The sequence below is a fragment of the Streptomyces sp. NPDC014870 genome (genome assembly GCF_043081505.1).
Classification (GTDB): Bacteria; Actinomycetota; Actinomycetes; order Streptomycetales; family Streptomycetaceae; genus Streptomyces.
This window is the reverse complement of record NZ_JBIBWQ010000006.1, coordinates 289,554-345,185: the sequence shown is the minus strand read 5'-3', so window position 1 is coordinate 345,185 and position 55,632 is coordinate 289,554. Positions and strand designations below refer to the sequence as shown.

The 55,632-nt window shown below is 72.6% G+C and carries 50 protein-coding genes and 2 tRNA genes (2 of these 52 running past the window's edge); 23 read left to right on the top strand and 29 right to left on the bottom strand.

What is annotated here, in order from left to right; genetic code table 11:
• On the bottom strand, positions 1–854 hold the 5' portion of the coding sequence (gene ehuB, locus ACF09C_RS19550; RefSeq protein ID WP_392092759.1) for an ectoine/hydroxyectoine ABC transporter substrate-binding protein EhuB. It extends 13 nt beyond the left edge of the window; 854 of the gene's 867 nt are visible here — the first part of the coding sequence; the start codon lies at positions 852–854; the stop codon falls past the left edge of the window.
• A 130-nt stretch (positions 855–984) separates the two neighbouring features.
• On the opposite strand from ehuB, the gene ACF09C_RS19545 reads away from it, so the two are divergent.
• Complete coding sequence (locus ACF09C_RS19545) at positions 985–2,052, top strand: LLM class flavin-dependent oxidoreductase (RefSeq protein WP_392092757.1); 1,068 nt, start codon at positions 985–987, stop codon at positions 2,050–2,052.
• A gap of 270 nt (positions 2,053–2,322) precedes the next feature.
• A complete protein-coding gene (locus ACF09C_RS19540; RefSeq protein ID WP_392092755.1) occupies positions 2,323–4,026 on the top strand; it encodes a glycosyl hydrolase family 18 protein in 1,704 nt (567 codons plus the stop codon).
• Between the two features lie 144 nt (positions 4,027–4,170).
• Here ACF09C_RS19540 and ACF09C_RS19535 read toward each other — a convergent pair whose 3' ends face one another.
• The gene (locus tag ACF09C_RS19535) at positions 4,171–6,078 is read right to left on the bottom strand and encodes a putative bifunctional diguanylate cyclase/phosphodiesterase (protein ID WP_392092754.1); all 1,908 of its coding nucleotides are present in this window, start codon (positions 6,076–6,078) and stop codon (positions 4,171–4,173) included.
• A 324-nt stretch (positions 6,079–6,402) separates the two neighbouring features.
• Between ACF09C_RS19535 and ACF09C_RS19530 the strand changes: the two genes are divergently transcribed.
• On the top strand, positions 6,403–7,683 hold the full coding sequence (locus tag ACF09C_RS19530) for a M6 family metalloprotease domain-containing protein (protein ID WP_392092753.1): 1,281 nt from the start codon (positions 6,403–6,405) through the stop codon (positions 7,681–7,683).
• Between the two features lie 61 nt (positions 7,684–7,744).
• On the opposite strand, the gene ACF09C_RS19525 is transcribed toward ACF09C_RS19530, so the two are convergent.
• The 4 genes from ACF09C_RS19525 to ACF09C_RS19510 form a co-directional block, all read right to left on the bottom strand.
• A tRNA-Lys gene (locus ACF09C_RS19525) sits at positions 7,745–7,818 on the bottom strand.
• Positions 7,809–8,480 carry a bifunctional DNA primase/polymerase gene (locus tag ACF09C_RS19520; protein ID WP_392092752.1) on the bottom strand — a complete coding sequence of 224 codons (672 nt, stop codon included), beginning with the start codon at positions 8,478–8,480 and terminating at the stop codon, positions 7,809–7,811. The genes ACF09C_RS19525 and ACF09C_RS19520 overlap by 10 nt, the downstream gene beginning before the upstream one ends.
• 124 nt (positions 8,481–8,604) lie before the next feature.
• Positions 8,605–8,961, bottom strand: a complete 357-nt coding sequence (locus ACF09C_RS19515; RefSeq protein WP_392092750.1) for a hypothetical protein — start codon at positions 8,959–8,961, stop codon at positions 8,605–8,607.
• Positions 8,962–9,102: 141 nt separating this feature from the next.
• Complete coding sequence (locus ACF09C_RS19510; RefSeq protein WP_392092749.1) at positions 9,103–9,717, bottom strand: TetR/AcrR family transcriptional regulator; 615 nt, start codon at positions 9,715–9,717, stop codon at positions 9,103–9,105.
• Between the two features lie 134 nt (positions 9,718–9,851).
• On the opposite strand from ACF09C_RS19510, the gene ACF09C_RS19505 reads away from it, so the two are divergent.
• Positions 9,852–10,421: a peroxiredoxin-like family protein gene (locus tag ACF09C_RS19505; RefSeq protein WP_392092747.1), complete on the top strand. Its 570-nt coding sequence runs from the start codon at positions 9,852–9,854 to the stop codon at positions 10,419–10,421.
• Between the two features lie 9 nt (positions 10,422–10,430).
• Here ACF09C_RS19505 and ACF09C_RS19500 read toward each other — a convergent pair whose 3' ends face one another.
• From ACF09C_RS19500 to ACF09C_RS19485, 4 genes are all read right to left on the bottom strand, one after another.
• Entirely contained in the window at positions 10,431–12,299 is a 1,869-nt protein-coding gene (locus ACF09C_RS19500; RefSeq protein ID WP_392092746.1) for a B12-binding domain-containing radical SAM protein, read from the bottom strand.
• 147 nt (positions 12,300–12,446) lie between these two features.
• A complete protein-coding gene (locus ACF09C_RS19495; RefSeq protein ID WP_392092744.1) occupies positions 12,447–13,784 on the bottom strand; it encodes an AAA domain-containing protein in 1,338 nt (445 codons plus the stop codon).
• A gap of 41 nt (positions 13,785–13,825) precedes the next feature.
• Positions 13,826–15,418, bottom strand: a complete 1,593-nt coding sequence (locus ACF09C_RS19490; RefSeq protein WP_392092742.1) for a hypothetical protein — start codon at positions 15,416–15,418, stop codon at positions 13,826–13,828.
• A 40-nt stretch (positions 15,419–15,458) separates the two neighbouring features.
• The gene (locus ACF09C_RS19485; RefSeq protein ID WP_392092741.1) at positions 15,459–16,622 is read right to left on the bottom strand and encodes a hypothetical protein; all 1,164 of its coding nucleotides are present in this window, start codon (positions 16,620–16,622) and stop codon (positions 15,459–15,461) included.
• Between the two features lie 141 nt (positions 16,623–16,763).
• Between ACF09C_RS19485 and ACF09C_RS19480 the strand changes: the two genes are divergently transcribed.
• Positions 16,764–17,357, top strand: coding sequence for a histidine phosphatase family protein (locus ACF09C_RS19480; RefSeq protein ID WP_392092740.1), 594 nt, complete (start codon positions 16,764–16,766; stop codon positions 17,355–17,357).
• 52 nt (positions 17,358–17,409) lie between these two features.
• On the opposite strand, the gene ACF09C_RS19475 is transcribed toward ACF09C_RS19480, so the two are convergent.
• A complete protein-coding gene (locus ACF09C_RS19475) occupies positions 17,410–18,702 on the bottom strand; it encodes a tetratricopeptide repeat protein (protein WP_392092739.1) in 1,293 nt (430 codons plus the stop codon).
• A 222-nt stretch (positions 18,703–18,924) separates the two neighbouring features.
• Between ACF09C_RS19475 and ACF09C_RS19470 the strand changes: the two genes are divergently transcribed.
• Positions 18,925–19,362, top strand: coding sequence for a hypothetical protein (locus tag ACF09C_RS19470; RefSeq protein ID WP_392092737.1), 438 nt, complete (start codon positions 18,925–18,927; stop codon positions 19,360–19,362).
• Positions 19,363–19,427: 65 nt separating this feature from the next.
• Positions 19,428–20,303, top strand: a complete 876-nt coding sequence (locus tag ACF09C_RS19465; RefSeq protein ID WP_362425710.1) for a fused MFS/spermidine synthase — start codon at positions 19,428–19,430, stop codon at positions 20,301–20,303.
• A gap of 9 nt (positions 20,304–20,312) precedes the next feature.
• Here the strand turns inward: ACF09C_RS19465 and ACF09C_RS19460 are convergent, their stop codons facing one another.
• Positions 20,313–20,852 carry a hypothetical protein gene (locus ACF09C_RS19460; RefSeq protein WP_392092735.1) on the bottom strand — a complete coding sequence of 180 codons (540 nt, stop codon included), beginning with the start codon at positions 20,850–20,852 and terminating at the stop codon, positions 20,313–20,315.
• Positions 20,853–20,930: 78 nt separating this feature from the next.
• Here ACF09C_RS19460 and ACF09C_RS19455 point away from each other — a divergent pair, with 78 nt between their 5' ends.
• Both ACF09C_RS19455 and ACF09C_RS19450 read left to right on the top strand, forming a co-directional pair.
• Complete coding sequence (locus ACF09C_RS19455; RefSeq protein WP_392092733.1) at positions 20,931–21,632, top strand: response regulator transcription factor; 702 nt, start codon at positions 20,931–20,933, stop codon at positions 21,630–21,632.
• Entirely contained in the window at positions 21,629–23,026 is a 1,398-nt protein-coding gene (locus ACF09C_RS19450; protein WP_392092731.1) for an ATP-binding protein, read from the top strand. Before ACF09C_RS19455 ends, ACF09C_RS19450 begins: the two co-directional genes overlap by 4 nt.
• A 67-nt stretch (positions 23,027–23,093) precedes the next feature.
• Here the strand turns inward: ACF09C_RS19450 and ACF09C_RS19445 are convergent, their stop codons facing one another.
• Positions 23,094–24,077, bottom strand: coding sequence for a transcriptional regulator (locus ACF09C_RS19445; RefSeq protein WP_392092729.1), 984 nt, complete (start codon positions 24,075–24,077; stop codon positions 23,094–23,096).
• A 219-nt stretch (positions 24,078–24,296) separates the two neighbouring features.
• Here ACF09C_RS19445 and ACF09C_RS19440 point away from each other — a divergent pair, with 219 nt between their 5' ends.
• Positions 24,297–24,923, top strand: a complete 627-nt coding sequence (locus tag ACF09C_RS19440) for a TetR family transcriptional regulator (RefSeq protein ID WP_392092727.1) — start codon at positions 24,297–24,299, stop codon at positions 24,921–24,923.
• A 24-nt stretch (positions 24,924–24,947) separates the two neighbouring features.
• Here ACF09C_RS19440 and ACF09C_RS19435 read toward each other — a convergent pair whose 3' ends face one another.
• The 5 genes from ACF09C_RS19435 to ACF09C_RS19415 all read right to left on the bottom strand — a co-directional run bounded on the left by ACF09C_RS19435 (position 24,948) and on the right by ACF09C_RS19415 (position 29,411).
• Positions 24,948–25,721 (bottom strand): SDR family NAD(P)-dependent oxidoreductase, encoded by a 774-nt coding sequence (locus ACF09C_RS19435; protein ID WP_392092725.1) that lies wholly within the window; start codon positions 25,719–25,721, stop codon positions 24,948–24,950.
• Positions 25,722–25,872: 151 nt separating this feature from the next.
• Complete coding sequence (locus ACF09C_RS19430; protein ID WP_392092723.1) at positions 25,873–26,778, bottom strand: NAD(P)H-binding protein; 906 nt, start codon at positions 26,776–26,778, stop codon at positions 25,873–25,875.
• Positions 26,775–27,395, bottom strand: a complete 621-nt coding sequence (locus ACF09C_RS19425) for a ScbR family autoregulator-binding transcription factor (RefSeq protein ID WP_392092721.1) — start codon at positions 27,393–27,395, stop codon at positions 26,775–26,777. The genes ACF09C_RS19430 and ACF09C_RS19425 overlap by 4 nt, the downstream gene beginning before the upstream one ends.
• A 65-nt stretch (positions 27,396–27,460) precedes the next feature.
• Positions 27,461–28,021, bottom strand: a complete 561-nt coding sequence (locus ACF09C_RS19420; protein WP_392093001.1) for a nitroreductase — start codon at positions 28,019–28,021, stop codon at positions 27,461–27,463.
• Between the two features lie 58 nt (positions 28,022–28,079).
• A complete protein-coding gene (locus ACF09C_RS19415) occupies positions 28,080–29,411 on the bottom strand; it encodes an aminotransferase class V-fold PLP-dependent enzyme (protein ID WP_392092719.1) in 1,332 nt (443 codons plus the stop codon).
• A 369-nt stretch (positions 29,412–29,780) separates the two neighbouring features.
• On the opposite strand from ACF09C_RS19415, the gene ACF09C_RS19410 reads away from it, so the two are divergent.
• From ACF09C_RS19410 to ACF09C_RS19375, 8 genes are all read left to right on the top strand, one after another.
• On the top strand, positions 29,781–30,761 hold the full coding sequence (locus tag ACF09C_RS19410; protein WP_392092717.1) for an NAD(P)/FAD-dependent oxidoreductase: 981 nt from the start codon (positions 29,781–29,783) through the stop codon (positions 30,759–30,761).
• Positions 30,758–31,057: a 2Fe-2S iron-sulfur cluster-binding protein gene (locus ACF09C_RS19405; RefSeq protein WP_392092716.1), complete on the top strand. Its 300-nt coding sequence runs from the start codon at positions 30,758–30,760 to the stop codon at positions 31,055–31,057. The genes ACF09C_RS19410 and ACF09C_RS19405 overlap by 4 nt, the downstream gene beginning before the upstream one ends.
• Positions 31,058–31,102: 45 nt before the next feature.
• Positions 31,103–31,855: a hypothetical protein gene (locus tag ACF09C_RS19400; RefSeq protein ID WP_392092714.1), complete on the top strand. Its 753-nt coding sequence runs from the start codon at positions 31,103–31,105 to the stop codon at positions 31,853–31,855.
• Between the two features lie 71 nt (positions 31,856–31,926).
• Positions 31,927–33,282 carry an acetyl-CoA carboxylase biotin carboxylase subunit family protein gene (locus tag ACF09C_RS19395; protein WP_392092999.1) on the top strand — a complete coding sequence of 452 codons (1,356 nt, stop codon included), beginning with the start codon at positions 31,927–31,929 and terminating at the stop codon, positions 33,280–33,282.
• Positions 33,279–34,604 (top strand): acetyl-CoA carboxylase biotin carboxylase subunit family protein, encoded by a 1,326-nt coding sequence (locus ACF09C_RS19390; protein WP_392092712.1) that lies wholly within the window; start codon positions 33,279–33,281, stop codon positions 34,602–34,604. Before ACF09C_RS19395 ends, ACF09C_RS19390 begins: the two co-directional genes overlap by 4 nt.
• Positions 34,601–35,878 (top strand): acetyl-CoA carboxylase biotin carboxylase subunit family protein, encoded by a 1,278-nt coding sequence (locus ACF09C_RS19385; RefSeq protein ID WP_392092711.1) that lies wholly within the window; start codon positions 34,601–34,603, stop codon positions 35,876–35,878. The genes ACF09C_RS19390 and ACF09C_RS19385 overlap by 4 nt, the downstream gene beginning before the upstream one ends.
• A complete protein-coding gene (locus tag ACF09C_RS19380) occupies positions 35,875–36,774 on the top strand; it encodes an EamA family transporter (RefSeq protein WP_392092709.1) in 900 nt (299 codons plus the stop codon). Before ACF09C_RS19385 ends, ACF09C_RS19380 begins: the two co-directional genes overlap by 4 nt.
• Positions 36,774–38,450 (top strand): DUF885 domain-containing protein, encoded by a 1,677-nt coding sequence (locus tag ACF09C_RS19375; protein WP_392092707.1) that lies wholly within the window; start codon positions 36,774–36,776, stop codon positions 38,448–38,450. The genes ACF09C_RS19380 and ACF09C_RS19375 overlap by 1 nt, the downstream gene beginning before the upstream one ends.
• Before the next feature lie 57 nt (positions 38,451–38,507).
• On the opposite strand, the gene ACF09C_RS19370 is transcribed toward ACF09C_RS19375, so the two are convergent.
• Complete coding sequence (locus ACF09C_RS19370; RefSeq protein WP_362426068.1) at positions 38,508–38,969, bottom strand: helix-turn-helix domain-containing protein; 462 nt, start codon at positions 38,967–38,969, stop codon at positions 38,508–38,510.
• Between the two features lie 87 nt (positions 38,970–39,056).
• Between ACF09C_RS19370 and ACF09C_RS19365 the strand changes: the two genes are divergently transcribed.
• Positions 39,057–40,286, top strand: coding sequence for an MFS transporter (locus ACF09C_RS19365; protein ID WP_392092705.1), 1,230 nt, complete (start codon positions 39,057–39,059; stop codon positions 40,284–40,286).
• Between the two features lie 271 nt (positions 40,287–40,557).
• The gene (locus ACF09C_RS19360; RefSeq protein WP_392092703.1) at positions 40,558–42,051 is read left to right on the top strand and encodes a cellulose binding domain-containing protein; all 1,494 of its coding nucleotides are present in this window, start codon (positions 40,558–40,560) and stop codon (positions 42,049–42,051) included.
• A gap of 93 nt (positions 42,052–42,144) precedes the next feature.
• Here ACF09C_RS19360 and ACF09C_RS19355 read toward each other — a convergent pair whose 3' ends face one another.
• The 7 genes from ACF09C_RS19355 to ACF09C_RS19325 all read right to left on the bottom strand — a co-directional run bounded on the left by ACF09C_RS19355 (position 42,145) and on the right by ACF09C_RS19325 (position 48,313).
• On the bottom strand, positions 42,145–42,969 hold the full coding sequence (locus ACF09C_RS19355; RefSeq protein ID WP_392092702.1) for a carbohydrate ABC transporter permease: 825 nt from the start codon (positions 42,967–42,969) through the stop codon (positions 42,145–42,147).
• The gene (locus ACF09C_RS19350; RefSeq protein ID WP_392092700.1) at positions 42,969–43,952 is read right to left on the bottom strand and encodes a carbohydrate ABC transporter permease; all 984 of its coding nucleotides are present in this window, start codon (positions 43,950–43,952) and stop codon (positions 42,969–42,971) included. Before ACF09C_RS19350 ends, ACF09C_RS19355 begins: the two co-directional genes overlap by 1 nt.
• A gap of 6 nt (positions 43,953–43,958) precedes the next feature.
• Entirely contained in the window at positions 43,959–45,242 is a 1,284-nt protein-coding gene (locus ACF09C_RS19345; protein ID WP_392092698.1) for an ABC transporter substrate-binding protein, read from the bottom strand.
• A 149-nt stretch (positions 45,243–45,391) separates the two neighbouring features.
• A tRNA-His gene (locus ACF09C_RS19340) sits at positions 45,392–45,464 on the bottom strand.
• Between the two features lie 188 nt (positions 45,465–45,652).
• Positions 45,653–46,255, bottom strand: a complete 603-nt coding sequence (gene orn, locus ACF09C_RS19335) for an oligoribonuclease (RefSeq protein ID WP_392092696.1) — start codon at positions 46,253–46,255, stop codon at positions 45,653–45,655.
• Between the two features lie 148 nt (positions 46,256–46,403).
• Complete coding sequence (locus tag ACF09C_RS19330) at positions 46,404–47,570, bottom strand: helix-turn-helix domain-containing protein (RefSeq protein WP_362426047.1); 1,167 nt, start codon at positions 47,568–47,570, stop codon at positions 46,404–46,406.
• A 395-nt stretch (positions 47,571–47,965) separates the two neighbouring features.
• Positions 47,966–48,313: a hypothetical protein gene (locus ACF09C_RS19325; RefSeq protein WP_392092695.1), complete on the bottom strand. Its 348-nt coding sequence runs from the start codon at positions 48,311–48,313 to the stop codon at positions 47,966–47,968.
• Positions 48,314–48,687: 374 nt separating this feature from the next.
• On the opposite strand from ACF09C_RS19325, the gene ACF09C_RS19320 reads away from it, so the two are divergent.
• A complete protein-coding gene (locus ACF09C_RS19320; protein WP_329120266.1) occupies positions 48,688–49,209 on the top strand; it encodes a universal stress protein in 522 nt (173 codons plus the stop codon).
• A gap of 175 nt (positions 49,210–49,384) precedes the next feature.
• Positions 49,385–49,948 (top strand): GPR1/FUN34/YaaH family transporter, encoded by a 564-nt coding sequence (locus ACF09C_RS19315; protein ID WP_392092693.1) that lies wholly within the window; start codon positions 49,385–49,387, stop codon positions 49,946–49,948.
• A 160-nt stretch (positions 49,949–50,108) separates the two neighbouring features.
• On the opposite strand, the gene glmS is transcribed toward ACF09C_RS19315, so the two are convergent.
• Both glmS and ACF09C_RS19305 read right to left on the bottom strand, forming a co-directional pair.
• Positions 50,109–51,926: a glutamine--fructose-6-phosphate transaminase (isomerizing) gene (gene glmS, locus ACF09C_RS19310; RefSeq protein WP_362426035.1), complete on the bottom strand. Its 1,818-nt coding sequence runs from the start codon at positions 51,924–51,926 to the stop codon at positions 50,109–50,111.
• A gap of 53 nt (positions 51,927–51,979) precedes the next feature.
• A complete protein-coding gene (locus ACF09C_RS19305) occupies positions 51,980–52,255 on the bottom strand; it encodes a hypothetical protein (protein ID WP_361969256.1) in 276 nt (91 codons plus the stop codon).
• Positions 52,256–52,463: 208 nt separating this feature from the next.
• Here ACF09C_RS19305 and ACF09C_RS19300 point away from each other — a divergent pair, with 208 nt between their 5' ends.
• Entirely contained in the window at positions 52,464–54,083 is a 1,620-nt protein-coding gene (locus ACF09C_RS19300) for a beta-N-acetylhexosaminidase (protein ID WP_392092691.1), read from the top strand.
• 72 nt (positions 54,084–54,155) lie between these two features.
• Here ACF09C_RS19300 and ACF09C_RS19295 read toward each other — a convergent pair whose 3' ends face one another.
• Positions 54,156–55,632, bottom strand: partial view of an IucA/IucC family protein gene (locus ACF09C_RS19295; protein ID WP_392092690.1) — the 3' portion only. The gene runs 323 nt beyond the window's last position; 1,477 of the gene's 1,800 nt are visible here — the last part of the coding sequence; its start codon lies beyond the right edge, outside the window — the gene reads right to left on this strand; it ends in the stop codon at positions 54,156–54,158.

Below are 55,632 nucleotides of genomic sequence, written 5' to 3'. Positions count from 1 at the left end.
TCCTCGGCGGTCAGCGTGGTCATCTCGGCCTCGGAGAAGCCGAAGCGCCGCATGATGCGGAAGAGTTCGCCGCTCTTCTTCATGCGGTGCAGCTCGGTGTTGAAGGCGTCCCGCAGCGCGGTGTCGGTGGGGCGGAAGGCGAAGCCGCCGCCGTCGATCTTCTTCTCGCCGTCGACGACGGCGGCGAAGGGCGCGGTGGCCTCCGCCTTGGCGGACCTGCGGACCACCGAGCGGGCGGTCAGGGCGGTGCCGGCGAAGACGTCGACGCGGCCGGACTCGACCGCGTTGAGGCCGGCGACCTGGTCCTGGAGGATCACGATGTCCTTCTCCGGGTACCCGGCGGCGACCGCGTAGGCGAGCTGGGCGTAGCCGCTGCCGGTCGCGAAGCGGGCCCCGGCGCGCACCGCGTCCTCGTAACCGCGGAGGTTCTTCGGGTTGCCCTTGGGGACGATGAAGGCGTCGAGCATCTGGTACTCGGGGTCGGCGAAGACCACCTGCGCGCAGCGCTCCTTGTTGATGTACATCCCGGCCGAGACGACGTCGAACTGCTGTGAGCCGAGCCCCGGGATGAGCGAGGCGAAGTCGGTGGCCACCGGCTGGACGTCCCGGATGCCGAGCCGCCCGAAGATCACCCGGGCCAGCTCGGGGGCCTCGCCCGTGAAGGCGCCCTGCTCGTCGACGTAGCCGTACGGCACCTCGCCCGCGATGCCGAGGCGGACGGTGCCCTGGGATCTGAGCCGGCCGAGGGTGTCGCCGGAGGCGACCCGGGCGCACCCGGCCGCCGCCGTCGTGGCGGCGGCCGCCGTCCCCCACAGCACCGTCCGCCGTCGTATCTGTTTCGTTGATCGAGGCATGGGCGCGCGGCTACCCGGAGCCGAACGGCTCATTCCTGTCGGCCGGGATGTGCGGCGGCCGGAATAACCGGAGACAGCCTCCTGTTCTGCTGGAGAGTACCTACGTCATGAGCAGAAGGGTCGGCACACGGTGAGCGACGCGATTCGGGGCACGGCACACGGGGACTCGCCCGTGCCGCTGTCCGTACTGGACCTGGTGACCGTCGGCAGCGGCCGGACCGCGAGCCAGGCGCTGGCCACCAGCGTCGAGATCGGCAAGCTCGCCGAGCGCCGCGGCTACCACCGCCACTGGGTCGCCGAGCACCACTCGATGCCCGGCGTCGCCTCCTCCTCGCCGGCCGTGATCCTGGCCCACCTCGCCGCCCACACCCGCCGCATCCGGCTCGGCTCGGGCGGGGTCATGCTGCCCAACCACGCCCCGCTGGTGATCGCCGAGCAGTTCGGCACGCTGGAGGCCTTCGCGCCAGGCCGCGTCGACCTCGGTCTCGGCCGCGCGCCCGGCACCGACGGCGGCACGGCCGCCGCGCTGCGCAGGACCCGGACCCTGAACGAGGGCGCGGACGACTTTCCGCAGCAGCTCGCCGAGTTGACGCGATTCCTGGACGACGACTTCCCCGACGGGCATCCGTACGGCAGGATCCACGCCGTGCCAGGACCGGTGCAGGGGCCCGCGGGCCGGCCGCCGATCTGGCTGCTCGGCTCCTCCGGCTTCAGCGCGCGGCTCGCCGGCACGCTCGGCCTGCCATTCGCCTTCGCCCACCACTTCTCCGCCCAGAACACGATCCCGGCGCTCGACCTCTACCGGGACTCCTTCCGCCCCTCGGAGGTGCTCGACGCGCCGTACGCGCTCATCGGCGTCTCCGCGCTCGCCCACGAGGACGCCGAGGAGGCCCGCCGCCAGGTCCTCACGGGCGCGCTGTCGATGCTGCGGCTGCGCACCGGCAGGCCCGGTCTGATCCCGACGCCCGAGGAGGCGGAGGCGTACCCCTACAGCCCGACGGAGCGGGAGTTCGTGGCGAGCTGGCTCGCGAACATCGTCTTCGGCACGCCGGAGGAGGTGCGGACCGGTCTGGACGATCTGCGCAAGCGCACGGGGGCCGACGAGCTGATGCTGACGGCCAACGCGCACGGCGGTGAAGCCAGGCTGCGGAGCTACGAGTTGATCGCCGACGCCTACGGGATGCCGGATCTGGGCTGAGGTTCCGATCCGGTCACGGCGCGGATTCCCCGGCCGGCTGGTCCAGTCCGGAACCATCGACTCCGTTCCCCTAAGGGAACCTTAAACCGCTCGTCACCCATGGTGGCGAGCGGTCCGCTTTTGTGCTGCACCGCTCTGACAAGGGTTTTCTCTCGCCAATTGGTCTAGTCCTTAATCTGGTTCAGACCATTGACGTGCTGTTCACGCAGGGGCTATCACTTCTCCAACCGCCGTACCACGTACCCCTCGTATCCCCCTCGGAGGCCGCACGTGCACCCCCGTAAGCCCTTGATCGCCGCGCTCGTGAGCACGGCCCTCGCCGCAGGCGCGCTCGCCGCGACCGTCGGCATCGGCTCCGCCTCGGCGGCCGGCACCGGCACCACCGCCACGGCGGCCGCCGACGGCAATGTCCGCATCGCGTACTACGACCAGTGGAGCGTGTACGGGAACGCCTTCTATCCCAAGCACCTCGACACCCGGGGCATCGCGAGCAAGCTGGACATCATCAACTACTCGTTCGGCAACATCCACCCCACCGACCTCACCTGTTTCATGGCCAACAAGGCCGCGGGTGACGACAACAACCCCAACGCGGGTGACGGTGCGGGCGACTCCTACGCCGACTACCAGAAGTCCTTCGGCGCGGCCGACAGCGTGGACGGCGTCGCCGACACCTGGAACCAGCCGATCGTGGGCGTCTTCAACCAGTTCAAGGAGCTGAAGGCGAAGTACCCCCACCTGAAGATCAACATCTCGCTCGGTGGCTGGACCTACTCCAAGTACTTCCACGACGCGGCGAAGACCGACGCCAGCCGCAAGAAGCTGGTCTCGTCCTGCATCGACCAGTACCTCAAGGGCAACCTCCCGGTCGAGGGCGGCTTCGGCGGCGCGGGCACCGCCGCAGGCATCTTCGACGGCATCGACATCGACTGGGAGTACCCGGGCTCCTCCGGCGGCCACCTGGGCAACCACTACGGCCCCGAGGACAAGCAGAACTTCACGCTCCTGCTGGCCGAGTTCCGCAAGCAGCTCGACGCGTACGGCACGGCCAACGGCGGCAAGAAGTACATGCTGACCGCGGCCCTCCCGGCCGGCCAGGACAAGATCAAGTACATCGAGACGGACAAGATCGGCGCGTACCTCGACTACGCGAACATCATGACGTACGACATGCACGGCGCCTGGGACGGCGACGGGCCGACGTACCACCAGTCCCCGCTGTACTCCGGCTCGAACGACCCGACCGACCCGATCGCGCCGGGCACCGAGAAGTACTCGATCGACAACGCGATCGACTCCTGGATCGACGGCAAGCCCGCCTACGGCATCGCCGGCGGCTTCCCGGCCAACAAGCTGACCCTCGGCTACGAGTTCTACTACCGCGGCTGGAAGGGCGTCCCGGCGGGCTCCGCCAACGGCCTCGCCCAGTCCGCGACGGGCGGCTCCAACGCCCGCCCGCTCAGCCAGCAGGCCGGCATCGCCCACTACAAGGAGCTGGGCGGCGTCGTCGACAACGCGGCGAGCACCTTCTGGGACGACCAGGCCAAGTCCTCGTACTTCTACAAGGACGGCGAGTTCTTCACCGGCCTCAACCAGCGCTCCATCCAGGCCCGGGTGGACTACGGCAAGCAGCGCGGCCTGGCCGGCGCGATGATGTACTCGCTCCTCGGCCTGGACAACAACATCACCCTGCTGAACCAGATCAACGACGCGCTCGGCGCCACCACGACGCCGCCGACCACGCCGCCCACCACCCCGCCGACCACGCCTCCGACCACCCCGCCCACGACGCCGCCGACCACGCCGCCCACCGGCTGCGGCTCGGTCCCGGCGTACGTCGCGGGCACGGTCTACACCGGCGGCTCGGTCGTCTCCCACAACGGCCGCAAGTGGCTCGCCCAGTGGTGGACGCAGAACGAGACGCCGGGCACGACCGGCGAGTGGGGCGTCTGGAAGGACCAGGGCGCCTGCTAGCTCCCGAGGCTCGCCGCTGAGCACCACCTCATGAACCGCTGCCCCCGCCCGGAATGTCCCTCCGGCCGGGGGCAGTTCCATGCCCGCGCCCGGGCCGGCCGTTCCGCGCCCGCGCCCGGCCCGCGCGGGCCGCCCGGGTCGAGCTCACACCGGGAGCGGCGCGGCCCCGATCAGTTCGGCGATCCGGTCCGGGGGCACCGCCCGCGAGTAAAGCCAGCCCTGCCCGGTGTCGCAGCCGATCCGCCGCAGCCGGGTCGCCTGCCCCGAGGTCTCCACGCACTCCGCGGTGACCGTGAGCCCCAGCCGGTGGGCGAGTTGGACGAGCGCCTCCACGATCAGCTCGTCCGCCGGGTTGGCGTGCGCCTCGTCCTGGAAGCCGCGGACGAACGAGCCGTCCAGCTTGAGGACCGAGACCGGGAGCCGGCTCAGATAGGCCAGGTTCGAATAGCCGGTGCCGAAGTCGTCGATGGCGATCCGCACGCCCATGTCGCTCAGCGCCTGGAGCGCCTGGAGCGGCCGGCCCGCCGAGCCCATCACCGCGGACTCGGTCAGCTCCAGCTGGAGCAGATGCGGCGCGAGCCCGGTCTCCGCCAGGATGCCCGCCACGTCCGCCACCAGGTCGGAGTCCCAGACCTGCCGTACGGCCACGTTGACGCTCACGAACAGCGGCCGCTCGCGCGGATGGTCCTTCTGCCACTGCCGGGCCTGCCGGCACGCGGTACGCAGCACCCACCGTCCGAGCTCGACGATCGAGCCGTCCTCCTCGGCGATCCCGACGAACCGATTCGGCGCGAGCGTGCCGAACTGCGGGTGGTTCCAGCGCACCAGCGCCTCCACTCCGTGCACCGCGCCGTCCGCGAGTCCGACCAGCGGCTGGTACTCCAGGCCGAACTCCCCGCGCTCCACGGCCGGTCGGAGCGTGGAGGAGAGCGCTTGCCTTGTCATCCGGTGGGCGTTTCGCTCCGGGTCGAAGAGCGTCCAGCGGGCCTTGCCGTCGGCCTTCGCCCAGTACAGCGTGGTGTCGGCGGCCTGCATCAGACCCGTCGCGGTCGTCCCCCGCGCGCCCCGCTCGACCACTCCGATCGAGGCGGAGACGGAGAGCCGTTGCCCGGCGAGGTCGAAGGGGCGCTGCAGCGCGCAGAGCACGGACTGGGCCAGATCCGCGAGCTGTTCGGTCCCGGTGGAGTCCTCGACGAGGATGGCGAACTCGTCGCCGCCGAGCCGCGCGACCAGGTGCCCGCCGCTCCTGGTGTACCCGTCGTTGTCGGCGCACTCGGTCAACCGGGCGGCCACGGCGGCGAGGAGGCGGTCCCCGACGCGGTGGCCGAGGGTGTCGTTGACCGCCTTGAAGCCGTCGAGGTCGAGGTAGATGAGGCCGATCCGCCCTGTTCCGCCATGCCCGTACGACTCGTACGACGATCGGAACCCGGCGGGCTCGTCGTCCTGCGCGGCGGCGGTCTCCAGGGCGGCCGAGAGCCGCTCGAAGAACAGGGTCCGGTTGGGCAGCCGGGTCACCGGGTCGTGCATCTGGAGGTGGCGCAGCCGGGCCTGGAGTTCGCGCCGGTCGCTGATGTCGGCGATGGAGAGCAGGACGCGGCGGCTGTCGGGCACGGGGGAGACGGTGACCTCGGCCCAGAGCGAGCGCCCGTCGGGGTGCTTGAGCCGGCGGGTGCAGCGGAAGCGGGAGCGGCGGCCGCGGAGCACCTCGCGGTACGCGTGCCAGGTGCGGCCGTCGGAGGCGAGGTCGACGAGGTCGGCGGCGGCCTGCTCGCGGAGCGCGGCGCCCTCGGTGCCGAAGAGGGTGCCGAGCGCGTCGTTGGCGGAGACGACGAGCCCGTCCTGGTCGACGACGGCCATGGCGAGCTGCGCGGCGCGGAAGGCGGCGCGGTAGTCGCGGAGTTCGGCGTCGCAGGGGTGGGCGGGCGCGTCCTCGCGCCGACCGTCCTCGGGGTGGCCGTCCGGGTGGTCGTGGTGACGCTCCGTGATCGCCGACGTGGGCTCCCGGGCGACTGAGAGCCGGGTGTGCACCGGTCCTTCGGGGGTTCCGCTCACCGCTCGCTCCCGTTGTGCAGTCGGGCCGTACAGACGTGGTCGGGATGGTCGGCCAAGGAAAGTGTGCCGATCATAGAGGCACCCCCGGGGGCCGTTCCAGCTTCATGGGCGGCGGGCGGCCCGGTGGACGCCCCGACCCGCCCCCCGGCGAGACCCGGCCGATCGTTTCTGCGCGGGTCTGACTTGGGACGTCGGCGGCCTGACCGATTGTGACGTTCCGTGAGCCGTTGAGGGCGCGTGTCGCGTCGACGCCATGGCGCGCGCTCACCCGACTGGGGCAGCGGAAAGGTGCGAAACACCGCAAACCGACACAAGGTGGTTGAGGTGTCCCGCATTCCGCAGCCGGAGGTCCACGTGAGGCGTCAGCAGCCACCCGGGGGAGTGGACCGCGCACGGCTCCGTGCCTCCGCCGCGGCCTTCACCTCCCTCGTGGCGCTCGCCGCGACCGGGCTCGTGGCGGGCCCCGCCGTGGGCGCTCCGACGGCCGGGCCGTGCGCCCTGCCCCGGACCGGCGCCCACCACTCGCTCGGACTCGACACCTGGAACGGCGCCTACCCGAGGCCGGTCCGCTCCCTCGACGCGGTCATGGTCTTCCTGTCGTTCCCCGACTCCGAGCCGCTGACCACGACCCAGGAGCTGGCCGCCGACCACTTCCCCGGGACGAGCGAGTTCTTCCGGCGGGCCTCGTACGGCCGCTTCGCGCTGCGCGCGGACACCCGGCCGGAGTGGACCGTGATGCCGAAGACGTCGACGTCCTACGCCATACGGCGGGACTGGGACGCGGCCAAGCGGACGGCCTATCTGCGCGACGCGCTCGCGGCGGCGGACGACAGGATCGACTTCGCCCGGTACGACATCGTCTACCTGGTCGCCGATCCCGACGCGCCGGGGGTGGACTCCGACGCCACCAAGGTGGTGAACCTGGAGCGGCCGCTCACGGTGGACGGCAAGGAGATCAAGCGGGTCGTCACCGTCTTCGAGCGGCACCCGCCGGACCGCAACGTCCTCGCGCACGAGACCGGGCACGTCTTCGACCTGCCGGACCTCTACCACCGGCCCATGGACGGCAAGGGCGACTGGGACACCCATGTGGGGGACTGGGACGTCATGGGCAGCCAGTTCGGCCTCGCCCCGGAGCCCTTCGGCTGGCACAAGTGGAAGCTGGGCTGGCTGGACCGGAGCCAGGTGACCTGTGTCCAGGGGCCGGGCAGCCGGCTGCTCAGCCTGGAGCCGCTGGCGGCGCCGCCGGTGGCCGGCGGCTCGCTCGGCAACCGGCTCGCGGTCGTCCGTACGGGCATGGGCACGGCGCTCGCGATCGAGGCGCGCGGGGCCACCGGCAACGACCAGGACACCTGCGCGGAGGGTGTGCTGATCTACCGCGTGCGGAACGAGGCGGCGTCCGGCGACGGCCCGATCGAGGTCGTGGACGCCCACCCGCGGACGGAGGCGTGTTGGGACCGCTCGGTGTACCCGCCGCTCGCGGACGCGCCGCTGGGGGTGGGCGAGACGTTCACGGTGCCGGGGGAGAGCATCCGGGTGGAGGTCGCCGACCGCACGCCCGCGGGGGCGTGGACGGTGAAGGTGACGGTGCCGCCGTCCTCGTGAGCGGACTCTCTGGTGCGCAACAAGAAGGCCCCCCGCTTGCGCGAGGGGCCTTCTTCGTCTGTGCGCCGCCAGGGACTCGAACCCCGGACCCGCTGATTAAGAGTCAGCTGCTCTAACCAACTGAGCTAGCGGCGCCTGCTGACGTCGTAGACCTTAGCATCCTGATCGGCGCCAGGAAAAATCGAAATCCGCACGTCGGCGGCGGAGGCCGCGCGGACCGCCCGGACGCAGGCCCAGAGCATGACCTCGGGGCCGGGCAGCCAGGGGTGCCGGGTGTCCGGCGCGACCACCCAGCGGGGCCCGGTGGCGGGGGCGTGGGTGAGCGGGGGGATCGTCACCTCGTCGCCGAGGCCGTGGCAGAGCGGGGGCGGGACGGAGTCGCCCCACTCCTCCCACCGCAGCAGGGCCGGTAGCCGCTGGGCGGTGCCGGGCGCGGCGAAGAGCAGCATCCGGCCCCGGTGGACGGCGACGGGCCCGGAGCCGGGGCCCTCGGCCCAGAGCCGGTCGAGCATCCGGCGCCCGAAGATCGTGCCCACGCTCACGACGTCGAAGACCGTGCCGCAGGGCAGGACGGCGGGGGCGGCGGGCCGGGCCTCCCAGAGCGCGAGCGCGGAGCGCGGGAACGCGGCGGCGGAGGCGAGCCAGTCGGCACCCGCGGCGGTGACATGGGCGGAGTGGTGGTGCCGCTCGTCGGGGTCCCGGAGGAACCGGAAGATGTCCTGCCGCTCACTGCGCCGTTCGCCGGTGTCGCTCTGGGCCGGGCTCAGGGGGGTCTCGTCTCGTAGCCATCCGCTCATGACGTCAAGATGTACCGTCGGTGACGGGACTGTTTCCCCGCGTTGCCGAAAACCCGGACACGGCACGTGCCGGAGGAGTATCTTTCGCCCCGGCATATGCCAGATGGGTCGAGCGGGTCGGGCGTCAGTCCTCGGCCCCTGCGCTCGTGGCGCGGAGCAGGTCGCGGCCGAAGTCGATCATGCGGCGGGCGTAGTCCTCGGTCCACTCCGCGCGCGCGGCGACATCCGCCGCCGTCAGCCGGTCGAAGCGGCGCGGGTCGGCCAGCTGGGCCGCCGCCATCGCCTGGAACTCGATCGCGCGGTCCGTCGCCGCGCGGAACGCGAGCGTCAGCTCGGTCGCGCGGGCGAGCAGTTCGCGCGGGTCGTCGAGCGACTCCAGGTCGAAGAAGTGCTCCGGGTCCGCGGTCGCCTCGGCGGGCTCGAAGACCAGCGGTGCGGGCCGGAGCCGCCGTTGCTCGTTCCGCTCCGCGGATTCCGCCATGGTCCTTCTCCTCCTCGCACACGCACGGCCCGGACTCCCGGGCCGTCTTCCATTGTCCCGCGCCGCGCAAGAGGGCGGGAGCGCGGGGCGGGGGCGGACGCGGCGCGCGATGCGCCGGTGCGCGGCTCGCGGCGCGCGCGGTCAGCCGTCGAGGCCGCGCAGATACACGGCGAGCCCGCCGAAGAACTCGCGTTCGGCGTCGATCCCGGGCGCGTCGCGGGCCGCCTCCGTCATGAACGGGAAGCGCTCGTGCGGCAGCTCGGCGATGGTGCTCGGGCCCGCGCCGGCGAGGGAGCCGAGATGTTCGAGCTGGATGGCGCCGACGATGTACGCGATGAGGCCGCGCAGGGCGACGACCCGCCGCTCGCCCTCGATGCCCGCCTCGGCGAGCAGCCCGAGGACCGACTCCGACCAGCGCAGCAGACCGGGCAGCCGGTGCCGGTGGCTGACGGTCAGCGGGACGGCGGCCGGGTGCTCGCTCACGCCCGCCCAGAGCCGGGCGACCATCACGACGACCCGGTCCCGCCAGGGCGGCCCCGCCGGGGGCGGGGCCGGGTCGACGGCGCCGAGGACGCGTTCGGCGACGAGCGCCTCCAGCTCGTCGCGGTCGGCGACGTACCGGTAGAGCCCCATGGTGCTCATGCCGAGCTCCTTGGCGACGGTGCGCATCGACAGGCCGGGGAGCCCGTCGCGGTCGATGACGGCGAGGGCGGCGGCGGCCAGGTGGTCCGGGGTGAGGGAGCGGGGGCGCGGCATGGGTTGACAGCGTACGCCCTACGCCTACGCTCTTAGGAGTACGTCGTACGCCTACGTGTGCGGTGTCGTCCCGTACGCCTACCGGGGGGTGCCGCGCCGTACGCCCCCCTGTGCCGGTCCATCTGGAGGTACCCGTGCTCGCACCCGGCTCCCGCGTCCCCGTCACCACGCTCGACCCGGTCCTCGGCCCCCCGGTGGCCGTTCTCGACCCCGACCCCGAGCGGCTGGTCCATCTGCAGTTCCGGCGCTTCGCGGGCTGCCCGATCTGCCATCTGCACCTGCGGTCCTTCGTCCGCAGGTACGAGGAGGTGGAGGCGGCCGGTGTCCGCGAGGTCGTGGTCTTCCACTCGCCGCCCGAGGAGCTCCACCCGCACCTGGACGGCCTGCCGTTCCCGGTCGTCGCCGACCCGGAGAAGCGGCTCTACGAGGCGTTCGGGGTGGAGGTCTCGCCCCGCTCGCTGCTCTCCCCGCGCGCCTGGCTGCCGATCGCCCGCGCTGTCGTCCTCGGCACCGGGGAGATGCTGCGCGGCCGGCAGCGCCCGCCCGTGCCGAAGCCGCGGGGCGGACGGCTCGGCCTCCCCGCGGACTTCCTGATCGCCGCCGACGGCCGGCTCGCCGCCGTGAAGTACGGCACCCACGCCGACGACCAATGGCCGCTGGACACCGTCCTCGGCCTCGCGACCGCCATCCGCCGAGGGGACTAGGACCTGCGGTCAGCCGGTCAGCGCCCGTGAGACGAAGTACCGGGGCACCGTCGGGCGCGGCACCCGGCCCCGGAACCAGCGGCGCACGTCCTGGTCGAGCAGGATGCCGTGCATGTAGTTGTACAGGGCCTTGTTGAGCGACCGGCCCAGGGCGTCGTGGTCCGTGCCGGTCGGGTCGTGGAATCCGATGTCGTTCCTGGCGAATGTCCCGTCCGGCGGCGGCAGCAGGGTGATGCCGTACTCCTGCGGATTCCGGCCGACCGGGGAATGCACCGTGGCGGAGAAGCGGTGGAAGAAACCGGACTGGATGCAGTCGGCCTCGAACAACTGCCGGACGTATTCCAGTGCGTCCACAGTGTCCTGCACGGTCTGGGTGGGGAAGCCGTACATCAGATAGGCGTGCACGAGAATTCCGGCGTCCGTGAAAGCACGCGTCACCCGGGCCACCTGCGCCACCGACACGCCCTTCTTCATCAGCTTCAGCAGCCGGTCGGAGGCCACTTCAAGACCACCGGAGATGGCGATGCACCCCGATTCGGCGAGGAGCCGCGCCAATTCCGGTGTGAAGGACTTCTCGAAACGGATGTTGCCCCACCATGTGATGGTCACCCGACGGCGCAGCAGTTCCTCCGCCAACGCCCTCAGCATCTTGGGCGGAGCCGCTTCGTCGACGAAGTGGAAACCGGTCTGGCCGGTCTCCGCGACGATCGCCTCGATCCGGTCGACCAGCAGCTCGGCCGACGCCGTCTCGTACCGCGAGATGTAGTCGAGCGAGACATCGCAGAAACTGCACTTCTTCCAGTAGCAGCCGTGGGCGATGGTCAGCTTGTTCCAGCGGCCGTCGCTCCACAGCCGGTGCATGGGGTTGAGCATGTCCACCAGGGACAGATAGCGGTGCAGGGGCAGGCCGTCCCAGGTCGGCGTGCCGGTCTCGGCGAAGGGGACGTCCGCCTCCGCCCAGGCGTGATGGCGGACCACGCCGTCCTCGCGCACGAAGGTGCGCACCAGCCGGTCGGCGGGGCGCTCGCCCGCGAGATGCTCGAGGAGCGCGAGCAGCGGGCGCTCGCCGTCGTCCAGCGTCACGAAGTCGACGAAGTCGAAGACCCGCGGCTCCGCCAGTTCCCGCAGCTCGGTGTTGACGTACCCGCCGCCCAGACAGACCGGCAGCTCCGGCCTGTGGCGCTTGATCGACTGGGCGATGCGGAACGCGGCGTACACCGCGCCGGGGAAGGGCACCGACAGCAGCACCACCGTGGGCCGGTGGCGCTCGACGGCCTCGCGGGTCAGCTCGTCCAGCATCGAGTCGATCAGCGTCGGCGGCGCGGCCAGCGCCTCGGCCAGCGGGTCGAAGCTGGGCTGCGACATCGCCAGCGACTCCGCGTACCGCACGAACTCGAAGCGCGGGTCGACGGCGTCACGGATGACGTCCGCGAGATCGTTCACATAGAGCGTGGCCACGTGCCGTGCCCGGTCGTGCGTCCCCAGCGCGCCGAAGGCCCAGGCCAGCGGGTCCCCGCCGTCCGGGTCGTCCGGATCGACGTAGACGTCGAGGGAAGCGAAGCGGGAACCCTCCGGCAGGTACTGCCGCGCGGCGATGCGGTGCGCCAGCGTCGGGTCCTGACCCTGCAGAAAACCGATCGTCGGTTCGACGGTGGCGAGATACTCCGGGAAAAGCGCCAGGAAATCCCGGACCGCCGGCGACTGCTCAGCGCGCGGCAGCCGACGCGCGACATCCCGCACGGCCTCAAGACCCGGTCTGGAAAGCAGCCGCAGCACCAACTCCAGCGCCAGGTCCTCCTGGAACGCCGTCACCCCCTCCTTGCGGAGGAAGCCGGTGAGATAAGCGGTGGACGGATAGGGAGTGTTCAGCTGGGTCATCGGCGGCATGAGCGCCAGCACACGGGGAGCAGCAGTGGACATCGTGGGCGACGACATTACCCGAATCCCGCGGACCGGCCGCGGGAACGTCAACCTGGCGTCAGCGGGGCGTCAATGAAGCGTCAACAGGACGCCCATTCCCCTGTTCTACGGCCGCCACGAGACGCGGTGACCGGACCAGAAATCCCATGTGGACATCATCGCCTCCCAGCCGTCCGGGAATTTGACCGTGACGCCGAGCTGGACCGGCTCCGTCGAGGGATGGTCGTCCAGGAGGTCGGCGACGCCCGCGCGGCCGACGACGATGCAGGCGTGCCGGTGGCGGGAGGCCAGCACGCACAGCCGGCCCGTCTCCAGGTGGAAGGCCGTGGCGTCCGGACGGCCCGACAGCGGATGGAGGACGACCGTGACGTCGTACTCCCGGCCCTGGAGCCGGTTCGCCGTGTCCACGGTCACGCCCGCGACACCCAGCTCCGTGAGGGCCGCGCGAACCGCCGCCGCCTGGTCGCGGTGGGCCGTGCCGACCGCGATCCGGTCCGGGGTCAACGGCACCGGGTCGGGACCCCGCTCGCTGACCGCCGCGCCGCCCCGGTCGAGGAGCCTGCGGACCACGAGCGCCACCGCCCGGACCGCCTCGGGGTCCGTGCGCGGGGTGTGCCGGGCCGGCAGTTCGAGCAGGCCCCAGCCCGACTCCGCCGCCTCGTCCAGGACCCGGTCGGGGCCCGAGCCGTCCGACGGCACCCCGAACGTCAGCCGCCGGTCGCCGTGGCCCGTACCGCTGCGGAACCGGGTGTACGGATAGAACGCGTCGGAGACCAGCGGCGCCGCCGACGCCGGAAGGCGCCAGGACACCGGCAGCCGGTGCTGCGGCAGCTCAGGGTTGTGCGCGAGCAGCGTCGAGACCGCCGAGGCCGACGGGTCGTACGACAGGCCCGCCCACTGCTCCGCGCCCACCACGGAGAACGGGTCCAACTGGCCCGGGTCGCCCACGAACAGCGCTCGCTCGAAGAGCCCCGCCACCGCGAGCAGCGCGTCCGAGCGCATCTGGTACGCCTCGTCCACGATCGCGTGCGCCCACGGCTCCACGTTCTTCACGTGCGCCCACTTCGCGGCCGTCGAGATCGTCACCGGAAGCCCCGCGAGGTCCCCCGCCTTCGCCGACTTCCGTACGTTCTCCAGGTCGTCGAGGGCCTTGTCGTACGGATCGCTGTCGTTCGAGTGCAGCCGCCCCACCGGCAGGTCGGGACGCTTCTCCGCGAGCCGCAGCACCAGGTCGTCCACCTGGGCGTTCGTCTGCGCCACGACCATCAGCGGGCGCCCCGCGTCGGCCAGTTCGAGCGCGGCGCGCACCACGAGCGTCGACTTGCCCGCGCCCGGCGGGGAGTCCACGACCACGCCCCTGGCGTCCCCGTGCAGGGTGTCGGCCAGGATGGCGGCGGTGGCCTTCGCCGCCTCGGCCGCGGGATCGAAGGGAGCGGGGTCCACAGGGGCAGGGTCCGAGGGGGCGGGGTCGAAGGGAGCGGGGCTCACAGCAGGTCCTCCGGCGTCGTGGCGTCGGGCAGTTCGGCGGCGTCGGAGCGCGGGGGCCCGCCGTGCGTCCACGGCGTGTCCTCCGGGTCGGGCAGCTTCGCGCCCACCCGCTGGTCGTGCTCGAAGAGCGTCCAGGCGATCCGCTCGCCCTTCTCCGGCACCGACCCCTCGGCCGGCTCCTTCGACCGGCCCATGCGGTCGGTGATCCGCAGCACGAGCGCGCCGTCGGCCTCCTCGTACCGGACGAACTCCGCCGTCTGCGGCTTGCCTTCGAGCGAGCGGTACACCTTCACCCCCGAGCCCAGGTGCGGCCGGTCGTCGGTGCGGACCGTGAGCAGCGGGCGCGGCGACGGGCGCTTCGACTCCGACCACGCCATCGTCACCTCCACCACCTCCGCGACGAATGCCTCGCCCGCGAGCCGCCGCCCGGCGAGCACCAGCGGATCGTCCAGGGCCTCCTGCGCCTCCAACTGGCCCTGCGCCGACTCGCGGGCGGCCAGCTTCTGCGCCGCCGTCACCGCGTCGTCCTGGCGCGGCTGCGGCGGCTCACCCGCGACCACCCGGTCGCGGTGACCGGTGAACGACCAGCGGTCGCGGGTCCACCGGTCCGCCACCCGCGCGCCCTCCGGCAGCTCGCGCACCAGATCGAGCGCGCGCCACACCGCATCCCACGTCGGCTTCAGCTGGGACACGATCAGCCGCCGGATCTCCCGCTCGGCGCGGTGCAGTTCGGCGAGGCGCGCGTCGGCGCTCTCCCCGTCCTCGGCCGAGGCCAGCGCCTGCCGGGCCCGGTCGAAGCGCTCGATCGCGGGCGCGAGCAGCCGGTTGTCGAAGTCCGGGTCGGTCGCGGGACCTGCGGGCGGGCAGAGCAGCTGCCCCGCGCGGTCCCGGCCCAGCTCCGCGCGGAGCGCCCCCTCGGGACCGGTCTCGTCCCCGTCCGGGTCGATCCAGGCGAGCAGCGCACCCAGGTGCTGGTCCTCCAGGGAGGACTGGCCCGTCGCCCAGTGCCGGTTCAGCAGGTCGGTGGCCGCGAGCAGCAGCGAGGAGCCCGGCACCCGGGCCCGCTCCCCGAGGTGCGTCAGCCAGCGGCCGAGCAGCGGCACGCGCGGCGGCGCGGGGAACGGAGTCTCCGGGTCCTGCTCCGCCGTGCGCCGGAACCGCATCGACCGGCCGAGAAGCCGTACGTACTCGACGCCCGCCCGGCTCGGCACGACCAGCTGCGGGGCGTCTGCGCAGAGGTCGACCTCGACCTTGACCTTCTTGCCCGTCTCCGCGTCGGTCTCGTTCTTCTCCACCGCCTCGACGACGTCCGTGAACGAGTCGATGTACGGCAGGACTTCCTCGGCCAGGTCGGCGAGGAACGCGAACCGCAGGTCACGGTCGCGCGGCTGCGCGACGACAAGGAGCCGGGGCTCCTCGCGATCCGTGCCGACGAGCGCGCCGAGCGGCGCGCCCGCCTCACCGGCCGTCGTCAGTGGTACGAGGACGAGCGGCCGCTCCGAGACGTGCCGGTGCCGGACCGTGGCCAGCGGCTGCGCCCGGCCGGACTCGACGGCCTCCAGGCGGGCGAGGGTGGAGATCAGCGACATGAACGAACTCCTCGTCCGGCGGCGGTCGGCCGCACCGTGCTCAGCAGGGGCATTCGGCGACCGCCTTCGGGGTCCGTGCCGGTGCCGTCGCCAGCGCCTCCGCGCGCAGCGCCTGTGCGCGGCGCAGCGCCTCGACCGTCGGGTCGGCCGCGTCGCCCGCCTCGCCGCGGGCCGCCGCCAGGACCGCGCCCACGGTCGTCAGGCTGCCCAACTCGCCCCGTACCGAACGGCCCAGGGTCTCCACGGCGCCGGCGTCCCGGGCCCGGTCGCGGCAGTGGAAGGCCAGCTCGCAGGCCGCGAGGCACTCCGGCGCGTACGCGTGCGGCACGGACTCCACCGCCGCCGTCAGCTCGTCGGCCGAGCAGCTCTCCACGTCGAAGGTGACTCCCTCCGGCAGCGCGGCGGCGATGTCCTCGATCCGGGTGAGCCGGGTCAGCTGACGGCGGGTCACGGCCAGCTGCTTGCGCACGTCGACGACCGAGGCCGTCGGCAGGTTGGAGAAGTCCTTCGGGCAGACCAGGAGGACGTGCGGCGCCACCTCGGCGCCCTCGGTCAGCGCCGCGACCCGCTCCAGGGCCAGCACGTACACCGCCGACTGGCGGGCCGCCGCGCCCACCTTGGACGCGTCCGCCGAACCGTCGATCATCGGGAAGGACTTGATCTCCACGACCGTCCACCGGCCGTCGGGATGCACCACGACCGCGTCGGGCTCCAGATAGGCGGGGGAACCCGCCACCTCCAGGGCCAGCATCGGGTGGTCGAGCAGCGCCCACGCCCCGGCGGCGGTCGCCTCGCGCAGCGCAAGGGCCGTGCGGGCGGCGCGGCCCTCGGGCCCGGCCGCCGCCAGGTCGGGGAGCCGGACCGAGCCCGGCTCCTCGATGCCGAGCAGCCGCAGCAGCTCGCGCCCGCCGTCCGACTTGACCTTCGCCTCGAAGGCGTTGCCCCGCATGAACGCGAACTGCGACTGCCCGAACGCGGCCGGTGAGCCGAGCTTCGCCGCGAGCACGGTCTTGTCCACCCCCGCGCCGTCGAGCAGCGCGCGCCGCCGGCAGCCGGGGTTGGCCGCGAGCGCCGCCAGGGCGCGCGCGTCCAGCGGGCGCGGCACCACGGCCGGCCCGCGCAGCTCGGCGAGCCGCTCCCACACCCGCGTCTTTCGTGTCGTCTGCGGAGGGACAGAGGCTCCGCCGTCGAGGGAATCGCTCACCCGCGGAAGTCTCCCATCCGCCACTGACATCCGACCGCCGTTCCCCGCGAACCGCAGGTGAGGGGCTGCCCGCAGGCCGCCGGGAATCCAGGTGGGAGATGATGGAGGGACATCGCTCCGTCGAACGATCAAGGAGCCTTCATGGCACCGCGCATCCTGCTCGCCCGGCACGGCCAGACCGAATGGTCGCTGCTCGGCCGCCACACCGGCAGGACGGACATCCCGCTCCTCGAAGAGGGCCGGCGTGGCGCCAAGCTGCTCGGCGAGCGGCTGCACCGCGGGGTGTGGAACGGCCTGCCGAACGTGGAGGTCCGCACCAGTCCGCTGGTGCGCGCCCGGGAGACCTGCGACCTCGCCGGTTTCGGCGAGCGGGCCCAGGACTGGGACGCGCTGATGGAGTGGGACTACGGCGCGTACGAGGGCCTCACCCCGGCGCAGATCCAGGAGCGGCAGCCGGGCTGGCTGCTGTGGCGCGACGCCGTGCCGGAGGGCGAGAGCCTGGCGGAGGTCTCGGCCAGGGCCGACGAGGTCGTGGAGTGGGCGCGGTCGGAGGACCGGGACGTCCTGGTCTTCGCGCACGGGCACATCCTGCGGACGCTCGGGGCGCGCTGGCTCGGGCTCGACGTCTCCTTCGGCGCCAAGATCCGTCTCGACCCCACGAGCCTGTCGATCCTCGGCTGGGCCTACGGCGAGCCGGCCGTGGAGCGCTGGAACGACACCGGCCACATGGAGTAGTCCGGCTCGAACGGGCCTTGTACGGGCCTTGTACGGGCCTCGGCCGGGCCGCTCAGCGGGCCGCCGCCAGGACCTGGCTCGTCTCCGTCAGGATGCGGCGGATACGGGAGGACTGGACGTCGCCCAGGGAGTCCACCACGCGCCGCGCCTCCGCCGACGCCTCGTCCCTGCGGCCCGCGTGGGCCAGGTTGCTGGCCAGCTGGGCCCGGTAGAGCGCCAGGTTGCGGGCGAAGTGAGGGTTCTGCAGAAGGGTCGCGCGGTGGGCGTGCCGGGCCGCGCGGCCCCAGTCGCCCAGCGCCGCCCAGCAGTGGGCCTCCTGCGCCTCCAGTTCCGGTTCGCCGAAGAACGACATCCACTCGGGGTCCCGGTCGCCGGGACCCTTCGCGAAGTGCCCGTGCGCGCGGCCGAGGGCCTGCTCGCAGGCCGACCGGTCGCCGAGCGCGGCCCAGGCCCCCGCCTCCCGCAGGGAGAGGAGGGCGAGCAGCCGGGCGGAGTCCAGCGGCTGCGCCGCCCGCAGCCCGGCCTGCGCGGCCCGGACCGCCTCGCGGTACCGGCCCGCGTCCCTGGCCAGGAACGACGTGTTGCAGAAGGCGTGCGCCTCCAAGGCGGGATCACCCGCCACGCGCGCGGTGGCCAGCGCCTCCGCGTAGTGCGAGCGGGCGTCCTCGATCCGGCCCGAGTCGTGGGCGAGCCAGCCCACGGAGATCGCGAGCTCGCCGGCGCCCGCGTGCAGCCGGTCCTCGGTGGAGCGGCGGGCCGTCGCGCCCGCGTCGAGCAGGGCGTACGCCGCGCGCAGCGGCTGGGCCGCGGCCTTGTACAGGCCTTCGGCGCCGTGCCGGTCGTCGAGCAGCCGGATCTGTCGTACGGCGTTCTCGACCGCGCGGACCTCGGTCTCGCCGATCCTGTGGGCCCCGCGAGGGGCGGGGATCGCGACGGCCGTGCCGCCGAGTCCCATCGAGACGGCCGCCACGGTGGCGGTGCCGCTCGTCATGAATGCGCGACGCAGCACGTCGCTCTCCTCATCGTTCCGGGTGGTGAGGGCGGGCCCGGGCGGTGCCCCGGACAGGACGGCGGCGGGCCTTCTGCCACGTACCGCCTCCCGCGCCGAGAAGCCCAGGTCCGCCAGGGAGAGGCCGGGGAACATGTGCAGGAACACCCGCTCGTACGCGTAGTTGGGACAGCGGATCTCACCCGCCTCCACGCGCCCGATGTAGCGGGCGTCGCACGCGACCTGCTCGCCGATCTCCCGCGCCGCCCGTCGGACCGTCGCGGCGAACTCCGCCGGCGAGTGCTGTCCGCGGAGCCGGCGGAAGGCGAGATTGGGAACTGCCCCTGACACCGCCATGGCCGAGCCCTCTCCTGTGCTGCCGGTGTTCCGGCGGGCATGAACGTACCTGCTGTGACCGGCCGGCCACGCTGGGTTTTGCCATAAATCGGATATCTCGCTCGCGATCTGCCATGAACTGCCATCCTTTGCGGCGGCGTGCCGCCGTAGCCGTTGACGCGCACGGACGTTGAACCATGCGGAGAGACGGAACGTGTCTTCTCAGGAGCGAGGAGGGGTCCCATGTTGGAGATCGGATCGCAGTCCACCGCACTGCACGCACCCACCCCGGACGCCAGTGCCCCGTGCGCCGCCCCCTGCGACCTGGTGACCGTCCCGGTCCGCCAGGGTCTGGAAGCCGTCGACATCCTCCGGCGCGGCGGGAGCCCGGTCGTCGGCCCGGTGCTGCACGACGGCGCCTGCGACACCCTCGGCTTCCTCGTGCCGCCCGGCACGGCGGCGGGCTGGGACATGCCGGGCAGCGCCTGTACGCAGACCTCAGGGAGGGGGCTGCGGATCCCCGAACTGCCCGAACTCCCCGAGCCCGCCGGTGACGCCCCGCGTCCGGCGGGCTGGCTTCTGCCGCCCGGGGACGCCGGCGAGGTCACCGACCCGGCCGTGCTGCGCGAGGCCCTCGGCCAGGCCGCCCGCCTGATCGAAGCCGCGGACGGCTGCCGCTAGGTCGTGTCCGGGCGGCGGCCCCTCGGAGAGCCTCGTCGGGCGGGGACCTGGCGCGGGTGCCGATAATGGGGCACGTGGCAAGGAACAAGCAGCGTGAACGGGCGGCCGCCGCCGTCGCCGTCGTCGAGACCGTCGACGGCGGGCTCGCGGAGCTGATACCCGACCGGGAGCGGCCCCGTGGCTGGACGCTGCTGATCGACGGCGCCCCGCAGTCGCACGTCGACCTCGACGACCCGGCCCACCTCTCCTTCGAGTACCAGCGGCGCCTCGGTCACATCGCCGATCTCGCCGCCCCGCCGAACCGGCCCCTCCAGGCCGTCCACCTCGGTGGCGGAGCGTTCACGCTCGCCCGCTACATCGCCGCCACGCGGCCGCGCTCCACCCAGCAGATCGTGGAGCTCGACGGTTCGCTGGTCCAGCTCGTCCGCCGCGAGCTGCCGCTCGACACGGCCGCCCGGATCCGCGTCCGGTCCACCGACGCCCGCGCCGGGCTCGCCAAGGTGCAGGACGGCTGGGCGGACCTGATCATCGCCGACGTCTTCAGCGGCGCGCGCACCCCCGCGCACCTGACCAGCGCGGAGTTCCTCGCCGAGGTCCGCCGGGTGCTGCGGCCCGGCGGCTTCTACGCGGCGAACCTCGCCGACGGGCCCCCGCTGACCCACCTGCGCGGCCAGATCGCGACGGCCGCCACCGTCTTCCCCGAACTCGCGCTGACCGCCGACCCGACCGTGCTGCGCGGTCGCCGGTTCGGCAACGCCGTGCTGCTCGCCTCCGACCGCGAGCTGCCCGTCGCCGAGCTGACCCGCCGGGTGGCGACCGACCCGCACCCGGGCCGGGTCGAACACGGCCGGGCGCTCGCCGACTTCACGGGTGGGGCGAGCCCGGTCACCGACGCGAGCGCCAAGCCCTCGCCCGTACCGCCGGCGTCCGTCTTCCGATAGGGAGGACCCTCAGCGGTCCTCGATCTCCACGCGCGGCGCGGTGTCGTGCCAGACGCAGAAGACCGACAGCTCGCGGCCGTCCTTGGTGAACGTGACCCGGATCCAGGTGGGCTGCTTCCACACCTGCATCTGCCAGCCCGAGGACGGGGTGGCGGAGACCAGCTCCGCCGACGTCTCGCCGAGGTCGAAGACGACCCGGCCGCCGTCCACCGCGTAGCTCTTCACGTTCCCGCCGCCCTGCGACGGCTTCGTGGTGGGCGGCTTCGAGGCGGTGGTGGGACCCCGCGAGGGGGTCGCGGGGGCCGAGGACGGCGGAGTGGTGGACGGGGTCGCGGACGGCGTGCCGGAGGCGGTGGGGGACGGCGCGTGCGTGGAGGAGGCGCGCGTCTCGTGGTCGGTCGTCCCGGCCGGGATGGGCAGGGCGCGCGGCGGGTCGTACACGGTGCCGGCCAGCACCGTGTGCACCCCCCACCAGGACAGCGTGACCGCCGCACCCGTGGCGAGCGACCACGCCAACGCGTGAACAAGTCCTCTAGGCATCCGGGCCATACTGCACCACCGTCGCCGCGGCCGTCCCACAGGGTGGACCTTGCCGAGGGTTCGCCCGTATGGCGTACGGTGCGGGCCATGGCAAGTGTGCTCGTGGTCGAGGACGACCAGTTCGTGCGCTCCGCTCTCATCCGGCATCTGACCGAGGCCTCCCACACCGTACGGAGCGTCGGCACGGCCCTGGAGGCGCTGCGTGAGGTCGCCCATTTCCGTTTCGACGTGGTCATCCTCGACCTCGGACTGCCGGATCTGGACGGGTCCGAGGCGTTGAAGATGCTGCGGGGCATCACCGATGTGCCGGTGATCATCGCGACCGCCCGGGACGACGAGACGGAGATCGTCCGGCTGCTCAACGACGGCGCCGACGACTACCTGACCAAGCCCTTCTCCGTGGAGCACCTCTCGGCCCGGATGGCCGCCGTGCTGCGCCGCTCGCGGGCGGCGGCCGGGGAGGTCCCGCCGTCGCGGGTCATCCAGGTCGGCGGTCTGTCCATCGACCCGCTGCGCCGGCAGGCGGAGCTGGACGGGGCCGGGCTCGACCTGACCCGGCGGGAGTTCGACCTGCTGGCCTTCCTGGCGGGCCGGCCCGGGGTGGTCGTGCCGCGCAAGGAGCTGCTGGCCGAGGTGTGGCAGCAGTCCTACGGGGACGACCAGACCATCGACGTACATTTGTCATGGCTGCGGCGGAAGTTGGGTGAAACGGCCGCCCGTCCCCGCTATCTGCACACCCTGCGCGGGGTGGGCGTGAAGCTCGAACCGCCCCGGGAGCAGCAGCCGTGAGATGGGCACTCGTCAAGGTGTCGCTGGCGGTCACCGCCATGGTCGTCATCGCCTTCGCCGTACCGCTCGCCCTCGTCGTCAAGGAGATGGCGAACGACCGGGCCTTCTCCAACGCCGAGCGGCGTGCCGCCGGGCTCGCCCCCGTCCTCGCCATCACCACCGACCGCGACGAGCTCGACCGGGCCGTCGCCACCACCGAGGACGGCGCCGCCGGGCGGATGGCCGTCCACGTCCCGGCGGGCGAGGGGCCGGGGGCCGAGGCCGTGGAGATCGGCACCCGGCGGGCCACCGAGGAGGACCTGCGGACCACCCGGGAGCTGGGCCGGGCCACCATCGCCGAGGTGGCGGGCGGCTCGGTGTTGCTCCAGCCCACGGCGCTCTCGACCGGCCAGGTCGCCGTGGTCGAACTCTTCGTCCCCGAGGGCGAGGCCACCAACGGCGTCACCACCGCCTGGCTCGTCCTCGCCGGGGTCGGCATCGGCCTGATCGTCGGCTCGGTCGCGGTCGCCGACCGGCTCGGCGTACGGATGGTCCAGCCCGCGCAGCGCCTCGCGGGCGCCGCGCACGACCTGGGCGAGGGCAAGCTCGGCGCGCGGGTCCCCGAAGAGGGGCCGCCGGAGCTGAAGTCGGCCGCGATCGCCTTCAACTCCATGGCCGACCAGGTCGTCCAGCTCCTCGCCAATGAGCGCGAGCTGGCCGCCGACCTCTCCCACCGGCTGCGGACCCCGTTGACCGTGCTCCGGCTGAACGCGGCCTCGCTCGGTTCGGGGCCCGCCGCCGACCAGACCCGGGCGGCGGTCGAGCAGTTGGAGCGCGAGGTCGACACGATCATCCGTACGGCACGGGAGGCCAAGCCGCAGACCCAGGCGACCGGCCCCGGCGCGGGCTGCGACGCCTCCGAGGTCGTCCGGGAGCGGATGGACTTCTGGTCCGCGCTCGCCGAGGACGAGGGCCGCAAGGTACGGGTCGCGGGCATCGACCGGCCGGTGCGCATCCCGGTCGCCCGGCCCGAACTCGTGGCCGCGCTCGACGCGCTGCTCGGCAACGTCTTCCGGCACACCCCGGAGGGGACGGCGTTCTCGGTGGACGTCCACAACGGCGACGACGCCGTCATCGTCCTCGTCTCCGACGCGGGCCCCGGCATCGCCGACCCGGCCGCCGCGCTGGCGCGGGGCAACAGCGGCCGGCAGGACGGCTCGACCGGTCTCGGCCTGGACATCGTCCGGCAGATGGCGGAGGCCACCGGCGGCGACGTCCGCATCGGGCACTCGGTGCTCGGCGGCACGGAGGTGCGCATCTGGATCGGTCTGGACGGGCGCCGCTCCGGCACCTCGGCCGGCCGGCGCGCCGGGCGCGGCCGCCGCAAGAGGCCGGCGGCGCAGCGCGCCCGCTGACGGTACGGGACCTCGCGGGGCCCCGTACCCGCCAGGGCCTGCCCGACCCCGACCCGCCGGGCAGGCCCTAGTGCTCCACCATGTCGCCCAGGGCGCGGTCGAGGTCGCTGGCGAAGCGCTGCCACTCCCGGGCGTAGGAGTTGGCGAGGTCCGCGACCGCGACGGCGCAGTGCACCGGTACCGCGGCGATCAGCTGCTGCCCGGCCTCCAGGTCCGGTGCGCGCTTGTTCAGCCAGCGCAGCAGGGCGCGGCCGGACTCGGTGAACCGGAGCGAGGGGTCCTTCGCCAGGGTCGCGATGCGCTGCTCCCGCAGGTCGCCCGCCAGTGACGGCGCGGGCCGCTCGCACCGGCCGACCTCGTGGACCGGGGCCGCGCGCGGCGGCGGGGCCTGCTCGTCGCGCCGCAGCCGCTGCCGGATCGCGCCCGCGGTGCTGATCGAGACGCCCGCGCTCGCGGCGACCTCGCTGAGCGTGGCGCCCGGGTGTTCGGCGAGGAAGGCGACGGCCACCTCGCGGCGCCGGGCCGCGTCGAGCGGGCGGGCGCGGCCGTCCGCCCCGACCCGTACCTCCGGCTGCGGGACCTCCTCGGTCGACGTCCGGCGGACGGCGCTCACCGTCTTGGGCGAGAGGCCGGCGATGCGCGCGATCGCGCGGTCCGACAGATCGGGGTGCGTGGTCAGGATCCGTCCGGCGGCGGCCTTGCGGTCCTTGAGCGTCAGGGGCAGGCCGTGCGAGACGTTGGCCGACACGGAGTGGATGAAGACCTCGCCGGCCGGTCCGTCGAGGAACCGGACCGGGATCTCGGTCTCCCCCCGGAGCCGGGCGGCGTGGAGGCGGTGCATGCCGTCGACCACGCGCATGGTGCCCCGGTGCACCAGGACGGGTTCGATGGCGCGCTGGGCGAGCACCTCGACGTGCTCGCGGCTCAACCCGCCGAGCCGGGGCGAGTCGGCGGCCAGCAGGGAGTCGGTCGGTACCAGGTGGACGGTCGGACACGCGCCACCGGTCATGGCCTCGAGATCACTGTTCGTCGCCTCTGATACGTCCCTCAATTCCTCCACCACCCTCTCCTCACGCGCGCGTGCGCATGAGCGTGACAGCCAGCCGCGAGGCCGCGGCGGGCACGATTCCGGGCACGGCTCGACGATAACAAAAATAGCGTTCTTTATGTTCTGTAGAGTGGGCAAACAGATCCCCAACTCGCGGTGGGGTGAACGTCGTTCGGAACGACACCAGGGGGCCGTCGGACATATGACAGAGGGATCGACAACGTGGCGCAGACACGAGCCGCGCTCACCCGGAACCGGGTACTGCACGCGGCCGCCATGGAACTCGCCCGGTACGGCTACGCCGGCACCTCACTGGCACGCATCGCGGCGCAGGCCGGGGTGACGCAAGGGGCGCTCACCTTCCACTTCCCCACCAAGCCCGAGCTGGCCCGAGGGGTGTACGAAGAGGGCGCGGCCACCACGCGCGCGGCCGTCGACCGCGCCCTGCAGCGCTCGCCGCTGCCCCTGCAGAACATCATCGACCTCACCCACGAGGTGGCCCGGCTCCTGCGCACGGACACCACCGTGCAGGCTGCCTCACGGCTCAGCCGCGAGACCGCCTGGGCGGGGTGCTCCTGGCACCGGCTCTGGCTCGGCGAGGTCGAGCGCCTGGCCGACCGGGCGCACGCGCGGGGCGAGTTGGCCGAGGAGTGTCCGGCGGGGCTGCTGTGCTCGCTGGTGGTGTGCATGCTGGCCCGGTTCGACAGCCCGTCGGTCCCCACGACGGGCACCGTCCCCGAAGACCTCGAAGCGCTCGCGCAGTTGTGGCGCCTGGCGCTCGGCGCGGTGGCCGTGTTCAGCCCCGGGGAGCTGCTGCCGGGCGGGGTCCCCGAGGGAGGCCCGGCCTGAGGGACACGGACACGGACGCGCACGTCAGCGCGCCGTCCAGCCCCCGTCCACCGGGACGGCGGCTCCGGTGGTGAACGAGGAGCGGTCGGAGCAGAGCCACACCGCGGCCTGGGCCACCTCGGCGGGGTCGGCGAGGCGGCGCTGGATGGCGCGGCTGGTGAACGGCTCGTACAGGGACGGCGTACGGCTGAGCACCTCGTCCATCAACTCGGTGCGCGTGCTCCCCACCACCAGGGCGTTGACCCGGATGCCGTGCGGGCCGTACTCGTCGGCGGCGGCCCGGGTCAGGCCGAGCACCGCGTGCTTGGCCGCGATGTAGGGGGCGGCGGTGCCGGTGGCGCGCAGGCCCGCGACGCTGGAGGTGTTGACGATGGACCCGCGGGTCCCGGTCCTGAGCATCGCGTCGAGCTGGGCGCGGAGACAGTTCCAGACGCCCCGCACGTTGACGTCCATGATCCGGTCGTACTCGGCGTCGTCCGTCTGGTGCAGCGGGGTGCCCGAGGAGGCCCAACCGGCGTTGTTGAAGGCCGCGTCGAGACCGCCGTAGGTGTCGAGCGCCCGGTCGACGGCGCGCTGGACGGCGCCGGCGTCGGTGACGTCGGCGGGGGCGCAGAGCGCCTCACCGCCGCTCTCCCGGATCAGCCGGGCGTGGTGCGCGAGCCGGTCCTCGCGCCGGGCCACGAGGACGACGGCGGCGCCCTCGGCGGCGAAGGCATGGGCGGCGGCGGCGCCGATGCCGCTGGACGCGCCGGTGATCATGACGGTTCTGCCGTGGAGCAGCGGGGCGGGTGAGGCCACGGCGCAGGGTCCAATCGACGGGCCGGCGGTGCGGCGGGGCGGGGAGGCGGGGAGGCGGGGTGCCCGGTCGGCCGGGCCGGCCGGGAGGCGGGGTGCCCGGTCGGCCGGCCCGGCGGGGAGGCAGGGGGCCTGGGGCCGGCGCGGGCGGTGGTCAGGCTGGTACGTGCGTGAAGGCCGGCGCCTGCTCCGTGGCCCAGGCGCGGAAGGACCGGGGCGCGTGGCCCGTCGCGTCCCGCACCCCGGAGGCCACGGCGGCCTTGGCGCCGCGGTGCTGCCGTTCGGCGCTGAGGGTGAGCGCCTCCACCAGGACCTCGGGCAGGCGGCGGCGCCACTCCTCGCGGGCGCGGTCGAGCGAGATCTCGTCGAAGACCAGCGGCCTGCCGAGGACTTCGGACAGGGTGGCCGTCTTCTCCCGGGCGGAGATCGCGCGCGGCCCGGTGAGCGCGTACGTACGCCCGAGGTGGCCGCTGCCCGTCAGCGCGTGGACGGCGGCGTCGGCGATGTCGGCCGGGTCGACGGCGGCGTTGAGGGAGTCTCCGTGGACGGCGCGGACGACGCCGTACCGTGCGATGTCCCTGCGCCAGGCCAGCGCGTGCGTCATGAAGGAGCGGGGGCGCAGCAGGGTCCACGGCAGACCGCTCGCCCGCAGCCGCTCCTCGTTCGCGCGCTGCCAGCGGGTGATGACGTCGTCGGCGTCCGGATCGGTCACTGCCTGGGCGGACAGCTTGACGACGTGCGGGGTGCCGGCCGCCGCGGCCGCGTCGAGCAGGTTCACGTCGTGCTCGGGGCGCAGCGGGTCGTTGGTGACGAGCAGCAGGGCGTCCGCCCCGCGCAGGGCGGTCCTGAGCGTGGCGGGGGAGGCGAACTCCGCGCCCACGAGCCGACCGGGCAGGCCGAGGGCGGCGGCCTTCGCCGGGTCCCTGGTCAGCAGGGCCACGTCGTACGTGCCCGTGGCGGCCAGCCGTGCCGCGGTGAGCCGGCCGACCGTGCCGGTGGCGCCGGCGAGGACGATACGGCGGAGCGGTCCCTGGGCGGCGCGGGAGCCTGCGGCGTTCATGAGGGCCTTCCGAAGTGGGGGTCGACGACGACGGTGGCGGCGTCGGGCGCCGCGATGCCCGGCAGCAGCAGGCGCCACATGGCGCAGGTGCGCTCGGTCAGGTCCGCCCGGCCGGTGGCGAGCTGGGAGTAGAGCTGGACGCCCGTACAGGCGCCGACGACGAACTGGGCGACCTCCTCGGGCGAGACGCCGGCACGGAGGCTCCCCTCGGCGCGGGCCACTTCGAGGTGGCCGACCATGATGTCCTTCCAGCCCTCGAACGAATCGCTGTCGCGCATGCCGAAGCGGCTCTGCTCGACGGCGAGCCGGACCCCGGCGCGCAGCAGCGGGTCGGTCTGCAGCCGATGGGCCCAGACCAGGGTGATGTCGACCAGGCGCTGCAGTCCGCTGGAGCCGAGGAGCGGCTCGATCACGTACGGCTGGGCGTTCATGACCTCGCGGGCCAGGTCCTGCTTCGAGGAGAAGTGGAAGTACAGCGCGCCCATCGTGACGCCGGCGCGCTGGACGATGCGCGTCACGCTCGAGCCCTCGTAGCCCTCCTCGTCGAAGAGCTCCGCCGCCGCCGTCATGATCAGGTTGCGCGTGCGGACGGCACGCTCCTGCTTGAGATCAGTCACCCGTGCGTCCGATCACCTCGAAAAGAAAAGCGAACGTCCTTTATGTTAGCGCGGGTGACGGACTCTCAGGGAGCGAAGACGGAGATCCGGTCGGTCACGTCCGCGGGCACCCGGCGCTGCGCGAACCTGCTGCGCGGCGGGGTGCCGACGCACAACCAGCCGAGCAGCCGCTCCTCCCCGCGCAGGCCGAGGGCACGGCGGATCCGGCCCGACCCCGTGAAGCCGCCGGTGCGCCAGACACTGCCGAAGCCGCGGGCGTGCAGCAGCAGGGTCAGGGAGTCGGTCATGGCGCCGGCCGCGGCGAGCTGCTCCCACTCGGGGACCGGGGGACCGCCCTGGCCGGTCCGTCCGTGGGCCACGGGGGAGAAGACCACCGCGGCCAGCAGCGGGGCACCCTGGATCTCCTCCCGCCACTCCCGCCCGGGTCCGGCCTGCGCACTCTCGTCGGCCAGACAGCGCTCCAGGGCGGTCCGGCCCTCGTCGCGGATCAGGATCAACCGCCAGGGCCGCAGGCCGCCGTGATCGGGCGCCGTGGCGGCGGCGCGCAGGAGATACGCGAACTCCTCATCGCCCGGGGCGGGTTCGACGAGGGGGTGCTCGCTGCGGCGGGACAGCACGGCCGTCATGACATCCACGGGTGTTCCTCCTCTGGGTTCTCGGGCGCCGTGACGGCCGTGGCGGTCCTCACGCCAACGACCGGACGACCCTCAGCGCCCTGTCCACGTCCTTCGGGAAGTTGACGATCCCGGCCGACAGACGCACGTGCGGGACCGCGTACGGCGTGCCGCTGGCGATGACCCGGTGGTCGCGGAAGATCTGCACGACCTCCGGCGGCTTGTGGCCCCGCACGTCGAAGCAGACGAAGCCCGCGGACCGCTCGGCGTCGACCGGGGTGTGCAGCGTGACGTGCTTCATGCGGGCAAGACCCTCCTTGATCTGCCCGTTCAGCTCGGCGATCCGGTCGTGGACCCGCCCGCGGCCGATCTGCCGGTGGAAGCGGAACGCCTCGATGACGGCCCACTGGTGCTCGTACGCGAAGAAGCCGCCCGGGCTGACCCACGCGGCCTGCGTCGGTCCGGCCGGCGGGCGCTCCTGGCGCCAGGCGTCGGTCGTCTCCTTGGCCATCAGGCTGGGGATCGTCGGCCGCAGCAGCGCCCAGCTCTCCGGCTTCCCCCAGATGATCCCCGTCCCGTGCGGGCCGAGGATCCACTTGTGCGTGCCGGCCGCGAAGAAGTCGCAGCCCATCGCCGCGACGTCCTCGTCCACCACGCCGAAACCGTGCACCCCGTCCACCACCAGGAGGATGCGGTCCGCCTCGTCGCGATGGCGGTTCAACTCCCCGATCGCGGCGGCGATCGGGGCGATCGGCAGCCGTACACCCGTGCCGGAGTGCACCCAGGTGACGCCGACGACCCGGGTGTGCGGGCGGATCGCCGCGCGGATCCGGGCCACGGCCTCGTCGGCCGAGAACTTCTGCGCCGATTCGTAGAGGGGGATTTTCCGCATGCTTCCGCCCCACTTCTCGACGGCCAGCCGAATCGACTCGTGGTGCGGATAGAACTCGTGCGTGGTGGTCAGCACCTCCTGGCCCGGCTTCAGCCGCAGGCCGTTGTAGACGAGCGCGAGGCCCATGGTGGTGCTGCTGGTGAGGGCGATCTCCTCCGGCTTCCCGCCGACGTATTCGGCCGCTGCCGCGCACACGTCCCGCCACAGCATGTCCTCGTCGCGGCGGAACATGTTGTCGTCGAGAAAACTGTACGGATTCTCGTCGAACGCCCTGCGGTATCGGGTGATCGCCTCGCGGACCGGGGTCGGATTCGAGGCGAAGAAGAAGTTCGACAGATGCGCGTACTCGGGCGCGAGCAGGAACTGCGCGCGGACGGATTTCCAGTCGTGCGGCCGGAACGGCCGGGGTGCGGCCTCCTGTGCGGCGGTGGCCTGTCCCAGCGGGCCCAACGTCAGTGCGGAAGCCGCGATACCGGAACCGGCCAGAATCCTGCGGCGCGAAAGGGACACGATCGCTCCTCCATCGGTCGGGGTGGATTGTGCATTGCCGGACAGGAAAGAGTGAAGGAGCGCGGTCCGGTTCCGTCAAGTCCCGGCCGGTTCCGGCCCGGAAGGCCGCCCGGCGCGGCTTCGACTGAGGAAGTTCCACACTCGGAACTCCGGTCGGAACTCCGGTCGGAACTGCGGCCGCCCTCGGCGGGAAGGCGGAGTTCCGAACCATTCGTTGACGGCCCGATCGGCCCGTTGAATGATGAATTCGCAGTCGACGGAATCATTTCCGTCCGGCCGTCGAATAAGCCGAACGATGTGAATGGCAGAGCTGTTTCCACCGGACGTTGGAAGGGCCTGGGGTTCAGAATGTATCGAGCGAGCGCGGACGTGGCCGTCGTAGGAGCGGGTCCGGCCGGCCTGTACGCCGCCTACTGCGCGGGATTCCGCGGGCTCTCCAGCGTGATCGTCGACGCGCTGCCCGAGCCGGGCGGCCAGATCGCGGCCCTGTACCCGGAGAAGAAGATCCACGACGTCGCCGGCCACGTCGCCGTACGAGGACGAGAGCTGGTCGAGCAACTGGTCGCCCAGGCAGCGCAGTTCGGCCCACGCTATGTGCTCGGCCGGACCGCGGCCACCCTCACCCGGGACCCGGCGGGCACCGGATGGGAGCTCGGCCTGGAGGACGGCGGGCGGGTGCGGGCCGGCGCCGTCGTGATCGCGGCCGGACTCGGCCGCTCCGTCCCGCGCACCCTGCCCTGTCTGCGGCCCTACGAGGGGCGGGGCGTGGCCCACCACGTGCCGCGCCTCGACGCGCACCGGGACCGTGACGTGGTGATCGTCGGCGGCGGCGACAGCGCGGTCGACTGGGCCCTCGCCCTCGCCCCGATCGCCCGGTCCGTCACCGTCGTCCACCGGCGCGCGGCCTTCCGCGCCCACGAGCACGGCGTCCGGCAGATGTACGCGGCCGGAGTCCAGGTGCTGACCGACGCCCAGGTGACGGCCTGCCACGGAGTGCGGCAGCTGGAGGAGGTCCGCGTCACGAGCGGGGAACAGGAGCTGCGGCTGCCCGCCCAGGCCCTCGTCGGCGCCCTCGGCTTCCTCACCAGCCTCGGCCCGGTCGCCGACTGGGGCCTGCGGGTGGAGAACCGCCTCCTCGCGGTCGACCGGACGATGCGGACCAACCTGGAGCGGGTGTACGCGGTCGGCGACATCTGCACCTACGAGGGCCGCGTCCCGCTCATCTCGGTGGGCCTCGGCGAGGCCGCGACCGCGGCCAACCACGCGGCGGTCGAACTGCGCCCGGGCTCCCGCCTCGCGCCCGAGCACTCCACCGACTCCACCGACCTCGACGCCGTACCGGTGCCATGACCCTGCGAAAGCTGACGATCCTCCCGACCGGAACCGAGATCCTGCTGCCCGCGGGATCCCCCCTCACCGAAGTCGAGTACGAGACCTCGCAGCGGCTCATCCCCTTCGGATGCCGCTCCGGCGCGTGCGGCGCGTGCGTCGTCCAGGTCCTGGCGGGCTTCGACGCCCTCGGCGCCCCCGACGACGACGAACTCGACTTCCTCGAAGACCTCGGCCGGACCGGCGGAGACCACCGCCTGGCCTGCCAGTGCCGGCTGCGGGGCGACGCGACCATCCGCGTCGTCGACGACATCTGAACCGCTCGCACCCGAGCGTCCGTACCCACGAGAAAAGGTGACACCATGCCGAACCGCGTGACCAACGTCGGCTACGGGAACAAGTCCACGTTCCTCAACGCCGCCGCCTCGGCGGAGCTGCGCGCCCAGATCGACGAGCAGATCGACCAGCAGGTCCTGGAGTGGTACGCCAACGTCCCCGAGGCCGCGCACCTCGAAGGCAAGAAGGTCGACTCCGCCTACTACAAGCGCCACCTGATCGAGACCGCCTGGCGCATCCGGCTGCTGCGCGTCTCCGAGGCCAAGGCGCTCGTGGAGATAGCCAAGCGCAGCCCGGAGGCGGCCCAGGTGTGGGCCAACTACGAGCAGGAGGAGATGCTCCACGACGAGCTCTTCATCACCGACCTGGCCAAGGTGGGCGTCTCGCGCGAGCAGTTCCTCGCGACCGAGCCGTACCTCTCGACCAAACTCCTCACCGGCTACTTCTCCTACCTCCTGGACCACGAGGGGCCGCTCGGCGTCGTCGCGTACTCCTACCTCGTCGAGTACGTCAACGTGAAGCTGGAGCCCCGCAAGCTGGAGGCGCTGAAGGGCTCGGTCGGCGAGACAAGGATCGGCGGCCAGATCAGCCACTCGCACACCGACATCAACGACGACCACCCCGGCGAGGTCTGGGCGGCCGTCCGGCACCTGCTCCACGACGAGGACGACGTCGCCGCGTTCAGGCGGTACCTGAAGGAGCACCAGTCGCTCCTGGCGCAGTACTTCGAGGAGCTCTACCTGGACACCCTCGCCAACGCCGAGAAGCAGCCTGCCTGAGCCCAGTCCTCCGTGGGGCGCGGCGCGACCGCGCCGCGCCCCACCCGCCGGTGAGGAGGCCGGAATTGAGCATGGAAAACGCCAGGGGAGTGCTGCTGCTCAGCCATGTCGGGTTCTCGTTCCTGGAGGACCTCGCCCGCACGGTCAGGGCGCGGGGGCTGAAGGTCCACGTGCTCAGCTCACTGCCGGAGCCGCAGCACCAGGGGTCGAGGCCCGGGGCGCTCGCGGACCTCGCCGACGACGTCCGGATCACCGGCGAGCACGTACTGACCCCACACGACGTCGAGGAGCACCTCGACCGGCTCAGGGCGGCCGGCGTGTCGGTGGCCTGCTGCCTCACCGTCTGGGAGGGCTACCGGCACCTGATGGCGCTGGCCAACGCCCGGCTCGGGGTGCCGGACCTGGACGAGAAGCAGGTCCCCGAACTGCGCGACAAGCTGACCCTGCGCAACCGCCTCGCCGACGCGGGGCTCAGCCGGGGCCGCGCGTCCGCGCTCACCCCCGAGACGCTCGCCGCCCGGCAACGCGACGGCGGCCGGCACTTCGTGAAGCCGGTGAGCGGCCTCGCCTCCTTCGGCACGTTCCCGCTCACCCCCGCCACCACCTGGACCGACCTGGAGCGCATCGCCGCCGAGGCCCGCGCCGACACGGTGTACGCGAGCGCCTTCGGCACGGAGCCGGGCGGGCGCGGGATGGAGTTCCTCGTCGAGGACTACGTGCCCGGGCGGGAGTTCAGCTTCGAGGTGATCGTCGTCGACGGCGCATCGCACGTGGTGGCCGTGCACGAGAAGTGCGAGGTGACGGAGACCCCCGGCACCGTCCTGGAGAACGCCTGCGTCTCCCCGCCGACGAGCCTGTCGCGGGAGGAGACCGCCGCCGGGCTCCGCTGGCTGGCGCGCGTCCTGGACACCCTCGGTCTCGACCAGGGCTGCTTCCACGTCGAGGCGCGGTACGACCCCCCGGCCGGCTGGGACCTCATCGAGGTCAACCCGCGGGTCGGCGGCAGCCTGATCTCACCCAGCGTCGCGGCGCTCACCGGCGGCCCGGGCCTGCTCGACCTCTGGCTGGACGCCCTGCTCGCCGGCGGCGGCGACCGCACGACCGCCACGTACCTGAAGACCCTGGAGAGCCTGTCGTACGGCTCCGACGGCACGACGCCGAGCCCGTACGCGACGTTCTTCCGCGTCTTCTTCGCCGACCCCGGCACCCTCCGCGCGGTCGGACCCGGTGACGGACTCCCGCTGCGGCCGGTCCTGTCGCAGATCCTCCTCAAGGCCGGCGACGTCGTGGAGTCGTCCGCGCGTGAGGTGTTCCTCGGACAGGTGCTCTGGAGCATGGACCGGGCCGACCGGGACGCGATCCTCCCCGGTCTGCTGCCCGCCTCCGAGCGCGCGATCGAGATCGTGTACGAGACGGAGCACGCATGACCCGGCCGATCCTCCTCATCGTCGACTACAACCTGAGCCGCATCGACGAAGTGCGCCACCTGCGCGACCACGCCCGTACACGCCACGGCGCGAGCGTCGTCCTGATCCGCGCCGAGCCCACCGAGGCCGACCACACCATCGCCGACGAGGTCATCGACCTCGACCCGCTCGGCGACCGCTTCCCCGAGCTCGCCGAGAAGCTGCTCGGCGACCGGCGCGAGCGGATCGGGGCGGGCATCGTCTTCTCCGACAACGCCGTCCACAGCGGCGCCGAACTGCTCCACCGGCTCGGCGTCCCGGTCGACTCGCCGCGGCAGGCCGCCGGTGCCTTCTCCAAGTACCGCTACCGGCTCGACGAGGCACGCGTGGCCGACCTGCTCACCGCGCAGCGGATCATGGTGCCCGCCTTCGCCGAGATCGCCTCGCTCGACCAGCTGCGGGAGTTCGGGATCGCCCACCCCGAGGGCTTTGTCGTCAAGCCGTCCGCCGAGGGCAACAACCGCGGCGTCGTCGTGGTCCGCCCAGGGGACGATCTGACGGCGGCGTTCGCCGAGGTCCTGCCGTACCTGGAGGGCGGGGTCATCTGCGAGGAACTCATCCCGTACGCGCGGGAGTTCTCCTACGACGGGCTCGGGCCGCTCTCGTTCCTGACCGAGAAGGTCAGCGCGCGCGGCCGGTATCCCGTCGAGATAGCCCAGGTCCTTCCCGCCCGCCTGGACGAGCACGAGCGCGCGACCCTGGAGCGGGCCGGGCGGCAGGCGAACTGGCTGGTGGGCCAGTGCGACGGGCCGTTCCACAACGAGATCAAGCTGAGCGACGACGGGCTGCGCGCCGCGATCGTGGAGCCCAACCGGCGACCGGCCGGGATGAAGATCTGGGCACTGGCCCGCTGGGTGTACGGCATCGACCTGCACCACCGCTGGGTCGACACCGCCTTCGGCACGGCCGCCGACGCCGGTCCGCTCGTGCCCGGTTGCGCCGCGGCGACGGTGATGCTCGGCGTCGGCAGCGACCGCTCCTTCTCCCCGGACGACGTCCCGGCCGGCGCCGACCCGTTCGCGGACGCCGTCCGGGCCACCGCCGAACAGTTCGGCCTGGCCGAGGGGGAGCTGACCGTCACGGAGTTCGCCTGGATGTCGGCCGACCGGCGCGACCTGCACGCCGTCGCCCGCGACAACGCCGACTTCGCCGCCCAGGGCTGTGTCGTCCTGCGCGGTGACCGCGCCGACATCAGGACCGTCGTCCACGCCCTGCGCGAGGCCTGGTCACAGGCCCTGGACCAGGCCGTCGCCGTACCCACACCCGCGAGGAAGGCCCGATGAAGATCCTCATCCTGCACCGCGTGCCCTACTTCAAGATCGAGTACCACCGGGGGATCTCGCACGGTCGGCACGACGTCACCTACTTCGGCACCGAGGCGGCCCTGGCCACGCTGCCGCCCGAGCTGCGCTGCGAGCGGGTGGGCCGCCCGGGCGCCCGCCCGGCCTTCGAGGAGGCCCGCGACTGGCTGGCGGGCTCGCCGCGCACCTTCGACCGGATCATCTCGATGTCGGAGTACGAACTCCTCGACGCCGCCCGGCTGCGCGAGCACCTGGGCGTGCCGGGCGCACCCGTCGAACAGGTCGCGCTGGCCCGCGACAAGGTCCTGATGAAGCGGGCGGTCGAGGAGGCGGGCCTGCGCGTGCCGCGCTTCCTGCCCCTGCCGCGCCTGCTCCAGCTCGACGGCCGGGCGCCCTGGGACGGCCGTACGGTCCTCAAGCCGCACCGCGGCGCGTCCAGCGAGGACGTCCTCGTCCACGACAGCCCGCGCGAGGCGGTCGCCGCCGTCACCGCGGGCCGCACCGGCGTCGCCCGGCTCGACGCGGGGCGCGAGTTCGCGGACTTCCAGGTCGAGGAGTTCGTCACCGGGCCCATCCGCCACTTCGACGGCCTCGTGCAGGACGGCGAGGTCCTGGCCCTCACCGCGAGCGAGTACCTGGGCACCTGCCTGGAGTACGCGCGGGGCCGGCCGATGGGCTCGTTCCAGATCGGCTGCTCCGAGGAGACCCGCGCCTGGGTCTCCCGCGCCCTGGCCGCCGTACGGATCGAGGACGGCACCTTCCACCTGGAGGCGATCGTCCACGGCGGCGAGCTGGTCTTCCTGGAGGTCGGCAACCGTGTCGGGGGAGCCGACGTGGTGGCCACCTTCGAACTGGCCACCGGCGTCCACCTGCCCTCGTACGAGCTGCGCGTCCTGCTCGGCGAGCCCGTCAGGGGCACGCTCCCCGAGCCGGACCCCGACGGGCTGCGCTACGCCTGGTTCGTCCACCCCGGGCACCACCTGGCCGGGCGGGCGTACGGGGGCCTCGCGGGCGTCGGGGCGTTCCGCTCCGGGCCGCGCGTGGTCGCCTGGCACGAACTGCCGCCCGGCGCGCCGCTGCCCGACCACATCACCTACCAGGCCGGGGAGACCGTCCTCGCCGGGATCGTCGCGGGCGACACACCCGAGGAGACCCGCGAGTGGATGGCCGCCCTCTTCGGCTCCCTCTCCGTCGACACCCGCCCCGCCACCGCCGCACCCCTCACCCCCGGAACTCCCGAACAGGTCCCCGCATGAAGAAGCAGCACATCCTGATCGCGGTGGCCGTCACCGCGATCTGGGGTCTCAACTTCTCGATCATCAAGATCGGGCTCAAGAGCGTCGACCCGCTGATCCTCGCCGGGATCAGGTTCGCGCTCTGCGCGCTGCCGGCCGTTTTCTTCCTGAAGCGACCGCAGGTGCCGTGGCGGCACATCATCGGCTACGGCCTGGTGTTCGGGGTCGGTCTGTGGGGCGTGGTGAACCTGGGCATCGAGGCCGGGGTCTCGTCCGGGATCGCCTCCCTGGTCCTGCAGTTCAGCGCGTTCCTCACGATCCTGCTCGGGGCCGTGGTGTTCCACGAGTCGCTGTCCCGGTACCAGTACGCGGGGATGGCGGTCGCGCTCGTGGGCCTGTTCTCGATCACCTTCGTCACCGACGGCACGGTGACGCTCGCCGGCGTCGCGCTCGTCCTGGTCGGCGCGGTGTCGTGGAGCGTCGCCAACGTGATCCTGAAGAAGGCCAAGCCCACGGACACGCTGGCGTTCCTGGTGTGGGCGAGCCTGTTCGCGCCGGTCCCGCTCTTCCTGCTCGACCTGGTCGTGAACGGCACGGCGGGTTACGTCGCGCTGCCGGAGCAGCTCGGCTGGTCGGCGGTCCTGTCCATCCTCTTCCAGGCCTACCCGAACACCCTGCTGGGGTACGCGGTGTGGAACTGGCTGCTCCGCGAGTACCCGGTGTCGACCGTCGCCCCGCTCTCCCTGCTCGTGCCGGTCTTCGGCGTCCTCGGCTCGGTGCTGATCTTCGGCGAGACGCTGCCGGCGCTCAAGCTGGTGGCCGGGGCGCTGATCGTCGCGGGCCTGGTCGTCGGCCTGTACGGCAAGCGGATCGGCGAGTGCGGGATCGCCCGGCTGCCGTCGTCGGTGAGCCGCTGATGAGCGCCCCGGACGCGACCGCGGAAGGGCCCGTGGCCGAACTCACCGACCGGTACGTGGACGAGCTGGCCGTCCTCGACCCGTGCCTGGCCGCCGTGATGGGCATCGCCGGGCAGGAGGAGCGGCTGACCGACTTCGGCCCGGGCGCGGCCTGGGAACGCGCGGAGCTGGCGCGCCGCACGCTGCGGGCGCTCGACGCCACGCCCCCCGCCGGGGACGCGGAACGGGTCGCGGCGGCGGTGCTGCGCGAGCGGCTCGCCACCGAGGTGGCCCTCGCCGACGCCGACGCGTACGGCACGCTGCTCGACACCCTCGACGGACCTGTCCAGCGGCTGCGGCACGCGGTGGGCCTGCTCGACCAGGGCGCCGACACCGCGTGGGACACGCTGCTGGCCCGGCTGCGGGCCGTCCCGGACGCGCTCGTGGGGCTGCGGGACGGGCTGGAGGACGCCCGGCGCCGGGGCCGGGTCGCGCCGTACCGCCAGGTCGTACGGAACGCCCGGGACTGCCGGGACATGCGCCCGTACCTCGCGGGGCTGCCCGCCGGGCACGGCGACGGCGCGCTGCGGGGCGCCCTGGAGGAGGCCGCGGCGGGCGCCGCCGAGGCGCTGACGCGCTGCGCGGCGTACCTCGCGGAGGAACTCGCGGCGGTCGCGCCGGAGCGGGAGCCGGCCGACGAGGACCGCTACCGGCTGGGCGTACGGGAGTTCCTCGGCACCCGCCTCGATCTCGCGGAGACCTACGCGTGGGGCTGGGACGAACTCGCCCGGGTACGGCGCGAGACGGCCGACGCGGCGGCGCGGATCGCGCCCGGCGAGCCGGTGCCCGCGGTGCTCGCGGCGCTCGACACGGACCCGCGCCACCGGGTGGAGGGCGCGGCGGCTTTCCGCGACTGGATCCAGGAGCTCGCCGACGGAGCCATCGCCGCACTCGACGGGACGCACTTCGCGATCCCGGCCCCGCTGCGCCGCATCGACTGCCGCACCACCCGCACCGACGGGCCCGCCTCCTATCTGGCGCCCAGCGAGGACCTGTCGCGCCCGGGGACGGTCTGGTGGCCGGTGACCGACCCTGACGCGCCGGTCCCGACCTGGACCGTGCCGAGCACGATGTTCCACGAGGGCGTCCCCGGCCACCACCTGCAGCTGGGCGTGACCACCCTCAACACCGCGACCCTCAACCGCTTCCAGCGGCTCTCCTCCGAGCTGCACGTGGGGCATGTCGAGGGCTGGGGCCTGTACGCCGAGCGGCTGATGGACGAGCTCGGCCACCTCGCCGACCCGGCGCACCGGCTCGGCATGCTCGCGGGCGGGCAGCAGTTGCGCGCCGCGCGGGTCGTCCTGGACATCGGCCTTCACCTGCGGCTCCGTATCCCCGCGGGGGCCGGCTTCCACGAGGGCGAGCGGTGGACGCCGGGCCTGGCGCGGGAGTTCCTCGCCGAGCACTGCGGGGTCGGCCCGGCGGGCTTCGTGGCCTTCGAGGTCGACCGGTATCTGGGGCGTCCCGGGCAGGCCCTCGCCTACAAGCTGGGCGAGAAGGCGTGGCTGGAGGCCCGGGACGCGGCCCGGCTCCGCGAGGGGGCCGCGTTCGACCTCAGGCGCTTCCACCAACGAGCCCTGGACATCGGGCCGATGGGCCTCGACCTGCTGCGCTCCGAACTGGCTCGCGCGCACTGAGCCTGCTCGCGCGCAACTGAGCCGGCTGGCGCGCACCGAGCGACGCGAACTCGCCTGCTACGGCGCCGTCTTCAGCACGTGTGTGGTGTCCGTGCCGAGGGCGGCGCCGTCGTTCCCGGTCGGGGTGAACTCCGGTACCGGCGCGCCCCGCAGGTCGACCAGGACCGAGTGGCTCTCCCCGGGGGCGAAGGCGTGCGCCTCGCCCCACTGCCGCAGGGTCAGGATGACCGGGAAGAGGGCGCGCCCGGCGTCGGTGAGGACGTACTCCTGGCGCTTGCCCGTCGGCGCGGTGCGCTGGGCGAGGACCCCGTGCGCGGTGAGCTTGCGGAGGCGGTCCGTGAGGATGTTGCGGGCGATCCCGGTCCGGCGCTGGAACTCGGTGAAGGACCGCGCCCCGTCCATCGCGTCGCGCACGACGAGCAGGCTCCACCGGTCGCCGACGAGGTCGAGCGTGCGGGCGACGGGGCACTCGGGGTCGGTCCAGTCGAGGTCCGGGGCGCTCATGGTGGTGCGTGTCATGACACCTCCCATTGGGTTGCGGATTGAAACCATCATGCCGTACCGTCAAAACGGTTGCAATCTGCTACCAATCTCGATGGGAGCGCTATGAACATGTGGCGGCGGTTACTGCTGGCGGTGATCTGCGGCGTCGCGGTGGCGAGCATCTACGCGGCCCAGCCGGTCCTTGAGCCCATGGGGCGCGACCTCGGCGTCTCGGCGGAGCTCGCCGGGTGGATCGTCGCGACCAGCCAGTTCGGTTATCTCGCCGGGCTCCTGCTGCTCGTGCCGCTCGGCGACGTCGTCGACCGGCGCAGGCTCATCGCGGCGCACCTCGCGGTCACCGCGGTCGGCCTGGTCCTCACCGCCGTGGCCTCGGCCGCGTGGATCGCCTTCGTGGGGCTCGCGCTCGCCGGCCTCTTCGCGGTCGTCGTGCAGACCACGGTGGCCTACGCCGCCTCCGTCTCCCCGCTCGCCGAACGCGGCAGGAACATCGGCGTCGTCACCTCGGGCGTCGTGGTCGGCATCCTCGGCGCCAGGGTCGTCACCGGCGCGCTCGCCGAACTCTGGGGCTGGCGCAGCGTCTACGCCGTCCTCGCCGCGCTCTCCCTCGGCCTCGCGGCCCTCGTCCTCGTCGCCCTGCCCGCGGAGGAGCGCGGCCGGCCGCCGGCCTCGTACCGGCGGGTCGTCGCCTCGCTCGGCGGCCTCTTCGCGGAACGGGTCGTCCTGACGCGCGGGCTCATCGCGTTCTTCCTGTTCGCCTCGTTCGGCACCCTGTGGAGCGGGCTCTCGCTGCCGCTCGCGGACGCGCCGTGGGAGCTGAGCGAGAGCCAGATCGGTCTGTTCGGCGTCGCCGGACTCGCCGGCGCGCTCGGCGCGGCCCGCGCGGGCCGCTGGGCGGACGCGGGCCGCGCGGTCCCGGTCACCGGCTTCGCGCTCGCGCTGCTCATCGTCTCCTGGGCGGCCATCGCCCAGCTGCCGTGGTCGCTGTGGCTGCTCGTCGTCGGCATCGTGGTGCTCGACTTCGCCGTCCAGGCCGTGCACGTGAGCAACCAGCACCTGCTCACCGCCACCCACCCGGACCGTGTCAGCAGCGTCATCGGCGGCTACATGGTCTTCTACTCGCTCGGCTCCGCCCTCGGCGCGGCGGCGACCACCGCGATCTTCACCTCCTACGGCTGGACGGGCTCCAGCCTCCTCGGCGCGGGCTTCGCCCTCTGCGGCCTCGTCGTCTGGGCGGCGAGCAGGCGGGTGGCCCGCGAGGCGGCGCACGTCCCGGCGGAGGGGACGGAGGCGGCCCAGGTGCCCGAGGAGGCCCGACGCGCCAAGGCGCTCTGAGCGCCTCCGACCGCCCCCAGGGCGTCGCACCCGTGGGCTCAGGCCCGGTTCCCGGTGTAATCCCCCGTCGCCGGGAACCGGACCCGAGCCCACGGACGCGGCGCCCTCCGCGTCGCCACGGCCCCGGAACCTTTCCTCGTTCCGATGCCTTCCTTAAGCGGAGCCTAAGAATCCCAACCCCCGTCCAGTCGTGGGCATTTGTCCGTTTCCCTGCCGCTAGCGTGCTGCCGCACCCCACCCCCCACACCCGGCACGCAGAGGCAGGCACGCGATGAGCACCACGAGTTCCCACCGACGCAGGACGAGCGGCAGGACGAAGGTCATCGGCGCGGTCGTCGCCGCTGCGGTGGCCGGCGGCGCGGCCTTCGCCCTCACCGGCACCGCGCAGGCCGCCGCCGTGGGCGCCGCGTACACCCGCACCAGCTCCTGGACCGGCGGCTACACCGGCCAGTACGTCGTCACCAACGAGACCTCCAGCGTCCAGTCGGGGGGCTGGACGCTGGAGTTCGACCTGCCCGCGGGGACGACGATCGGCTCCCTCTGGAACGGCGAGCACACCGTCTCCGGCCGGCACGTGACCGTGAAGCCCGCGAGCTGGAACAAGGTGCTCGCGCCCGGCCAGTCCGTCACCGTCGGCTTCGTGACCTCGGCGCAGGGGGAGGCGGGCGACCCCGCCAACTGCCTCATCAACAAGGCCTCCTGCTCCGTCGGCGGCCCCACCCCGACCCCGAGCGGCCGCCCGACCGTGCCGCCCACCGCCACCGCGAGCCCCACCGCGCCCCCGACGACCACGGCCCCCACCCCCACCCGTACCCCCACCGCCGTCCCCACCACCCCCACGCCGACGGCGACCGCCACCGGGACCCCCGGCGCCGCCGCCAGGTTCGCGCCGTACGTGGACACCTCCCTCTACCCGGCGTACGACCTGCTCGCCACCGCCGACGCCACCGGGGTGAAGGAGTTCAACCTCGCCTTCATCACCTCCGGCGGCTCCTGCGCCCCGCTGTGGGGCGGCGTGACCGACCTCGCGAACGACAAGGTGGCCGCCCAGATAGGCGCCCTGCGGGCCAAGGGCGGCGACGTGCGGGTCTCCTTCGGCGGCGCCGCCGGACACGAACTGGCCCTGAACTGCGCCAACTCCACCGACCTCGCGGCCGCCTACGGCAAGGTCGTCGACCGGTACAAGCTCACCAAGGTCGACTTCGACATCGAGGGCGCCGCCCTGCCCGACACCGCCGCCAACACCCGCCGCTCCCAGGCCATCGCCCAGCTCCAGAAGTCCCACCCCGGCCTGAACGTCTCCTTCACCCTGCCCGTCATGCCCGAGGGCCTGACCCAGCCGGGCGTCGACCTGCTCGCCGACGCCAAGCGCAACGGCGTCCGCGTCGACGCCGTCAACATCATGGCGATGGACTACGGACCGGCCTACAGCGCCGACATGGGCACGTACGCGATCCAGGCCGCCACCGCCACCCAGGCCCAGATCAAGGGCGTCCTCGGGCTGTCCGACGCCGCCGCCTGGAAGGCCGTCGCCGTGACCCCGATGATCGGCGTCAACGACGTCACGACCGAGATCTTCAAGGTCGACGACGCCGCCCAGCTGGTCGACTTCGCGAAGTCCAAGGGCATCGGCTGGCTCTCCATGTGGTCCTCGACCCGCGACAAGCAGTGCGCCGCCGGCGCGGTCAACCACGCCGACGCCACCTGCTCCTCGATCCTCCAGCAGCCCCTGGCCTTCACCAAGGCCTTCGCCGCCTACAAGTAGGCCGCAGGACCACCCCGTCCCCCCACCCACGCGCGCCCCGGCCGGAGCCCTACCCTCCGGCCGGGGCGCGCCCCCTTCCGTTCCACGACCCGTTCAGCCCTTCACGGCCCCCCGCATGATCCCGCCGACGATCTGCCGCCCGAACACCACGAACACGACAAGGAGCGGCAGCGTCCCGAGCAGCGCCCCCGCCATGATCACTGACTGGTCGGGGATGTAGCCCCGGCCGAGCCCGGCGAGCGCCACCTGGACCGTCGGGCTGCCGTTCTGCGTCAGCGCGATCACCGGCCAGAAGAAGTCGTTCCACGCCGTCACGAACGTCAGCATCCCCAGCACCGCCATCGCCGGCCGGGCCGCGGGGAAGACCACGTGCCAGACGATCCGCAGCGTGCCCGCCCCGTCCGTGCGGGCCGCCTCGATCAGCTCCGAGGGGAGCGCCCGGCTCAGATGCTGGCGCATGAAGAACACCCCGAAGGCCGAGACGAGCGCGGGCAGCACGACGGCCTGCAGCCGGTCGGTCCAGGACACCTCGGCGATCAGCATGAACAGCGGTACGACGGCCAGCTGCGGCGGCACCATCATCGTGCCGACCACAACGAGCAGCAGCCCGTTCCCGAACCGGAACCGCAGTTTGGCGAAGGCGAAGCCGGCGAGCGTCGAGAAGAGCACGGTGCCCGCCGTCACCGCCCCCGCGACCACCGTGGTGTTGAGCAGCGCCACCCCCAGGTGGGCGTCCGTCCACGCCCTGGAGAGGTTCTCGGCCAGGTTCCCGCCGAACCCGAGCGGCGGAGGGGTCCGGGCCAGCCGGGTGTTGTCCCAGGAGGCAGCCACCGCCGTCCACAGCAGCGGGAAGAGGGACCCGGCGGTGAACAGCAGCAGCACCGCGTACGTCACAGGACCCGCACCGCGTCCGCGCATCAGGACTCCTCCCGCCCGGCGAACCACGGCCGCAGCAGCCGCGCCGCCGCGCCGATCAGCAGCAGGATCAGGAACATGGCCCAGGCGATCGCCGACGCCCGCCCCAGGTGGTGGTTGGCCCACCCCTGCTCGTACAGATAGAGCCCCAGCGTCTGGTACTGGTGGTCCGCGCCGCCCGTCGCTCCCGCGCCGCCGTTGAACAGGAGCGGCTCGCCGAACAGCTGCGTCGCGCCGATCGTCGACACCACGACCGTGAACAGGATCGTCGGCCGCAGCCCCGGCACCGTCACATGGACGAACTGCCGCCACCGCGAGGCCCCGTCGAGCTCCGCCGCCTCGTACAGCTCGCGCGGGATCGACTGCATGGCCGCCAGGTAGATCAGCGCGTTGTACCCCGTCCACCGCCAGATCACGATCGTCGAGACCGCGATCCGCGCGGACCACGTCCCGTTCTGCCAGTCCACCGGAGCGAACCCGACGCTCCCGAGCAGCCAGTTGACGAACCCGTGGTCCCGGCCGAAGAGCAGCACGAAGACCAGCGTGGCCGCGGCCACGCTGGTGGCGTACGGCGTCAGCGCCGCGACCCGGAAGAACGTCCGGCCGCGCAGCCGGGAGTTGAGCAGATGCGCCAGACCGAGCGCGATCAGCAGCTGCGGAACGGTCGACAGGACGCCGATGGTGACCGTGTTCCCCAGCGCGTTCCAGAAGAAGTCGTCGCTCAGGAGCCGGGTGAAGTTCCGCGCCCCCACCCACTCCATCCGGTCCGGCGCCGTCAGCTCGACCCGGTGCAGCGAGGCCCAGCCGGTGTAGAGGAGCGGGAAGAGCCCGAAGGCGGCGAAGAGTACGAAGAAGGGGGCGACCAGCGCGTACGGCGCGGAGCGCGGCCCGAGACGGTGCCGGCGGGCGCGCCGCCCGGCCTCCTTCGTACGGGACGCGGGCGCGGGCCCGTCGAGCGTCGGTACGACGACCTCGGCCTCGGTCATCGGCTCTCACCAGTCCAGGGCGTTGTCGATGGTCTTCACGGCCGCGTCCCAGCCCGCCTGCGGCGACCGCCCCTTCTGGTCGACCTGGAGCATGCCGATGTCGGCCAGGTTCTGCGCGATGACCGCGTCCTTCGGCCCGGTGACGGCGACCGGCACGCCCCGGGCCGCCGCCCCGAAGAGCGCGCCGACCGGCGCGCCGCCGAAGTACGGGTGCCGGGCACCGGCGACGGCGGGCCGGGCGAGGGCGGCCGAGGAGCTGGGGAAGCTGCCCCGTCGCACGAAGAGCGTCGCCTGCTGGGCGGGCGCGGTCAGCCAGGCCACCAGCTTCGCCGCCTCCGCCCGGTGCTTCCCGGCCGACGGCACGACGAGGAAGGAGCCGCCCCAGTTGCCGGGCCGGGGCGCCGCCGCCACGTCCCACACGCCCCGGCCCGCGGGTCCGGCCTTGTCCTGGATGTAGCCGAGCATCCAGGCCGGGCAGGAGACGGTGGCGAAGCGGGCGCCGGCGTACGCCTGGTCCCAGGCGGGCGTGAACTGCTGGAGCCGGGCGGTCAGCCCCTCGCCGGCGAACGCGGCGGCCAGGTCCCAGGCCCGCCTGACGGCCGGGTTGTCCTTGTAGACGACCTCGCCCCGGGTGTCGTAGAACCGCACCGGACTCGATCCGGTGATCGCCGCCAGCACGCCCGCGGCGGAGTCCACGAACGCGACCCCCTTCGGCGCCCGGGCCTTGAACCGCCGGCCCGCGTCCAGGTACTTCTTCCAGTCCCCGGCCCACAGTCTGCCGACGGCGGCCCGGTCGGTGGGCAGCCCGGCCCGCGCGAAGAGGTCCTTGCGGTAGCAGACGGCCTGCGGGCCGATGTCCGTGCCCAGCGCGACCGTTCGGCCGTTCCGGTCGGTGCCCTGCGCCCATTTCCAGGGCAGGAAGGCGCTCTTGTCGACACCGGGCACGGCGCCGAGGTCGAGGAGGCGGTGCCCCTGGGTGGCGGTGATCTCGGCGATGTTGTTCACCTCGACGGCCTGGACGTCGGCGAGCCCCGAGTCGGAGACGAGGTGGGTGAGGAGCTGCGGGTAGTAGTTCTCGTTCCGCTCGATCGAGGTCTGCCGGACGGCGATCTCCGGGTGGAGCCGCGTGTACGCGTCGTAGAGCCCGGCCTCCTTCAGCCCGAAGGCACCGAACACCCCGACGGTGAGCGTGGTCCGGCCCGGCTTCTCGGCGGGGCCCGCGGCGCACCCGGCCGGCAGCGCGGTGGCGAGCACGGCGGCGAGGGCGAGGGCGGTACGGCTCCTCCGCATGACGGTCTCCCGGTACCGGGGGTGGTGACCGTCGTCACGTTAGGCGCGGGCCCGTCCGGCACCCCGGGGGCGCCGCGCGCGCTCACCCGAAGGGCCCCGGAAAAACGACCGAGGCCCCGGTTCTTCCGAACCGGGGCCTCGGCCCTCAGGGTGAGTGACGGGACTCGAACCCGCGGCATCCTGGACCACAACCAGGTGCTCTACCAGCTGAGCTACACCCACCATGACCGGCGGTTTCCCGAAGGTTTCCCCGACCGGCCGAGAAGAAGTCTACAGGGTCCCGGAGGGTGCTCGCGCCCGCATTCCGCCCGGGGGCGTCAGGGCCGCGTCAGGGACGCGAGCGGGGCGTCCTGCGGGGACGCCCCGCAGGACGAGAACGGCCACGGAACCGCTCCGGCACCGGCCGGGGACTACTCCGGCGGCAGGACGTGGCGGGCCGCGATCTGCTTCGCGGTGTCCGAGTCCGGTCCGGGCTGGGGGACGAAGACCGCCTCGCGGTAGTAGCGCAGCTCGGCGATGGACTCGCGGATGTCGGCGAGCGCGCGGTGGTTGCCGCTCTTCTCCGGGCTGTTGAAGTACGCCCTCGGGTACCAGCGGCGCGCCAGCTCCTTGATCGAGGAGACGTCCACGATCCGGTAGTGCAGGTGGCTCTCCAGGGCCGCCATGTCCCGCGCCAGGAAGCCCCGGTCGGTGGAGACCGAGTTCCCGCACAGCGGCGCCTTGCCGGGCTCCTTGACGTGCTCGCGGACGTAGGCGAGGACCTGCGCCTCGGCGTCGGCCAGCGTGGTGCCGTCGGCGAGGGCGTCGAGGAGGCCGGAGGACGTGTGCATCTGGCGCACGATCTCGGGCATGGTCTCCAGCGCCGCCTCCGGCGGGCGGATCACGATGTCCACACCGTCGCCGAGCACGTTCAGTTCCGAGTCGGTGACCAGCGCGGCCACCTCGATGAGTGCGTCGTCCGTCAACGAGAGCCCGGTCATCTCGCAGTCGATCCACACCATGCGATCGTTCATGCGTCCTACCTTAGGGCCTGTCCAGCGGGTGGCCCCGGGTTCGCGCCGGGACGGTCCTGACCGAACGCCGACGGGCGTCCGGGGGAGGTGCCCCCGGACGCCCGTCGGTTTTTCGTACGCGGCTCGTGGCGCGCGGTCTGGTCGGCCCCTACGGGGCGCTGCGCTGGCCCGGGAGGGCCGCCCGTCCGGAGGCGTACGCGTCGGACTGCGGCTTACCCGGATCCAGCGGCCCGGGCCGCCGGCCGACCGGCAGGCCGCCCTGCGACGGCACCAGCGGGTCGAGGACCGTCACGGTCTCGGCCTGCGGGCGCCGGGCCCGGTAGGCCGCGCGGTACGCGGCCGGCGAGGAGCCGAGCTGGCGGCGGAAGTGCCCGCGCAGCGCGACCGGCGACCGGAAGCCGCAGCGTCCCGCGACCTCGTCGACCGAGTAGTCGGAGGTCTCGAGGAGCCGCTGCGCCTGCAGCACCCGCTGGGTGATCAGCCACTGGAGCGGGGCGGACCCCGTCAGTGAGCGGAAGCGCCGGTCGAACGTCCGCCGTGACATGTACGCGCGGGCCGCGAGCGTCTCCACGTCGAACTGCTCGTGGAGGTGCTCCAACGCCCAGGCGACGACCTCGGCGAGCGGGTCGGCGCCGATCTCCTCAGGTAAAGACCTGTCGAGGTAGCGCTCCTGGCCGCCGCTGCGCCGCGGCGGGACGACGAGCCGGCGGGCGAGCGCGCCGGCGGCCTCCGCGCCGTGGTCGGTCCGCACGATGTGCAGACACAGGTCGATGCCGGCCGCGGTGCCGGCCGAGGTCAGTACGTCCCCGTCGTCGACGAAGAGCTCCCGCGGGTCCACGTGGACCGACGGATAGCGTTTGGCGAGCGTCGGCGCGTACATCCAGTGTGTGGTGGCCGGGCGGCCGTCGAGCAGCCCCGCAGCGGCGAGCACGAACGCGCCGGTGCAGAGCCCGACGATCCGCGCGCCCTCTTCGTGTGCCCGGCGCAGCGCTTCGAGTGCCTCCGGCGGTGGCGGCGAGGTGATCGACCGCCAGGCCGGTACGACGACGGTCCCGGCGCGACTGATCGCGTCCAGTCCGTACGGCGCGGTCAGTTCGAGGCCCCCTGTGGTCCGCAGCGGGCCTTCCTCACCGGCGCACACGAGCAGCCGGTAACGCGGTACTCCGGCGTCCTGCCGGTCGATTCCGAACACGGAGAGCGGGATGGAGCTCTCGAAGATGGGGCCACCGCTGAACAGCAGCACCGCGACTACTTCGCGGCGGCGGCGCCCGGACAGCTTCCGTACGGCCTCCGTTACGGCGGAGTCCTGGCTCATGACGCTAAGCCCCCCTCGGTGTTCGCGTCTCCCTGGTCCTGTCGCTCCTGCACGATTCCCCTCGGTTTTGCACGAGACCCCAGTCTTCGATACCCATGATCGAATCTACTGTGTTCCATGGCGCCGGAGTGCCACGTTCTCTCTCCGGCACATTGTCGACAAGGCAACTTGGCGCGAAGCATTCGATCACGAAGCGTTCCACTCGTGGGCCGTGCAGGGAAGTGTGCGTGGCGTGCATGGCCCGTCCCCATAGGGTGCACAGGCCCGGCGCACGCCTTTCCGGCCTGGTGGCACCAGGGTTGAGGGGTCATTCCGCCAAGGGCTCGCCGACATCTGGAACTTGGCTGAAAACATATGGGTGTGGGTGTGCGAATGCGTCAGCTTCGCGGGGGGCGTCAGCCCTGGCGGTGGTTCCGGCCGCCGTGCGAGCGACGCGCGCGGGGTGCCGCCGCCTCGGCCCGCAGACCGCGCTCGGACCGCCGCAGCAGCAGCCGGCAGACCGCCGTCACGGCCGCGAGCCCGAGCGCCGTTCCGGTGGCCCCGCCCAGGGAGGTGCCGTAGCCCACGAGGACGACCGGGACGAGCACACAGCAGAAGACCGCCCAGCGGACGACGTCGCCCGCCGACTCCGCGGCCGAGCCCGCGGCCGAGCCCGTGGCGGGGCCGGCGGCGGGCGCGTCCGGGGCGGCGGGGTGGGCGGGGCGGGCCGGGCGGTCGGTGGTGGCGGCGCTTGGTGCGGGCACGGGCGGGCTCCCTGCGACGGTGGCGTGACCTGTGGGAACGAGAAGCGGAACGTTCCGGTCACTGCGGGTGGGGTCCGTTTGGCCCTCCGTACCGCCCCCGGAGGGGAGCCCGGGGGACAGCTGTAGGGCACAGGCGGCATTGCCATAACGGGACGGGCTCGTGCATGCTCCCTGGAACGCCGTGCGAGCGCTGAAATGCGGGCCCTGGACGGCTCTGGGCAGGAGAGGAGTGTCGCCGTACCCTTGGGGGTATGGGCTTGGGAAGATGATTCCCGGACACAGCTCCGCCGCCGACCGTTGTTCCGTACGACGCAACGACGCTATGACGTTCTTCCGTTTCCCTTCCCACGAGGATCTTCTTCGCCGAGACACCGATGGCCGGTCACGAATTCCCCGAACCCGCGGACCGCAAGCGCGTCGCCGACTCCACGGTCGACCCCCTCGCGGTCGAACAGCCACGCCACTCCTGCGATCCCGCCTTTCGGCACGGAGTGGTCGTCGGTTTCGACGGCTCGACCTCCAGTGAGCGAGCCCTCGCCTACGCCATCGGCATGGCCAAGCGCTCCGGCTCCGGCCTGATCATCGTGCATGTCGCCAATCGGCTTCCCACCACCGTCTGGGCGGGGTGCGAGCCACCGGTCTTCGTCGACGTCCCCGACCACCGCACCGAGGTGCTCGGTCTGGAACTCGCCTGCGCGGACTATCTGGCCGAGGTGCCCTGGATCCTCGTCGAGCGCGGCGGCGACATCTGCCACGAGTTGGAGGAGGTCGGCCGGGAGTACTCCGCCGACGCGATCGTGGTCGGCTCGACGCACGGGATCGTCGGCCGGATCTTCGGCTCGGTGGCCGGCCGGCTCGCCAAGCGGGCGCAGCGGCCCGTGATCGTCATCCCCTGACCGGAGCGGCCGGATCCGCCCGCTGGGCTTCATCTTCTCGACGCTTCGTCAACTCCCTTGGTACGGCGATAATTTCTGCCGCCGAGAGGTGATTTGTGCGCTTGTGAAGGGTACTTAAATGTCACCGGAACAAGCAGCTCACGCAGCACAACTGCCCACTTGAAGGGAGCCCGCCGTGGACAAAGACGTCGCCGCGGGAAACACGACCTCCACTCTCGGCCACCTCGCGCTCGGACTGACCCTGCTGGCCTTCGGCCTCGGCGGCACCGGCGTGATCGACAACGTCGCGGCGTCGGACGCCGCATCCCTCGCCACCTGGGTCGGCGGGGTGGCGCTCTTCCTCGTCGGTCTGCTCGCCCTGCGGGCGGGCAACGGCGGTGAGGGCACGGCCTATTCGGCGCTCGGCGCGTTCTGGTTCACCTGGGGGACCGGCGTCGGTGACGGCGGTTCGGCCGAGGCGACCGGCCTCTTCCTGCTGCTGTGGGCGCTCCTCGCGCTCACGCTGACGATGGCGGCCGCGGGCAGCGGTCTGTTCGGGCAGGGGGTCTACGGCCTGCTGTTCGTCGCGCTGCTGCTGCTCGGCATCGGCGCGCTCGCCGGCAACGGCGGTCTGGCGAAGGCGGGCGGCTGGGTCGCCGCGGTGGCGGGCCTGGCGGCCTGGTACGGCGCGACGGCGGCGGTGGCCCACTGGCCCACCTCGCTGAGCCGCTCGGGCCGCAGCGCGGCCGCGGCGAGCTGACAGGGGAAAGACGAGCGGTCCCCGCGCACCGGTGAGGTGCGCGGGGACCGCTCTGTGTGTCCGGCCGGGCGTCCGCCCTTCCGGGGACAGGTCCGGAACGCGGGCGGACGGGCTTTCCCGGCCGTGGTCGAGAGCTCCGGGTGACAGGCCCGGGTCGGTGCTACTCGACCGTGACGGACTTGGCCAGGTTGCGCGGCTTGTCGATGTCGCGGCCCATGGCGAGCGCCGTGTGGTAGGCGAGGAGCTGGAGCGGGATGCCCATCAGGATCGGGTCCAGCTCGTCCTCGTTCTTCGGCACGACGATGGTGTGGTCGGCCTTCGCCTGCTCCTGGTGCGCGACCGCGAGGATGCGGCCGCTGCGGGCCTTGATCTCCTCCAGGGCGGCGCGGTTCTTCTCCAGCAGGTCGTCGTCGGGGACGATCGCGACCGTCGGCAGGGCCGGCTCGATGAGGGCGAGCGGGCCGTGCTTCAGCTCGGAGGCCGGGTACGCCTCCGCGTGGATGTACGAGATCTCCTTGAGCTTCAGGGAGGCCTCCAGGGCGACGGGGTAGCCTCGCACGCGGCCGATGAACATCATCGACTGGGCGCCCGCGTACTCCGCGGCGATCTTCTTGATCTCTTCCTCGGTCTCGAGGATCTCGCTGATCTGGCCGGGCAGCTTGCGCAGGCCCTCGATGATCCGCTTGCCGTCGGTGACCGACAGGTCGCGGATGCGGCCGAGGTGCAGGGCGATCAGCGCGAACGCGGTCACCGTGTTGGTGAAGCACTTGGTGGAGACGACGCAGACCTCGGGGCCGGCGTGCACGTACACGCCGCCGTCGGCCTCGCGGGCGATGGCCGAGCCGACCACGTTGACGACGCCGATGACACGGGCGCCCTTCCGCTTCAGCTCCTGCACGGCGGCCAGCACGTCGTAGGTCTCACCGGACTGGGAGACGGCGATGTACAGGGTGTCGGGGTCCACGACCGGGTTGCGGTAGCGGAACTCCGAGGCCGGCTCGGCGTCGGCGGGGATGCGGGCCATGGACTCGATGAGCCCGGCGCCGATCAGGCCGGCGTGGTACGAGGTGCCGCAGCCGAGGATCTTGATCCGGCGGATGGAGCGGGCCTCGCGGGCGTCCAGGTTCAGGCCGCCCAGGTGGACGGTGGAGAACCGGTCGTCGATCCGGCCGCGCAGCACGCGGTCGACCGCGTCGGGCTGCTCGGAGATCTCCTTGTGCATGTACGTGTCGTGGCCGCCCATGTCGTAGGAGGCGGCCTCCCACTCCACGGTCTCCGGGGTGGCCGTCGTGGTGGCGCCCGAGGTCGTGTACGTACGGAAGTCGTCGGCCTTGAGGGTGGCCATCTCGCCGTCGTCGAGGGTGACGACCTGGCGGGTGTGGGCGATCAGGGCGGCGACGTCGGAGGCGACGAACATCTCCTTCTCGCCGATGCCGAGGACGACCGGGGAGCCGTTGCGGGCCACCACGATGCGGTCGTTGAAGTCGGCGTGCATGACGGCGATGCCGTAGGTGCCCTCGATGACCTTGAGCGCCTCGCGGACCTTCTCCTCCAGGGTGGTGGCCTGGGAGCGGGCGATCAGGTGGGTGATGACCTCGGTGTCGGTCTCCGACGCGAAGACGACGCCGTCCGCCTCCAGCTTGGCGCGGAGCTCCTGGGCGTTGTCGACGATGCCGTTGTGGACGACCGCGACCTTGTTCTCGGGGTCCATGTGCGGGTGCGAGTTGATGTCGCTCGGCGCGCCGTGGGTGGCCCAGCGGGTGTGGGCGATGCCGGTGGTGCCGGTGAAGCGCTTGGGGACGCGGGCTTCCAGGTCACGGACCCGGCCCTTGGCCTTGACCATCTTCAGGCCGGAGGCCTTCGGGCTGGTGATGACGATGCCGGCGGAGTCGTACCCCCGGTACTCCAGCCGCTGCAGGCCCTCAAGCAGCAGCGGGGCGACGTCGCGCTTTCCGATGTAACCGACGATTCCGCACATAAAGTGTTACCCCTCCAGGTTGGTGAGTGTGCCCTGCCGTGACCCGGTCGGGGTCACCCGTAGACGATGCGGCGCAGCTGCCGGAGCGAGAGCTCCGGTGGCGCCACGGCGCGGTGCGGCAGCTCGGCCGCGATGCGCTCGAAGATCTCGGCGTTCACCGCGCCCCCTGACTGCAGCTCGCGGTGGCGGCGGCGGACGAAGTCCTCGGTCGACTCGTCGAAGTACGCCAGCACGTCGAGCACCACCCGGGCGGCCTCACCGCGCTGGAGCGCGGTGCTGCGCACCAGGTGGTCGATGAGGTCGTCATGCGACGGTCGGCGATCGAGCACCCGAGAATACTGAGGGGTCACCGCCGCACTTCGCAAGAATCCTGCCCGAATTCGGGCAGACACCTCCATGATCGCCGTTCTGGGGGCGGAATTGGTCTACACCTTGACCGCGGAAGTGGTCCACGGTACGCATGGTGACTGTTCGGATACGCATATCCACAGCCGCGAAGTCCGTCGGAGTCCGTCCAACGTTCATCGAAAGGGACCCATGTCTGTGAGACAGCGCAGAACGCTTCCCCGTCTGCTCGGCGCCGTGCTGCTCCTCGCCGCCGCCGGTATCTCCTGCGTCGGAGCCGCCCCCGTCTCCCACTCCGCCGCCGACGCCACCACCCGCCCGCTCGGCCGGATCGTGCCCGTCCCGGCCTCCGTGACCCCGTCCGGACAGCCGTACACGCTCACCTCCGCCACCCGCATCCGGATCGACGAGGACTCCCGCGACGCCCGCGCCGTCGCCGACTACCTCGCCGGGATCCTGCGCCCCTCCACCGGCCTCTCCCTGCGCGTCGTCGACGAGGACGCGGCGAGCGGCGGCATCCGGCTCCGCCTCAGCGGCGCGGAGAAGGCCCTCGGTGACGAGGGCTACCGGCTGCAGTCCGGCCGCGACGGGATCACTCTCACGGCCCACCGGCCCACCGGACTCTTCCGCGGCGTGCAGACCCTGCGCCAGCAGCTCCCGGCGGCCGTCGAGAAGCGGACCAGGCAGCCCGGGCCCTGGAAGGTCGCCGGTGGCACCATCACCGACACCCCGCGCTACGCCTACCGGGGCGCGATGCTCGACGTCTCCCGGCACTTCTTCACCGTCGAGCAGGTCAAGCGGTACATCGACCAGCTCGCCCTGTACAAGATCAACAAGCTGCACCTGCACCTCTCCGACGACCAGGGCTGGCGCATCGCCATCGACTCCTGGCCCCGGCTCGCCACCTACGGCGGCTCCACCCAGGTCGGCGGCGGCCCTGGCGGCCACTACACCAAGGCCGACTACCAGGAGATCGTCCGCTACGCCGCCTCCCGCCACCAGGAGGTCGTCCCCGAGATCGACCTGCCAGGACACACCAACGCGGCCCTCGCCTCGTACGCCGAACTGAACTGCGACGGCGTCGCCCCGCCGCTCTACACCGGCACCGCCGTCGGCTTCAGCTCCCTGTGCGTGCCCAAGGACATCACGTACGACTTCGTGGACGACGTGATCCGCGAGCTCGCCGCGCTCACCCCGGGGAAGTACCTCCACATCGGCGGCGACGAGGCGCACTCCACGTCCCACGAGGACTACGTGGCCTTCATGGAGAAGGTCCAGCCGATCGTCGCCAAGTACGGCAAGACCGTCGTCGGCTGGCACCAGCTCACCGGTGCCACGCCCGCCAAGGGGGCCCTCGCCCAGTACTGGGGCCTCGACCGGACCAGCCCCGCGGAGAAGGAGCAGGTCGCGGCCGCCGCGCGGAACGGCACCGGGCTGATCCTCTCGCCCGCCGACCGGGTCTACCTCGACATGAAGTACACCAAGGACACCAAGCTCGGCCTCGCCTGGGCCGGCTACGTCGAGGTCCAGCGCTCCTACGACTGGAACCCGGCCGCCTACCTCCCGGGTGCGCCCGCCGAGGCCGTCCGGGGCGTCGAGGCGCCGCTGTGGACCGAGACCATCTCCGAGAACGCGCACATCGACCAGATGGCCTTCCCGCGCCTGCCGGGCGTCGCCGAACTGGGCTGGTCCCCGGCGGCCACGCACGACTGGAACGCCTACAAGGAGCGGCTCGCCCAGCAGGGGCCGCGCTTCGAGGCGCTCGGGATCGACTACTACCGCTCGCCGCAGGTTCCGTGGCCCGCTGAGTAGACGAACAGCGCGGGCCGGGTGGAGGACCGTACTCCACCCGGCCCGCGCCGGTCTGTGCAGGGCGAACCCGGGCTAGCGCGCGTACCGCGCGATCGGGTTCACCAGGTCGCCGACCAGCTGGAGCGCCGCCGACGGGTCCGCCAGGTCCACCATCTGCTTGTTGTTCCGCAGCTGGAGGCGGTTGAGGGCGGAGAGCGCGAAGGTCTCCGCGAACATGTCGTACCGCTCGAACTTCTCCGCCAGCTCCGGCTTCGACTCCTGGTAGGCGCGCACGCACTCCGCGACCGTCCGCCAGAAGGCGTCCTCGTCGAGCGCGCCCTCCGCCGCGAGCGTCGCCGCGAAGAAGCGGAAGAAGCAGTCGAAGACGTCCGTGAAGATCGACAGCAGCTTCATGTCCTCCGGGACGTCCGCCCTGACCCGCTCCACGGCCGGCGGCAGCACCGCCGTCGGGTCCATCACGCAGATCTCCTCGGCGATGTCCTTGAACACCGCCCGCACGACCGCGCCCTGCTCGTCGAGGACCAGGATCACGTTCTCGCCGTGCGGCATGTAGACCAGGTCGTACGCGTAGAAGCTGTGCAGCAGCGGCAGCAGGTACGCGTCCAGGTAGCCGCGCAGCCAGGCCGTCGGCTCCAGACCCGAGTCCGCGATCAGCGCCGCCGCGAAGGACGCGCCCGCGTGGTCGACATGGAGCAGCGAGGCCATCGTCGCGAGCCGCTCGCCCGGCGCCAGGGAGGCCACCGGCGACTCGCGCCAGAGCGCGGCGAGCATCTTGCGGTACGGGGAGAAACGGTTCGTCGCCGCCTCGTACTCCAGGTGCCGGTAGCCGACCGCCGCCCGCTCGCGGATGATCGAGAACCGGGCCTCCTTGAAGACGGCGTCCGCGTCGATCAGACCGGCGAGCCAGTCGTTGATCGCCGGGGTCGCCTCCATGTAGGCGGCCGAGAGCCCGCGCATGAAGCCCATGTTGAGGACCGAGATCGCCGTCTTGACGTAGTGCTTGGCCGGGTCCGCCGTGTTGAAGAACGTACGGATCGACTGCTGCGCCAGGTAGGCGTCGTCGCCCTCGCCCAGGAACACAAGGCGCTGCTGGGCGACCTCGGCGGCGAAGGTGACGGCCAGCTTGTTCCACCACTGCCAGGGGTGGACCGGCATCAGCAGGTAGTCGGCCAGGTCCAGGCCCCGCTCGGCGAGGGTCGCGGCGAAGCCGTCGACCGCCGCGTCGCCCAGCTCGGCGCGGACGAAGCTGTCGTACTCGACGTCCGCGCAGCCCGAGAAGGTCGTGCGGTCGCGGCGCGCGGCCAGCCAGATCAGATGGACCGGCGCGGCCGCCTCGGGGGCGTACGCGTGGTACTCGTCGATGCCGAAGCCGAGCCGGCCGTTGTTGGCGACGAAGCACGGGTGGCCCTCGGTCATCCCGGTCTCGATCGCCTGGAAGTCCGCGCGCGCCAGGTCGACGGCGGTGACCTGCGGCTTCGTGGACTTGAACGCCGTACCGGACAGCGTGGAGGAGATCTCCTCCAGGTAGACCGGCAGCACCTCGTCGCTC

What these genes read in the sequence shown, in the direction of transcription:
- ACF09C_RS19375 (WP_392092707.1), top strand. Translation starts at nt 36,774, where the DNA reads ATGAGCGCCCCGGACGCGACCGCGGAAGGGCCCGTGGCCGAACTCACC.
- ACF09C_RS19365 (WP_392092705.1), top strand. Translation starts at nt 39,057, where the DNA reads ATGAACATGTGGCGGCGGTTACTGCTGGCGGTGATCTGCGGCGTCGCG.
- orn (WP_392092696.1), bottom strand. Translation starts at nt 46,255, where the DNA reads ATGAACGATCGCATGGTGTGGATCGACTGCGAGATGACCGGGCTCTCG.
- ACF09C_RS19465 (WP_362425710.1), top strand. Translation starts at nt 19,428, where the DNA reads ATGGGGCACGTGGCAAGGAACAAGCAGCGTGAACGGGCGGCCGCCGCC.
- ACF09C_RS19455 (WP_392092733.1), top strand. Translation starts at nt 20,931, where the DNA reads ATGGCAAGTGTGCTCGTGGTCGAGGACGACCAGTTCGTGCGCTCCGCT.
- ACF09C_RS19470 (WP_392092737.1), top strand. Translation starts at nt 18,925, where the DNA reads ATGTTGGAGATCGGATCGCAGTCCACCGCACTGCACGCACCCACCCCG.
- ACF09C_RS19520 (WP_392092752.1), bottom strand. Translation starts at nt 8,480, where the DNA reads ATGAGCGGATGGCTACGAGACGAGACCCCCCTGAGCCCGGCCCAGAGC.
- glmS (WP_362426035.1), bottom strand. Translation starts at nt 51,926, where the DNA reads ATGTGCGGAATCGTCGGTTACATCGGAAAGCGCGACGTCGCCCCGCTG.
- ACF09C_RS19330 (WP_362426047.1), bottom strand. Translation starts at nt 47,570, where the DNA reads ATGAGCCAGGACTCCGCCGTAACGGAGGCCGTACGGAAGCTGTCCGGG.
- ACF09C_RS19480 (WP_392092740.1), top strand. Translation starts at nt 16,764, where the DNA reads ATGGCACCGCGCATCCTGCTCGCCCGGCACGGCCAGACCGAATGGTCG.
- ACF09C_RS19490 (WP_392092742.1), bottom strand. Translation starts at nt 15,418, where the DNA reads ATGTCGCTGATCTCCACCCTCGCCCGCCTGGAGGCCGTCGAGTCCGGC.
- ACF09C_RS19430 (WP_392092723.1), bottom strand. Translation starts at nt 26,778, where the DNA reads ATGAACGCCGCAGGCTCCCGCGCCGCCCAGGGACCGCTCCGCCGTATC.
- ACF09C_RS19320 (WP_329120266.1), top strand. Translation starts at nt 48,688, where the DNA reads ATGGCCGGTCACGAATTCCCCGAACCCGCGGACCGCAAGCGCGTCGCC.
- ACF09C_RS19420 (WP_392093001.1), bottom strand. Translation starts at nt 28,021, where the DNA reads ATGACGGCCGTGCTGTCCCGCCGCAGCGAGCACCCCCTCGTCGAACCC.
- ACF09C_RS19400 (WP_392092714.1), top strand. Translation starts at nt 31,103, where the DNA reads ATGCCGAACCGCGTGACCAACGTCGGCTACGGGAACAAGTCCACGTTC.
- ACF09C_RS19380 (WP_392092709.1), top strand. Translation starts at nt 35,875, where the DNA reads ATGAAGAAGCAGCACATCCTGATCGCGGTGGCCGTCACCGCGATCTGG.
- ACF09C_RS19390 (WP_392092712.1), top strand. Translation starts at nt 33,279, where the DNA reads ATGACCCGGCCGATCCTCCTCATCGTCGACTACAACCTGAGCCGCATC.
- ACF09C_RS19405 (WP_392092716.1), top strand. Translation starts at nt 30,758, where the DNA reads ATGACCCTGCGAAAGCTGACGATCCTCCCGACCGGAACCGAGATCCTG.
- ACF09C_RS19510 (WP_392092749.1), bottom strand. Translation starts at nt 9,717, where the DNA reads ATGCCGCGCCCCCGCTCCCTCACCCCGGACCACCTGGCCGCCGCCGCC.
- ACF09C_RS19345 (WP_392092698.1), bottom strand. Translation starts at nt 45,242, where the DNA reads ATGCGGAGGAGCCGTACCGCCCTCGCCCTCGCCGCCGTGCTCGCCACC.
- ACF09C_RS19350 (WP_392092700.1), bottom strand. Translation starts at nt 43,952, where the DNA reads ATGACCGAGGCCGAGGTCGTCGTACCGACGCTCGACGGGCCCGCGCCC.
- ACF09C_RS19395 (WP_392092999.1), top strand. Translation starts at nt 31,927, where the DNA reads ATGGAAAACGCCAGGGGAGTGCTGCTGCTCAGCCATGTCGGGTTCTCG.
- ACF09C_RS19360 (WP_392092703.1), top strand. Translation starts at nt 40,558, where the DNA reads ATGAGCACCACGAGTTCCCACCGACGCAGGACGAGCGGCAGGACGAAG.
- ACF09C_RS19300 (WP_392092691.1), top strand. Translation starts at nt 52,464, where the DNA reads ATGTCTGTGAGACAGCGCAGAACGCTTCCCCGTCTGCTCGGCGCCGTG.
- ACF09C_RS19355 (WP_392092702.1), bottom strand. Translation starts at nt 42,969, where the DNA reads ATGCGCGGACGCGGTGCGGGTCCTGTGACGTACGCGGTGCTGCTGCTG.
- ACF09C_RS19475 (WP_392092739.1), bottom strand. Translation starts at nt 18,702, where the DNA reads ATGGCGGTGTCAGGGGCAGTTCCCAATCTCGCCTTCCGCCGGCTCCGC.
- ACF09C_RS19515 (WP_392092750.1), bottom strand. Translation starts at nt 8,961, where the DNA reads ATGGCGGAATCCGCGGAGCGGAACGAGCAACGGCGGCTCCGGCCCGCA.
- ACF09C_RS19370 (WP_362426068.1), bottom strand. Translation starts at nt 38,969, where the DNA reads ATGACACGCACCACCATGAGCGCCCCGGACCTCGACTGGACCGACCCC.
- ACF09C_RS19460 (WP_392092735.1), bottom strand. Translation starts at nt 20,852, where the DNA reads ATGGCCCGGATGCCTAGAGGACTTGTTCACGCGTTGGCGTGGTCGCTC.
- ACF09C_RS19385 (WP_392092711.1), top strand. Translation starts at nt 34,601, where the DNA reads ATGAAGATCCTCATCCTGCACCGCGTGCCCTACTTCAAGATCGAGTAC.
- ACF09C_RS19500 (WP_392092746.1), bottom strand. Translation starts at nt 12,299, where the DNA reads ATGACCCAGCTGAACACTCCCTATCCGTCCACCGCTTATCTCACCGGC.